The sequence below is a fragment of the [Mycobacterium] fortunisiensis genome (genome assembly GCF_019050325.1).
Lineage (GTDB): Bacteria > Actinomycetota > Actinomycetes > Mycobacteriales > Mycobacteriaceae > Mycobacterium > Mycobacterium fortunisiensis.
In genome coordinates this window covers 1-56,771 of sequence record NZ_VOMB01000014.1, presented here as the reverse complement: position 1 = coordinate 56,771, position 56,771 = coordinate 1, and the positions used below count along the sequence as shown (strand labels likewise).

Below are 56,771 nucleotides of genomic sequence, written 5' to 3'. Positions count from 1 at the left end.
GGGTGGTACCCGACCCGACCGCGTCGCGACAGCCCCTTGCGCGTGGTGGGACGGGCCGTAACGGCTTTTCAGGCTCGTAAGAAGGCACCATATGCGCCCATATCACGTAGCGATCGTCGGTTCTGGCCCCTCTGGATTCTTTGCTGCCGCGTCGCTACTGAAGTCCGCTGATTCCCCCGATGCCGAGCGCGACGTCCGCGTCGACATGCTCGAGATGCTGCCGACCCCGTGGGGGCTCGTGCGTTCGGGGGTGGCTCCGGATCATCCGAAGATCAAGTCGATCAGCGCGCAATTCGACAAGACCGCCGCCGATCCGCGATTCCGGTTCTTCGGCAACATCAAGATCGGCGAGCACGTCACCCCGGCCGAGTTGGCCCAACGCTACGACGCGGTGGTCTACGCGATCGGCGCGCAATCCGACCGGGCCCTGCACATCCCGGGAGAAGAGTTGCCGGGCAGCGTGGCGGCAGTGGATTTCGTCGGGTGGTACAACGCCCACCCCCACTTCGACGGGATGGCTCCGAATCTCTCGGGCGGCCGCGCGGTCGTGGTCGGCAACGGCAACGTCGCCCTGGACGTGGCCCGCATCCTGGTCAGCGATCCCGAGGCGCTGGCCAACACCGACATCGCCGACCATGCGCTGGCGTCGTTGGACACCCGCGGGGTCGAGGAAGTGGTGGTGATCGGCCGCCGGGGCCCGCTGCAGGCCACGTTCACCACCCTGGAACTGCGTGAACTCGGCGACCTCGAAGGGCTCGGCGACGTCGACGTCATCCTCGACCCGGCCGATTTCGCCGGTATCACCGACGACGACCTGGAGGCGGCCGGCAAGACCGTCAAACAGAACATCCGGGTGCTGCGCAAGTATGCCGATCAACAACCGCGAGAAGCCAAGCGCCGCATCGTGTTCCGGTTCTGCACCTCCCCCATCGAGTTGCACGGCGAGGATCGGGTGGAGTCGATTGTGCTGGGCCGCAACGAACTTGTCCGCGACGCCGACGGACGTGTGGTGGCCAAGGACACCGGCCAACGCGAAGAGTTACCGGTCCAGTTGGTGGTGCGAGCGGTCGGCTACCGCGGCGTGCCCACCCCGGGCCTGCCCTTCGACGAACGCTCGGGCACCATTCCGCACACCGATGGCCGGATCGACGGCAGCCGCAACGAATACGTGGTGGGCTGGATCAAGCGGGGCCCGTCCGGCGTGATCGGCAGCAACAAGAAGGACTCCCAGGAGACCGTCGACACCCTGCTGGGCGATCTGGGCGCCGCGCAGGTCGGCGAGCGCGGCCCCGATTACGACGACGAACTCGCCCGATGGCTGCTGGAACACCAGCCCGATCTGGTGACCGGCGCGCACTGGCAACTGATCGATACCCATGAGCGGACGGCTGGCGAATCAGTGGGCCGGCCGCGGGTGAAGTTGTCGAGTGTGGCGGAGTTGCTCCGCGTGGCTCACGGCTGACGAAGTCAGCCCAAGCCACCCGGGCTGACGACGACGCTCAGGCTGGCGGCTCCGCTGCCGGCGCGAACGCCCACTTGTCCGGGTTGGTCGGCGAATACACCACCGGCATCAGCGCGCCCATCGTCGGCCAGTTGTCGACGTCGACTGCCATGCGTTGGTACACGACGTGCTCGCTGACGGTGGGCCCGGTGATGACACCGGTGATCGTGACGTACTGCTCCCCCGTCGCATCCGGCCGCGGGCTCACCCCCGTCACGAGCAACGTGCCGTGCGTCAGTTCGCCGCGAATTCCCCGCCGCCGCATGATCCATGGCGCCGCCAGCACCACGATGGCTCCTACCAGCAGCAGGAGTATGCCGATTTCCCACACCAGGCCATGGTAGGACTGCAGGCATGAGTTCCCGAAGGTCAACACGAGCGAGGATCGCAGCGAGGCACGAGCGAGGACCGGAACGAGTGGGAGCCGAGGCATGAGCACGGTCGCAGACGACTTGGCATTGGCCCTCGAGTTAGCCGACCAGGCCGACGTGCTGACCATGGATCGCTTCGGTGCGCTGGATCTGCACATCGAGACCAAACCCGATCTGACCCCGGTCACCGACGCCGACCGGGGAGCCGAAGAAGCGTTACGCGCGGCGCTGGCCGCCGCCCGCCCGGACGACACGGTATTCGGTGAAGAATTCGGTGGTACAACGACTTTGAGCGGCCGCCAGTGGGTGATCGATCCGATCGACGGCACCAAGAACTTCGTCCGCGGCGTGCCGGTGTGGTGCACGTTGATCGCGTTGCTCGACGACGGTGTCCCGGTGGTCGGGGTAGTCAGCGCTCCGGCGCTGGCCCGGCGCTGGTGGGCCGGGCTGGGTCAGGGCGCATTCGGTTCGTTCGCCGGGGCCACGCGCAAACTCTCAGTGTCCGGGGTCGCGGACCTGGCGTCGGCCAGCTTGTCGTATTCGGATCTGACCACTGGATGGGACGACCGCCGTGAGCGCTTCGTCGCGCTGACCGACGCGGTGTGGCGGGTGCGCGCCTACGGCGATTTCTGGTCGTACTGCATGGTGGCCGAGGGTGCCGTGGACATCGCCTGCGAGCCCGAGGTGAAGCTGTGGGACATCGCGCCATTGGACATCCTGATCCGGGAGGCCGGCGGCACGTTCAGCAACATCGACGGTGCCGCCGGGCCGCACGGCGGGAGCGCGCTGGCCACCAACGGACGGCTGCATGCCGAGGTGCTGACCAGGCTTTCTGCCCGCTGAACAGCGGCGTGGACGGGTGTGAGGTTGGTAACAGATGCCGTACCTTACTCCGGAGTAAGATACGGTCAGATGCGTCGCCACGACCAACAGAGGCAGCTGAAAATGACCAACACCCTGCCGTCCAAGAACGGCACCCCCACCCGTCCCGCACACTCCGGCCAACAGAGCGCGGTCGGCCTGCACAAGCACAAGCGGACAGCGACCGACATCGGGTTGGCGCTGATCACGCCCCTCGTCGGCCAGGAGTTCCTGGACCGCTACGGATTGCGTGACCCGCTCAACCGCGGCCTGAAATACGGTGTGAAACAGGTATTTTCGACCGCAGGCGCCGCCACCCGGCAGTTCCAGCGGATCCAGGGTCTCGGCAAGGCGCCGACCCGGCTCAAGGCCAGCGGGGCCGACTACTTCGACCTGACCCCCGACGAAGATCAGCAGATGATCGTCGACACGGTCAACGAGTTCGCCGAGGAGATCCTGCGCCCGGCCGCCCACGACGCCGACGAGGCCGCGGCCTATCCCGCCGACCTCATCGCCAAGGCCGCCGAGCTGGGCATCACCGCGGTCAACGTGCCCGAGGACTTCGACGGCATCGCCGAGCACCGCAGCACCGTCACCAACGTGCTGGTCGCCGAGGCACTTGCCTACGGCGACATGGGGCTGGCCCTGCCGATCCTGGCCCCCGGCGGCGTCGCCTCGGCACTGACCCACTGGGGCAGCGCCGACCAGCAGGCCACCTATCTCAAGGAATTCGCCGGCGAGAACGTGCCGCAGGCCTGCGTTGCAATCGCCGAACCGCACGCCCTGTTCGACCCCACCGCACTCAAGACCACCGCGGTACGCACCCCCAGCGGTTACCGCCTGTCCGGGGTCAAGTCGCTGGTCCCGGCCGCCGCCGAGGCCGAATTGTTCATCGTTGCAGCGCAATTGGACGGTAAGCCGGCGCTGTTCATCGTCGAGGCGTCCTCGGCGGGGCTCACGGTCAAGGCCGATCCGAGCATGGGTATCCGGGCCGCCGCCCTGGGCCAGGTCGAGCTCGACAACGTGGCGGTGCCGCTGGCCAACCGGCTCGGCGGCGAGGAAATCACTGCCGGCGCGTCCGCTGAGGACTACAGCGAGGCGATCGCGTTGTCCCGGCTGGGCTGGGCCGCACTGGCCGTCGGCACGTCACACGCGGTGCTCGACTACGTCATCCCCTACATCAAGGAACGCCAGGCATTCGGTGAGCCGATCGCCCACCGCCAGTCGGTGGCGTTCATGACCGCCAACATCGCCATCGAGCTCGACGGCCTGCGGCTGATCACCTGGCGCGGCGCCGCTCGCGCCGAACAGGGCCTGCCGTTCGCCCGCGAGGCGGCGCTGGCGCGCAAGCTCGGCACCGACAAGGGCATGCAGATCGGCCTGGACGGCGTGCAGCTGCTGGGCGGTCACGGTTACACCAAGGAACATCCGGTCGAGCGCTGGTACCGCGACCTGCGGGCCATCGGCGTCGCCGAGGGTGTCGTAGTCATCTAGTCCAGCCGTCATACCCAATCGGAACCGAAAGACCAATCATGGCAATCAATCTGGAAATGCCCCGCAAGCTCCAGGCGGTCATCGAGAAGGGCCACCAGGGCGCCGCCGAGATGCTTCGCCCCATCTCACGCAAGTACGATCTCGCCGAACACGCCTACCCCGTCGAACTGGACACGCTGGCCACGCTCTTCGAAGGCATCTCTGAGGCCAAGACCATCTCGTTCGCGGGCGCCGAGGCGTTCCGCGACGACGCCAACACCAAGGGCGAGAAGGTCACCGTCAACGGTGCCAACATGTCCGCGCTCCTGAACGCGCTGGAGATCAGTTGGGGCGATGTCGCCTTGCTGCTCTCGGTGCCGCGCCAGGGCCTGGGCAACGCCGCCATCTCCTCGGTGGCCACCCCCGAGCAGCTCGAGCGGCTCGGCAAGGACGTCTGGGCCGCGATGGCCATCACCGAGCCCGGCTTCGGCTCCGACTCGGCGGCGGTCACCACCACCGCGGTGCTCGACGGCGACGAGTACGTGATCAACGGCGAGAAGATCTTCGTCACCGCCGGTTCCCGCGCCACCCACATCGTGGTGTGGGCAACGCTGGACAAGTCATTGGGCCGCGCGGCGATCAAGTCGTTCATCGTGCCGCGCGAGCACCCCGGGGTCACCGTCGAACGCCTCGAACACAAGCTGGGCATCAAGGCGTCCGACACCGCGGTGATCCGCTTCGAGAACGCCCGCATCCCCAAGGACAACCTGCTGGGCGACCCGGAGGTCCACGTCGAGAAGGGTTTTGCCGGGGTCATGGAGACCTTCGACAACACCCGGCCGATCGTGGCCGCCATGGCCGTCGGCATCGCCCGCGCCGCACTGGAGGACCTGCGGGCGATCCTCACCGACGCCGGCATCGAGATCTCCTACGACAAGCCCGCCCACGCGCAGAGTGCCGCCGCCGCGGAGTTCCTGCGCATGGAGGCCGACTGGGAAGCCGGTTACCTGTTGACGGTGCGCTCCGCGTGGCAGGCCGACAACAGCATCCCCAACTCCAAAGAAGCCTCGATGGGTAAGGCCAAGGCCGCCCGGGTGGCCAGCGACATCACCCTCAAGGCCGTCGAGATGGCCGGCACCACCGGTTATTCCGAGCAGACGCTGCTGGAGAAGTGGGCCCGGGATTCCAAGATCCTCGACATCTTCGAAGGCACGCAGCAGATCCAGCAGCTGGTGGTTGCCCGCCGCCTGCTGGGCCTGTCCTCGGCCGAGTTGAAGTAGTCGCTTGTTCTGCCGGTTCTCCCGGCGAGCAGACCGATAACGAAATCGCCCAGAACACATGGTGTTCTGGGCGATTTCGTTATCGCGTGTTGTTCGACTTAGCCGAGCACCCGCTGCAGGTCGGGAACCATGGCCTGCAACTCCGCACCCCAGTAGGCCCAGTTGTGGGTACCGGATTCCGGGAAGTTGAACACACCGTTGGTGCCGCCTGCGGCGATGTAGTTGTCCTGGAACGTCCGGTTGGTACGGATGGTCAGGCCCTCCAGGAAGGTGGCAGGCAGGTCGCCGCCACCCAGCTCATTGGGCTGGCCGTTACCGCAGTAGATCCAGAGGCGGGTGTTGTTGGCCACCAGCGTGGGGATCTGCACCATCGGGTCGTTGCGCTTCCAGGCGCTGTTCGGGTCCTCTGTCGGGCCCCACATGTCGTTGGCCTTGTAGCCGCCGGCATCACCCATCGAGATGTTGATCAGGAACGGCCACCAGCCCTCGGAGGGGTTCAGGAAGCCGGACATCGAGCCGGCGTAGATGAACTTGTCGGGGTGGTAGGTCGCCAGGATCAGCGCGGCGGAACCGGCCATCGACAGACCGATCGCGGCGTTGCCGTTGGCGGCGACATCGCGGTTGGCGGCCAGCCACTGCGGCAGCTCGCTGGTGAGGAAGGTCTCCCACTTGTAGGTGGTGCAACCGGCCTTACCGCAGGCCTGGTTGTACCAGTCGCTGTAGAAGCTGGACTGGCCACCGACGGGCATGACCACCGACAGACCGCTGTCGAGGAACATCTCGAAGGCGTTGGTGTTGATGTCCCAGCCGTTGAAGTCGTCCTGAGCGCGCAGGCCGTCGAGCAGGTACACCGCGTGCGAACCCGGGCCACCGCTCTGGAACTGAATCTTGATGTCGCGGCCCATCGACGGCGACGGGACCATCAGGTACTCAACCGGCAAACCCGGACGGGAGAAGGCTCCCGCCGTCGCCGATCCGCCCACAACGCCGATCAAGCCAGGCAGCAACAGCGCTGCCATAGCCGCCACCGTCATCCGGCGGGCCCAACGGCCACGAATCTTGTCAATGAAGGTCATACTGCGAATCCATCCGTCTTCCGGTCAATTACGCGTTGTCGCGCGATCAGCGATCACTATCGCCAAGCGACACTGCAGCCACTCGCTGGCTGCACTGCCGCGCCCGCCCTTCGTCGCCTGACGCCTCAGAAGACGCAGTAGAGCGGACCGAAGAATTCAGTTGTTGCGCCTTGAGTAAAGCACGGGCCCGCGACAGGGGAAAACCTGCGGCGCGCCGCCGAACTGCGTATCTGCCGTTTTCAAAAAGCGAATTCGGCTTTATCCACAACCCGCCGAAACGCCCGTCACCTGCGCAAACATGCCGAGTCGCCAAGACCGGGCCGGTTCAGGCCGAACGCTCCGATACCGATCTGTTCACAGCCGGTGTCCGGAGGGTTATCCGATCGTCGCCAACCGGTTCTCGAAAAGGCGGACATGCAGCCGGAAACACCCGCCAATCGTGACCATACTAAAAAGTATGTTAAGTTTCCGGCCATGACATCGACCCCCACCGCCGAGAGCGTCATCACCCCCGAATTCGTCGCCCGACTGGCCGAACGGGCGAGCGAAGCCGAGCAGTTACGCCGGCTTCCCGACGCGACGATCACCGAGCTCACGGAATCGGGGTTCACCGAGCTGCTGACGCCGGCCCGCTACGGTGGCCGGCAGGCCCCATTTCCCGCGATCCTCGATCCGGTGCGCCGGATGGCCCACGGCTGTACGTCGAGCGCGTGGACCATCGGCTTCCTGACCCTGCACAACTGGATGCTGGCGCTGTTCGGCGAGCAGGCCCAGCAGGAGGCCTTCGCCGACCGTCCGTTCCTGGCCCCGGCCCCACTGGCCCCGACCGGGCGCGGGTTGCCGGTCGACGGCGGCATCCGGCTGAGCGGACGTTGGTCCTGGGCCACCGGCGTGATGCACGGCAACTGGATCATCGTCGCCGCGCTGTGCGGTCCCGACACCGCGCTCTACCCCGCCTTGGCGCTGTTGCCGATGAGTGATGTCACCGTGGCCGACGTGTGGCACACCGACGGCATGCGGGCCACCGGCTCCAACGACGCCATCGCCACCGACGTCTTCGTACCCGAGCACCGGCTGGTCAACGTGCTCGACATCTACTCCGGCACGGCCCCCGGTGCCGGATTACACGACAGCGCCACCTACCGCTGGCCGATGGTGCCCGCGCTGGCCCTGCTGGCCGCGATGCCCGCGCTGGGCAGCGCCGAGCGGGTCACCGAGATCTACGCGCAGCGCCTCGGCGAACGCGTGCTGCCCTATGAGGGGGTGATGCAGAAGGACAAGCCGATCGCACAGGCCCACCTGGCCGAAGCACAGGTGCGGTTGCGCGCGCTACGCAGCCTGCTGGCCGAAACCGTCGGACAGATCGAGACGATCGTGGCCGGCGGTGACACCGTCGACAGGCCGGTACGCGCACAGGCCCGGCTCGCGGCCGCTCACATCGTCGCGGAATCCCGCGCCGTGATCGCCCAACTGCTGGGCGCGGGCGGGGCGAGCATCCACTTCCTGTCCAGCCCCCTCCAGCGGTTCAAGCGCGATGTCGACGTGCTGGCCGGGCACGTGGTGTTCGACTACGACACCAGCCGGGAGCTGGCCGGTGCGTTGGCACTGGGGATGAAAATCCCTCGTACGTCGATGATTTGAGATACCGATCGGACTCAGGTCTGCGCCGGCGTGCTCGCCAAGACCTCGGTGATCGCCTCGCAGAACGCCGGCAGATCTTTCGGGGACCGGCTGGTGATCAGGTTGCCGTCGATGCAGACCTCCCGGTCCACCACCGTGGCGCCGGCATTGCGGAGGTCGGTGCGGATGCTGGGGTAGCTGGTCAGGGTGCGGTCGCGGACGACGTCGGCCTCGACCAAGGTCCACGGACCGTGGCAGATGGCCGCGACGGGCTTGCCCGACCGGACGAAGTCGCCGACGAATGCCACCGCCGTCTGGTCAAGCCGCAACTTGTCGGGGTTGACCGTGCCCCCGGGCAGGATCAAGGCGTCGAACTGATCCACCCTCGCCGCACCGACCGTGCGGTCCACCGGGAAGGTCCCTGCCGGTTCCAGATCGTGGTCACGCGCCTGGATCTCGCCCTCCTGGAGCGACAGCACCTCGACGTGGCCGCCCTCGTTCTCGACAGCGGTGCGCGGCTGCTCGAGTTCGATGCGCTCGACACCGTCGGCGGCAAGAATGCCGACCCGGCGGCCCTGTAATTCCTTGGACATGGGAGCCCCTTCCCTCCATCACGGTGTGGCCGATGGCTACCCGGGCAGGCCCCACCCGAAACGGCGGAATCGGCTGCCCCGCACCCTTGCCAAGCCCCACGAATAAAAAGTAAAGTCACTTTCAGTTTTCGCCCGCATCTGTCAGGAGTCGAGCATGGAATCCTTCGTTCACCTGCGTAAAGGCAAGACCCCCAAGCGGGTGCATGCCGATCTCGACGGGCTCAAAGACGACGAACTCGGACGGGGCGGCTTTGTGGGGCGCACCGCCAACATGTACCGGCGCAACGACCCCACCGCCTACCGCACCGTGGGCCCCCTGCGTCCCACCGACGTGCTGTCCAGTGAGCTCAAACCCAGCGACGCCACCGACCCGCACGGCGGCCCGTTGCTGATGTTCTCCAACGCCGACTGCCAGGTGCTGTTGAGCCGACGCACCGAGGAGATGCCGTTCTTCGTCCGCTACGTCGACGGCGACCTGCTGATCTTCGTACACAAGGGCGCGGGCCTGCTGGAGACCGAGTTCGGCCCGATGCGCTACCGCGAGGGCGACTGGGTCTACATCCCGAAAGCCTGCACGTTCCGCCAGGTTCCGGACCTGGAAGGCGGAGCGAGCACTTTTCTCATGATCCAGGCCACCGACGATTTCCGGGTCCCGCCGGCCGGCACCCTGGGCCGGCACTTCCCGTTCGACCCGGCACAGGTCACCATCCCCGAGCCGGCACCCATCGACGATGACGGACGCGAAGAGTATGAAGTCCGCCTGATCCATGAGGGTGGTCCGACTTCGCTGTTCTACCAACACAATCCCCTTGACGTGGCAGGCTGGCGGGGCGACAACTTCCCGTTCACGTTCAACATCGAGGACTACACCGTCATCACCTCCGAGAGCGTGCACCTGCCGCCGACGGTGCACCTCTTCATGCAGGCCACCGGGGTGTACGTGATGAACTTCCTGCCCAAGCCCGCCGAGAGCGTGCCGGGGACCGAACGCACCCCGTGGTATCACCGCAACGTCGACTACGACGAGATCGCGTTCTTCCACGGTGGCTCGCTGTACGGCATCCCGATGCCGCCCGGCCTGGTGTCCCATGCACCGCAGGGTGTTCACCACGGGGCACCCGAAAAGGCCCGGGAGCGGGCCCGCCGCAAGTTCGACGACTACGACCGGGTGGACTGGTCGGTGATCGCCATCGACACCCGTCGTCGTCTCATCCCGTCCGCCGAAATCCTCGCCAACGATCTGGGGCAGAACTAGATGACCACTGTTGAAGCACCTGTGAAGCACGAGTACGACCGCATCCCGTATCTGGTTGCCTACCAGAACAACTCGGCAGTGCGCGACGTGTACGGCGGGGTGGCCGAGCTGGTCGTGCTGGAGAGCTACCTGCTGCGGCCCAAGACCAAAGCGAGCGACACCGTGCTGGTCTTCATGCATCCGATCGGCGGCGGCGCCTACCTGCCGATGATCAACGCGCTGGCCCGGGCGGGCCACCACGTCATCTACTGCAACAGCCGGTTCCGTGGCACCGACTCGGCACTGCTCATGGAGAAGGTGGTCGAGGATCTCGGCGAGTGCATCAAGGACGCCAAGAACCGGCTCGGCTACGACAAGGTGGTGCTGGCCGGGTGGAGCGGCGGCGGCTCGCTGTCGGTGTTCTACCAGCAGCAGGCGCAGAACCCGACGGTGACCGCCAGCCCGTCCGGCGACGGACCCGACCTGACCAAGCTCGGGTTGATCCCCGCCGACGGAATCATGTTGCTGGCCGCGCACATCAGCCGTCACGGCACCATGACCGAGTGGATGGACGCGTCCATCCTCGACGAGAACGATCCGTCCAAGCGCGACCCCGAACTTGATCTCTACAACCCGGACAACCCCAACCAGCCGCCCTACACGGCAGAGTTCCTGGAGCGTTACCATCAGGCCCAGATCGCCCGGAACCGGCGAATCACCAAGTGGGTCAAAGAAAAGCTCGCCGAGCTGAAGGCCGCCGGGCGTCCGGATGACGAGTTCGCGTTCGTCGTGCACGGCACCATGGCCGACCCGCGGTGGCTGGATCCGACCGTCGATCCCAACGATCGCCAGCCCGGCACGTGTTATCTGGGAGATCCCCAGGTGGTGAACATGAGCCCGGTCGGCCTGGCGCGGTTCTGCACCCTGCGCAGCTGGCTGTCGCAGTGGAGCTACGACGACGCCAACGGTGACGCCGTCAAGGCCGGACCGGACATCGCGGTCCCCGCGCTGGTGATCGGCAACCTCGCCGACGACGCCTGCACACCCAGTCACACCCGCCGGCTGTTCGAGGCGATCGGGCATTCCGACAAGGAGATGCACGAGATTCCCGGCGCCAACCACTACTACTCGGGCCCGGATCAGCGCGGCACTCTGCGTCAGGCCGTGGGCATCTGCACCGATTGGCTGCACCGGCACGGATTCGGAGGGCAGGAGCGAAGCGACCGGGGATCAACACAGTCGCTGGAGCCGGCATGACCACCGGAGCTTTGGACGGCATCAGGGTGATCGAGCTCGGCACCCTGATCTCGGGGCCGTTCGCCGGCAGGCTGCTGGGCGACATGGGCGCCGAGGTCATCAAGATCGAGCTGCCTGCCACTCCGGATCCGCTGCGCACCTGGGGGCAGGCCGAGCTCGACGGTCACCATTTCTTCTGGACCGTGCACGCCCGCAACAAGAAGGCGGTCACGCTGGACCTCCGTACCGCCAAGGGCCGCGAGTTGTTCTTGGACCTGGTCGAGCGATCCGACATCATCGTGGAGAACTTCCGCCCGGGCACCCTGGAGAAGTGGAACCTGGGTTATGACGTTCTGCGCGAACGCAACAAGGGCATCATCCTGGTGCGGGTGTCGGGCTACGGGCAGACCGGGCCCGAGGCGGGCAAGGCCGGCTATGCCTCGGTGGCCGAGGCCTCCAGCGGGTTACGGCACATGAACGGCTTCCCGGGCGGTCCCCCACCGCGGCTGGCCCTGTCGCTGGGCGACAGCCTGGCCGGCATGTTCGCCGCCCAAGGTGCCCTGGCTGCGCTGTACCGACGGACGGTCACCGGCGAGGGGCAGATCGTCGACACCGCCTTGACCGAAAGTTGCCTGGCCATCCAGGAATCCACCATCCCCGACTACGATGTCGGCGGCGTGGTTCGCGGCCCGTCGGGCACCCGGTTGGAGGGCATCGCCCCCTCGAACATCTACCAGAGCGCCAATGGCAGCTGGGTGGTGATCGCGGCCAACCAGGACACCGTGTTCCGCCGGTTGTGCACCGCGATGGGCAGCCCGGAGCTGGCCACCGACGACCGGTTTGTCAATCACGTTGCCCGGGGCCGTAATCAGGACGAGCTGGACAAGATCATCGGCGAGTGGGCCGGCAAACGGCAGCCTGAGGAGATCATCGAGACGCTGTCGCAGGCCGGCGTGATCAGCGGGCCGATCAACACTGTGGCCGAGGTCGTGCAGGATCCACAACTGCAGGCCCGCGGGATGATCGCCGACCACTGGGATGAACGGGTGCAGCGCAACGTCAAAGGCCCCGGCGTCGTCCCCGTGCTCTCCGAGACACCCGGCACGATCCGCAATGCCGGGTCGGCCCGGCCCGGCCAGCACAACGACGAGGTGTACGGCGACCTGCTCGGTCGCAGTGCACAGGAACTGGAAGCCCTGCGCGCCCAGGGGGTGCTGTGAGATGACACTGCCCGACAAGGTCGACATCCGCGAGGTGTGCCTGCGGGATGGTCTGCAGATCGAGACGCCGATTCCGTTGGCGGCCAAGGTCGCGATCTTGGAGGCCATCGTGGCCACCGGGGTGCGGGAGGTCGAGGCGACGGCGTTCGTCTCGCCCTCGAAGGTGCCCGCGTTGGCCGACGCCGCCGAACTCGCCGAAGAACTGCACAGGTTTCCCGAGGTCGAGTTCTCGGCGCTGGTGGCCAGCCCCAACGGCGCCAAACGTGCCATCGCCTCCGGCCTGCGCTCGATCGAGTACGTGGTGTCCGCCTCCGACGCCCACTCCCAGGCCAACGTCGGACGCACCTCGGCCGAGGCCACCGCACAGATCGCTGAGATCACGGCCATCGCCGCCGACAGCAACACCTCGGTCGAGGTGATCGTCGCGACCGCCTGGGACTGCCCGTTCGACGGCCCTACCGCTCCGCAGCGGGTGCTCGACATCGTTTCGGCCGCCGCGGGTTTCGGCGTCAACCGGATCGCCATTGCCGACACCATCGGCACCACCACCCCGCGCCGGGTAAGCTCGCTGATCGCGCAGGTCCGGCCGCTGATCGGGGACCTGCCACTGGGTGCGCACTTCCACAACACCCGCGGCGCCGGACTGGCCAGTGCGTACGCGGCCGTGCAGGCCGGGGTCACCCGTCTGGACGCATCGGTCGGCGGCCTGGGTGGTTGCCCGTTCGCGCCGGGCGCCAGCGGCAACATCGCCACCGAAGATCTGGTCTACCTGTTGCGCGACAGTGACATCGCCGTCGACGTCGACCTGTCAGCCGCGATCGACGCCGCGCGCGTCGCACAGGAAGCGGTGGGTCACGACCTTCCCAGCGCACTGCTGCGCGCGGGCGACCGGATCTTGAACTGAGGCGTCGATGACCGCCGCCGAGCTGGGCACCAAAGGCCGCCAGACGCGGTCTGCGATCGAGCTCGCCGCGCGGAAGCTTTTTGCCGAGCGTGGCTTTCACGGGACCACCCTGTCCGACATCACCTCGGCAGCAGGCAAGAGTCCGGCCGTGTTCTATCGGTACTTCTCCGACAAGGAGGATCTGCTGGCCGCGCTGGCCGAATCGTTCCTGCACGATGTCGTCGAACCGTCCGGGCTGAACCTGCACCTTCCGGACTCCCCGGAGGACACCGAGTTCTTCACCACCGTGGTCACCGGCTACTGGAACATCTTCAAACAGAACATCGGCATCATGATCGCCGTCGCCCAGTTGGCGGCAACCCAGCAGCGTTTTGCCGACGTACAGAACAAGTTCCGCCGGTTCGGCATCGACATCGTCATCGCGTCTGTGCACCACGCGCAGGCGCAGGGCCACGCTCAGGGACTTGAGCCCGAACACGTGGGCGCGGCCATCGCCTTGCTGTTCGAGAACTTCACCACGGTATTCGTCGGGCAGTCCAGGCTCGGCATCGAGATCGGTGATACCGACGCCATCGCCACCCTGTCCACGATCTGGAAGAGAACGTTGTATGGCTCTGACCTGAGCCGCTGACCTGAGAAAGAGGGATCATCGTGGATTTCGCTTTGCCCGAACATCTTCCAGCTTTGCTCGCGGAGATGGACGAGTTCATCGAGGCCGAGATCAAGCCGCTCGAACGCGAGCACATGCAGTACTTCGACCAACGTCGCGAGTATGCCCGCACCGACTGGGAGAACGGCGGGGTCCCGGCCAGATCCTGGGAGGATCTGCTCGACGAGATGCGGCGACGGGCCGATGCCGCCGGCTGGCTGCGCTACGGGCTGCCCGCCAAGTTCGGCGGGCGCGACGGCAGCAACCTGGACATGGCCGTGATCCGGGAACATCTGGCGCACAAGGGCCTCGGGCTGCACAACGACCTGCAAGACGAGTCCTCGATCGTCGGGAACTTCCCTCAGGTGATCATGATGGATCGCTTCGGCACCGAGGCCCAGAAGGCCGAATGGGTCGAGGCGATGCTCACCGGCAAGCGTTCCATGGCGTTCGGATTGACCGAGCCCGACCACGGTTCGGACGCCACCTGGTTGGAGACGACCGCAGTTCGAGACGGCGACAGCGCTGACTCGGGATGGATCATCAACGGGCGCAAGCGGTGGAACACCGGAGTGCACCGGGCCACCCACGATCTGATCTTCGCCCGAACCTCCGGTGAATCCGGGCAAGCCCGTGGGATCACCGCATTCCTGGTGCCCACCGACGCGCCGGGATTCACCGTCCCGTTCTACTGGTGGACGTTCAATATGCCCACCGACCACGGCGAGGTCGAGTTGAACAACGTGCGGGTGCCCGCCGATGCGGTGCTCGGCGAGATCGACCGTGGCTTGGAGGTCGGCCAGACGTTCCTGCACGAGAACCGGATTCGTCAGGCCGCCAGCAGCCTCGGGGCCGCCCAGTTCTGTATCGACCGCGCGGTGGACTACGCCAACCGGCGCATGGTGTTCGGCAAGCCGCTGGCGGTGAACCAGGCCGTGCAGTGGCCGCTGGTGGAATTGCAGACCGAGGCGCAGATGGTCCGGCTTCTCGTCCGTTATGCCGCCACCCAGTTGGACCAGAACCACCACATGGAGGTGTCGGACAAGGTGTCGATGGCCAACTACCGCGCCAACCGTCTGGTATGTGAGGCCGCCGACCGGGCCATGCAGGTGCACGGCGGCATCGGCTACAGCCGCCATGAGCCGTTCGAGCACATCTACCGTCACCACCGCCGCTACCGGATCACCGAGGGCGCCGAGGAGATCCAGATGCGACGAGTCGCACAGCGGCTGTTCGGGTTCGGTAAGGCCAAGCGGTGACCGACCCCGCCGTGCTCGCTCCGCGGCTGGTCGATGTCCTGGCCCCGGTGCTGGGCGCCGGGGTGAGCGTGGAGAACCTGCGGGAGTTGACCGGCGGGGCCAGCCGCACCACCTGGTCTTTCGATGCCGTCACCGACTCGGCTCGGCGCCCGCTGATCCTGCGGACCGGAGCGCCCGATGAGGTCCATGCCGGAATGGAGCTGGAGGCGGGGGCGCAACGGGCCGCGGCACGGGCCGGCGCCCCGGTCCCGCACGTGCTGATCGCCGACGATTCCGTTGCCGCGCTGGGTGATCCCTTCCTGATCTGTGACTTCATCGGTGGCGAGACCATCGTGCGCCGGATTCAGCGGATGCTCGACGATGACGGCCGGGCGCGGCTTCTCACCCAGTGCGCACAGGCGCTGGCCGCCATCCATCGGGGTGATCCGCCGGCGCTGCCGGGCCTCGTGGAACTGGACCAGGTTTCCCAGTGGCGCGCCCAACTCGACGAGATGGGCGATACCACCGCCACTTTCGAGTGGGTATTTCGTTGGCTGGCGGCCAACCGGCCTCCGCCATCGGAATTGCGCCTGGTACACGGCGATTTCCGGATGGGCAATCTCATCGTGGACGACACCGGGCTGGCCGCGGTACTGGACTGGGAATTGGTGCACCTCGGCGAGGTCTACGAAGACCTGGCCTGGTTCTGCATCCGGGCCTGGCGGTTCGGCGCCCCGGCCGACCTCGGCGCCGGTGGGCTGGGCAGCATCGAGAGCTTCCTGACCGCCTACGAGCAAGCCGGCGGGCAGACTCTGGACCGGTCGGCCATCCGCTGGTGGCTGGTCCTGGCCACGCTGCGCTGGGGCGTCATCTGCCGCTATCAGGCCGAGCGGCATCTCAGTGGGCAGACCCGGTCGGTGGAGCTGGCCACGATCGGTCGCCGGGTGTGCGAAACCGAGTGGGACCTGTTGTGTCTGCTGGACGGGAGCAGCTGGTGAACAACCTGTACGGGCGGCCGAGCGCAGCCGAGTTGGTGGCCGCCGTGGCGGAATTCCTCGACACCGAGGTGCGCGACAGTGAGACCGTCGCCGCTGCGGTCAGGTTCCAGGCCCGGGTTGCCGCCAACGCCTTGCGAATGGTCGAACGCGAACTGCTCAGCAGTGGCACCTCGGCCGCCGAAGAGGCGTTGGCCGACATCGGATTCAGCGACGAGGGCGCACTGGTCGCGGCAATCCGCGCCGGTGAACTCGATGATCGGGCCGAGGACGTGACCGCCTGTCTGCAGGTCCTGGTGCGCCAACGGCTCGCCGCCGCACACCCCGGCTACGACGAGCCATGAGCCTGTCCGAGCCTGCGGACCCGGGTGCAGACTGGCCACATACCGAGGAGGCGATGATGTCCCCTACCGAAGTCGTCGACGGCGTCGCACACCGATTGTTCGACGCGATCGAGCGCGGAGACAAGGCCGCGGTGGCCCAGCTGTGGGCTGACGATGTATCGGTGTGGCACGCCGGTGATGCCAGAGACAGCGACCGCACTCGCGCGTTGAAGGTCATCGACTGGTTCATCAACGCGACCACCGAGCGTCGCTACGATGTGCTCGATCGGCAGTTCTTCCACGGCGGATTCGTCCAGCAGCACGTCCTGCACGCCGGCGCACCCGACGGCACGTTGATCGCATTGCGGGTGTGCATCGTGATCAAAGTGGGTACCGACGGTCTTATCCACCGCATCGATGAGTACTTCGATCCGAAGGACATGGCGCCGTTGTTCGCCTGAACCGAGCTGTTCACCCGATCGGAGCGAAAATGGAGGTGCCATGGCCACGACCAGCGACATCCTGACCGTCAGCGCCGGAAACTGGATTCTGGTTCCGGACCGGTCCACGGTGACGTTCCGGAACAAGACGCTGTGGGGCCTGGCCACCGTCACCGGGCAGTTCACCGAATTCCGTGGTGAGGGCTCTGCCGGTGCCGGGGTGATCGGCCGGGTGGTGATCGACGCGGCCTCTGTGCGCACCGGGATCGGCAAACGGGACAACCATCTGCGGTCCGCCGATTTCTTCGATGTCGAGGGTCATCCGGACATCACGGTGCAGGTGACGGGCTTGGAGCCATCCGACGACCGGGTGCGACTGACGGCGGACCTGACCGTCCGCGGCGTGTCGAAGCCCATCGAAATACCTGTCGATGTGGACGCTCTCGACGACGGCGCGCTGCGGCTGTCGGGTCGGTGCGAGGTGCATCGGGACGACTTCGGCGTGTCGGGTGACCTGCTCGGGATGGTCGGCCCGACGACGATTCTGTCCGGTGAACTCGTGTTCACCCGAGTCTGATGCAACGCAACAGAATTCGCTGAGTTGCGCGGCCGGCGTCGTCGTTCGCATTAGCATCGGCACCATGGCCGGTACCGCGCCGCTGCGCATCCTGGTGTACAGCGACAATCCGCGCACCCGCGAACAGGTACGACTCGCCCTCGGCAAACGGGTGCACCCCGAGCTTCCCGAACTCGACTACACCGAGATCGCCACGGCACCGATGGTCATCTCCCAGATGGACGGCGGCGGGTTCGACCTGGCCATCCTCGACGGCGAAGCCACCCCGGCCGGCGGCATGGGGGTGGCCAAGCAGCTCAAGGACGAGATCGCCGACTGCCCGCCGATCCTGGTGCTGACCGGACGACCCGACGACGCCTGGCTGGCCAGCTGGTCACAGGCAGAAGCGGCGGTGCCGCACCCGATCGATCCGATCCGTCTCAGCGATGCCGTGGTGTCGTTACTCCGTAGCCCGGTTCGGTAACTTCGGGCGAATTGCCCTGTTGCCGTTGATTGTTCACGGCATGACTGCGGCCGCAGCGACGCGCTGCCCCGTTACGAAACGATACTAACCAAAATGTGTGGCGCGAGCCGCAAACCTCGCTAGGCTGTGGGTTAGCTCACATCGACAGCCCAGCGAGGGAGCGATAAGTGGCATGAATCTCTACACGCCCATCCTGGTTCTCGGGGCGATCGCGGCGGTGTTCGCGGTGGTATCCGTCGGGATCGCGCTCGTCATCGGTCCGCGCCGCTACAACCGGTCCAAACTCGAGGCCTACGAGTGCGGTATCGAGCCGATGCAGCCCGCAGCCGCGGGCGTGTCCGGGCAACGCATACCGATCCGCTACTACCTGACCGCGATGTTGTTCATCGTGTTCGACATCGAGATCGTCTTTCTGTACCCGTGGGCCGTGGCGTTCGACAGCCTCGGGCTGTTCGCCCTGGTGGAGATGCTGTTGTTCATGCTCACGGTGTTCGTGGCGTACGCCTACGTATGGCGGCGAGGGGGCCTGAATTGGGACTAGAGGAACGCCTGCCCGGTGGCATCCTGCTGTCGACGGTGGAGGCCGTCGCCGGTTACGTACGTAAGGGGTCGTTGTGGCCGGCCACCTTCGGTTTGGCCTGCTGCGCAATCGAGATGATGTCGACCGCCGGGCCGCGTTTCGACATCGCCCGGTTCGGGATGGAGCGGTTCTCGGCCACCCCGCGACAGGCCGATCTGATGATCGTGGCCGGCCGGGTAAGCCAGAAGATGGCGCCGGTGCTGCGGCAGATCTATGACCAGATGGCCGAGCCGAAATGGGTGCTGGCCATGGGGGTTTGCGCGTCCTCGGGCGGCATGTTCAACAACTACGCGGTCGTCCAGGGCGTCGATCACGTGGTGCCGGTGGACATCTACCTGCCCGGCTGCCCACCGCGTCCCGAGATGCTGCTGCACGCAATCCTCAAGTTGCACGACAAGATTCAGCAGATGCCGCTCGGGGTCAACCGTGCCGAGGCCATCCGGGAGGCCGAACAGGCCGCTCTGGCCGTGACCCCGACCATCGAACTCAAGGGGCTGCTGCGGTGAGCACCACGAATGGCGGCGGCGGGGGCAGCGGGCCCGGCCCCGAGGTGATCGCGACGCGCCACGGCATGTTCGGCGCGTCGGGCACCGGCGACACGTCGGGGTACGGCGGCCTGGTCCGGTCGGTGGCGCTGCCGGGCAGCTCCCCCCGCCCGTACGGCCAGTACTTCGACGAGGTGGTGGACCGGCTCGCCGAGGTCCTCGGCGAGGAACGCTTTGCGGTGTCGATCGAACGGGTGGTGGTCTACGGCGACCAGCTGACCTTGGAGGTGAGCCGGGTCCAATTGCCTGCGGTCGCCAGCGTGTTGCGCGACGACCCGCAGTTGCGGTTCGAACTGTGCCTCGGGGTGAGCGGTGTGCACTACCCCGACGACGCCGGCCGTGAACTCCACGCGGTGTACCCGTTGATGTCGATCACCCACAACCGCCGGATCCAGTTGGAGGTCGCCGCGCCCGACGCCGATCCGCATGTGCCCTCGCTGTACGCGGTCTACCCGACCACCGACTGGCACGAACGCGAGACCTATGACTTCTTCGGACTGATCTTCGACGGGCACCCGGCATTGACCCGGATCGAGATGCCCGACGATTGGGTGGGTCATCCGCAGCGCAAGGACTATCCGCTGGGCGGCATCCCGGTCGAGTACCACGGCGCGCAGATCCCGCCGCCCGACCAGCGGAGGTCCTACAACTGATGAGCACCGAATCCCCCGTCGTGGTGGTCGGCGGACAGGACTGGGACGACGTGGTGGCCGCGGCCCGCGAACACGCCGGGGAACGCATCGTGGTCAACATGGGTCCGCAGCATCCGTCCACCCACGGGGTGCTGCGCCTGATCCTGGAGATCGAGGGCGAGATCATCACCGAAGCCCGTTGCGGCATCGGCTATCTGCACACCGGGATCGAGAAGAACCTGGAGTACCGGAACTGGACGCAGGGCGTCACGTTCGTCACCCGGATGGACTACCTCGCGCCGTTCTTCAACGAAACCGCGTACTGCCTGGGCGTCGAGAAGCTGCTCGGCATCACCGACGATATTCCGCAGCGGGCCAGCGTGATCCGGGTGATGCTCATGGAGCTCAACCGCATCTCGTCGCACCTGGTGGCACTGGCCACCGGCGGCATGGAACTGGGTGCGATGTCGGCCATGTTCTACGGCTTCCGGGAGCGTGAAGAGATCCTGCGGGTGTTCGAGTCGATCACCGGGCTGCGGATGAACCACGCCTACATCCGCCCGGGTGGGTTGGCTGCCGACCTGCCCGACGATGCGCTCGGCCAGGTGCGGGCACTGCTCGATCTGCTGCCGGACCGCCTGCAGGACCTGGAGGATCTGCTCAACGAGAACTACATCTGGAAGGCCCGCACGGTCGGCGTCGGCTACCTCGATCTCACCGGCTGCATGGCACTTGGGATCACCGGCCCGATACTGCGCTCCACCGGACTGCCGCACGATCTGCGTCGCGCGCAACCGTATTGCGGCTATGAGGATTACGAGTTCGACGTGATCACCGATGATCGCTGTGACTCCTACGGCCGGTACATCATCCGGGTCAAGGAGATGCGGGAGTCGCTCAAGATCGTCGAGCAGTGTGTGGACCGGCTGGAGAAGATGGGCGACGGTCCCGTGATGATCGGCGACAAGAAGCTGGCGTGGCCGGCCGATCTCAAGGTCGGCCCGGACGGATTGGGCAACTCCCCCGAACACATCGCCAAGATCATGGGCCACTCGATGGAAGGGCTGATCCACCACTTCAAGCTCGTCACCGAAGGCATCCGGGTACCGGCCGGGCAGTGCTACGTCGCGGTGGAATCCCCGCGCGGCGAGCTGGGTGTGCACATGGTCTCCGACGGCGGCACCCGGCCATATCGAGTGCACTACCGCGACCCGTCGTTCACGAATCTGCAAGCGGTGGCGGCGATGTGCGAAGGCGGCATGGTCGCCGATGCCATCGCGGCGGTGGCGTCGATTGATCCGGTGATGGGCGGAGTTGACCGCTGATGAGCGCTTGCGCGAAGAGGAGACAGCACCGATGAGCGCTTGCGCGAAGAGGAGACAGCACCGATGAGCGCTTGCGCGAAGAGGAGACGGCACGGATGAGCGAAGTGTTCCTGGAGCTGGGGCAGCGCCCCGATGAAGCGGGCCCGCCGATCAACGGGCCCGCGGCATATCCGGAGGCGGTGACGGCGCGGCTCACCGCCGAGGCCGAGCAGATCATCGCCCGCTACCCCGAAGCCCGCTCCGCGCTGTTGCCGCTGCTGCATCTGGTGCAGGCCGAGGACAGCTGCCTGACCCCGGCCGGGATCGGTTTCTGCGCCGAGTTGTTGGGTTTGACGGACGCCGAGGTCACCGCCGTGGCCACGTTCTATTCGATGTACCGCCGCACCCCGACGGGCGACTACCTCGTCGGGGTGTGCACCAACACGTTGTGCGCGATCATGGGCGGCGACGCGATCCTCGATGCGCTGCAGGAACATCTGGGTATCCACGCCGGCGAAACCACCCCTGACGGCCGGGTCACCCTCGAACACGTCGAGTGCAACGCCGCGTGCGATTACGCGCCGGTGGTGATGGTCAACTGGGAGTTCTACGACAACCAGACTCCGTCGTCGACACGGGATCTGGTGGACGGCCTGCGCAACGGGACACCGCCGGCCCCGACCCGCGGCGCGCCGCTGTGCACGTTCCGGGAAACCGCCCGCACCCTGGCCGGGCTGACGAATCCGCACACTTCGGGCGGCGCACCCGGTGCGGCAACGCTGGCCGGGCTACGGGAAGCCCGAAAACGCGGAATGTCCACTCCCGGGATGGCAGGTCCGACCGCATGACCCCGCTGACCCCGGTATTGAGCCGGTTCTGGGACGAACCGGAGCCGTGGACGCTGGCCGCCTACCTTCGTCACGACGGCTACCGGGGTCTGCGACGAGCCCTGACCATGGCACCGGACGACGTCATCGCGCTGGTGAAGGATTCCGGTCTGCGCGGACGCGGCGGTGCGGGCTTCCCGACCGGCACCAAATGGTCGTTCATCCCCCAGGGCGACGAGGGGGCCGGCGCCAAGCCGCACTATCTCGTGGTCAACGCCGATGAGTCCGAACCCGGGACGTGCAAAGATATTCCACTCCTGCTGACCACGCCGCATTTCCTGATCGAGGGTGTGATCATCGCGGCGTACGCGATCCGGGCCCGCCACGCTTTCATCTACGTCCGCGGTGAAGTGGTACCAGTGCTGCGGCGCCTGCAGGCCGCGGTGGCCGAGGCGTACGCGGAAGGCTATCTGGGCACCGACATACTCGGTTCGGGCTTCGATCTCGAGCTGACCGTGCATGCCGGGGCCGGCGCCTACATTTGTGGCGAGGAGACCGCCCTGCTGGATTCCCTGGAAGGGCGTCGCGGTCAACCACGGTTGCGGCCACCGTTTCCCGCGGTCGCCGGCCTGTACGCCTGCCCGACTGTGGTCAACAATGTCGAGTCGATCGCCAGCGTGCCGCCGATCCTGGTCAACGGGATGGATTGGTTCCGCTCGATGGGCTCGGAGAAATCTCCCGGCTTCACGTTGTATTCGCTGTCCGGTCACGTCAACCGGCCCGGGCAGTATGAAGCACCGCTGGGTATCACTCTGCGGGAACTGCTCGACTACGCCGGCGGTGTCCGCGACGGGCACACTCTCAAGTTCTGGACGCCCGGAGGTTCGTCCACCCCGCTGCTGACCGCCGAACACATCGACGTGCCACTGGATTACGAGGGCATGGCCTCAGTCGGATCCATGCTCGGCACCAAAGCGCTGCAGATTTTCGACGAAACCACCTGCGTGGTGCGCGCGGTGCGGCGCTGGACACAGTTCTACGCCCACGAATCCTGCGGCAAATGCACGCCGTGCCGAGAGGGCACTTACTGGCTGGACCAGATCTATGCGCGGCTGGAGACCGGCGCGGGCAGCCAGGAGGACATCGACAAACTGCTCGACATCGCCGACACCGTCTTCGGAAAGTCCTTCTGCGCCTTGGGTGACGGTGCGGCCACCCCGGTGATGTCCTCGATCAAGTACTTCCGGGACGAGTATCTGGCGCACCTGAGCGGTGGATGCCCGTTCGATCCGCACGCGTCGACGTTGATGGCGACCGAAGGGGCAGGTGCGTAGACCGATGTTTCTCACCGCGAGCAGACACATAACTGCCTATTTTTGCGCCAATTTGGGCAGTTTTATGTCTGCTCGCGGAAGGAAAGGGGGACGCGCATGACACTGGCTGAGCCCGCCAAGGACACCCCGCCGGTGGAGATGGTGTCACTGACCATCGACGGTGAACAGATCAGTGTCCCCAAGGGCACCTTGGTGATCCGCGCCGCCGAACTGATGGGCATCCAGATCCCCCGGTTCTGCGATCACCCGTTGCTCGATCCGGTCGGGGCCTGCCGGCAATGCCTGGTCGAGATCGAAGGGCAGCGCAAACCGATGGCCTCGTGCACCACCACCGTCAGCCCCGACATGGTGGTGCACACCCAGCACAGCTCCGAGTCCGCCGACAAGGCCCAGCGCGGTGTGATGGAACTGCTGTTGATCAACCATCCGCTGGACTGCCCGATCTGTGACAAGGGTGGCGAGTGCCCCCTGCAGAACCAGGCAATGTCCAACGGCCGCCCGGAAACTCGCTTCGAGGACGTCAAGCGGACCTACCCGAAGCCGATCAGCATCTCCACGCAGGTGTTGTTGGATCGCGAACGGTGCGTGCTGTGCGCACGCTGCACCCGGTTCTCCGCACAGATCGCCGGGGATCCCTTCATCGAACTGCTGGAACGCGGTGCGCTGCAACAGGTCGGTATCGCACCGAACGAACCGTTCCAGTCGTATTTCTCGGGCAACACCGTGCAGATCTGCCCGGTCGGGGCACTCACCGGGACGGCCTACCGGTTCCGGGCCCGGCCGTTCGATCTGGTCTCCAGCCCGAGCGTGTGTGAGCACTGCGCCTCGGGTTGCGCCCAGCGCACCGACCACCGGCGCGGCAAAGTGCTGCGCCGCTTGGCCGGTGACGATCCGGAGGTCAACGAGGAGTGGAACTGTGACAAGGGCCGGTGGGCCTTCACCTATGCGACGACCGGCGACCGGATCACCACACCGCTGATCCGTGAAGACGGTGCGCTGCGCCCGGCCTCCTGGTCGGAGGCACTGACGGTCGCCGGTGCCGGCCTGCTGGCGGCGGGCTCGCACACCGGCGTCCTGGTGGGTGGCCGGTGCACCGTGCAAGATGCCTACGGGTATGCCAAGTTCGCCCGAATGGTGCTGAACACCAACGATATTGACTTCCGCGCCCGGCCGCACTCCGTTGAGGAGGCGGAATTCCTGGCCGGGCAGATCGCCGGGAAGCCGATGACCTTGCGCTACGCCGAGCTGGAAAAGGCCCCGACGGTGCTACTCGCCGGGTTCGAACCCGAGGAAGAATCCCCGATCGTGTTCCTGCGGCTGCGCAAAGCCGCCCGCAAGCACAGCCTGGAGGTGCTCGCGGTGGCACCGTTCGCCAGCCGCGGGCTGACGAAGATGGCGGGCACGCTGATCCCGACGGTTCCCGGGGCCGAGGCCGCCGCCCTGGACGCGCTCAGCGACGACGAGCGTCTCCGTCGTCCCGGTGCGGTGATCCTGGCCGGTGAGCGGTTGGCCACCTCGCCCGGTGCATTGTCGGCCGTAGCCCGACTGGCCGCGGCCACCGGGGCACGGCTGGCCTGGATTCCGCGCCGGGCCGGTGAGCGCGGTGCGCTCGAGGCCGGGGCGCTGCCGAATCTGCTGCCGGGCGGCCGGCCGGTCGACAACGCCGACGCCCGCGCCCAGACCGCGGCGGTGTGGAATACCTCCGAACTACCCGGCACCGCGGGCCGGGATGCCAACGCCATCGTGACCGCGGCCGCCGACGGGCTGCTCTCGGCCCTCCTCGTCGGCGGCGTCGAGGTCAGCGATCTACCCGACCCGGCGGCCGCGTTGGCCGCACTGCGGGCCACCCCGCTGGTGGTCAGCCTCGAGCTGCGTGAGAGCGAGGTCACCGAGCTGGCCGATGTGGTCTTCCCGGTGGCCCCGGTGGTGGAGAAGGCCGGGGCATTCCTCAACTGGGAAGGCCGGATTCGTCCGTTTCAGCCGGCACTGCAGACCAACGCCATCCCTGACCTGCGGGTGCTGCACTATCTGGCCGACGAGATCGGCGTCGATCTCGGTCTGCCCACCGCCGAGGCCGCCGACCGCGAGTTGGCCCGGCTCGGCACCTGGTCCGGCCGCCGCCCGGCGGAACCGTCTGCGACGGCGGCACCTGCGCCCGCCGCGGGCCCCGGCCAGGCGGTGCTGGCCAGTTGGCGTCTGCTGCTCGACGCCGGACGGCTACAGGACGGCGAACCTTATCTGGCCGGCACCGCGGTCAGCCCCGTGGCGCGGCTCTCCGCCGCGACGGCGGCCGAAATCGGCGTGGCTCCGGGTGATCCGGTGACCGCGAGCACCGACCGGGGATCGATCACCCTGCCGCTCGTGGTGGCCGAGATGCCCGACCGGGTGGTGTGGCTGCCCACCAATTCCCCGGGATCGGCAATCCACCGACAACTCGGGGTGAATGCCGGTGCCCTGGTCGCACTCTCACCGGCCTCGACCGGACCGGTCTCAACCGGGCGGAGCGCCTCATGACCTACCCCGATCCCACCCTGTTCGGCCACGACCCGTGGTGGCTGATCCTGGCCAAGGCACTCGGGGTGTTCGTCTTCCTGCTGCTGACGGTCCTCGCGGCGATTCTGATCGAACGGAAAGTGCTGGGCCGCATGCAGATGCGTCCCGGCCCCAACCGGGTGGGGCCCTGGGGGTTGCTGCAGTCACTGGCCGACGGCGTCAAACTCGCCCTCAAAGAGGGCCTCACCCCGGCCGGCATCGACCGGCCCATCTACCTGCTGGCGCCGGTGATCGCGGTGATCCCCGCCTTCATGGCGTTCGCAGTGATCCCGATGGGTGGTGAAGTGTCGGTGTTCGGCCACCGCACCGCCCTGCAGTTGACCGATCTGCCCGTCGCGGTGCTCTACATCCTGGCGGTCACCTCGATCGGCGTGTACGGCATCGTGCTGGCCGGTTGGGCGTCCGGGTCCACCTATCCGCTGCTCGGCGGATTGCGGTCCAGCGCCCAGGTGATCTCCTACGAGATCGCGATGGCGTTGTCGTTCGCCGCGGTGTTCCTCTACGCGGGCACCATGTCCACCTCGGGCATCGTGGCGGCCCAGGACCGCACCTGGTACGTGTTTCTGCTACTGCCGTCATTCGTGGTGTACGTGACCTCGATGGTGGGCGAAACCAACCGGGCACCTTTCGATCTGCCCGAGGCCGAAGGTGAGCTCGTCGGCGGCTTCCACACCGAATACTCGTCCTTGAAGTTCGCCATGTTCATGCTGGCCGAGTACGTCAACATGACCACCGTCTCGGCCCTGGCCACCACGATGTTCCTCGGTGGCTGGCACGCCCCGTTCCCGTTCAACCTGATCGACGGCGCCAACAGCGGGTGGTGGCCGCTGCTGTGGTTCGTCGCCAAGGTGTGGACGTTCATGTTCCTGTACTTCTGGCTCCGGGCCACCCTCCCCCGGTTGCGTTACGACCAGTTCATGGCCCTGGGCTGGAAGGTCCTCATTCCGGTGTCGCTGGTCTGGATCATGGTCGTCGCCGTCACCCACAGCCTGCGTCAGCATGGTTACCACAACTGGGCCACCGGCCTGGTCACCACCGCGGTGCTGGTGGTGGCGGTCCTGGCCGTCGCACTGTGGAAGGCCCTGCGGGGCAGCACCATTCAGCCGATACCCGATCAGAGCGTCGGAGCCTACCCGGTACCACCACTGCCGAATGCGCGCAAGGAGACCGTCGATGTCTAAGAAACCCAAGTTCTTCGACGCCCTGGCCGGGTTCGCGGTCACGTTCGGGGCGATGTTCAAGAAGCCACTCACCGAACAGTATCCGGAGAAACCCGGCCCGGTCGCGCCGCGCTATCACGGCCGGCATCAACTCAACCGCTACCCCGACGGCCTGGAAAAGTGCATCGGCTGCGAATTGTGCGCCTGGGCCTGCCCGGCCGACGCCATCTACGTCGAGGGCGCCGACAACACCGCCGCCGAACGCTTCTCGCCGGGCGAGCGCTACGGTCAGGTCTATCAGATCAACTATCTGCGCTGTATCGGTTGCGGATTGTGCATCGAGGCCTGTCCGACCCGAGCGCTGACCATGACCAACGAGTACGAGATGGCCGACGACAACCGCGCGGACCTGATCTGGGGCAAGGACAAACTGTTGGCCCCACTGCAACCCGGGATGCAGGCACCGCCACATGACATGGCGCCGGGCAGCACCGACGACGACTACTACCTCGGCCGGGTCAAGCCGCTGCGCCAGGAGGCCCGGTGACCCCGGACCACCTGGTGCTGCTGGCCGCGGGGCACATGACGCGGCTCGCCGCGGGGCACATGACGCGGCTCGCCGCGGAAACGGCGCCGCACACCTCGACAGCCGAGGCGGTGTTGTTCTGGATTCTCGGCACCGTCGCGGTGCTCGGCGCCATCGGCGTGGTTGCGGCACCCAAAGCGGTGTACTCGGCAGTGTTTCTGGCCTGCACGATGATCTCGCTGGCCGTGCTCTACATCGCCCAGGACGCCCTGTTCCTCGGCGTGGTCCAGGTGGTGGTGTACACCGGCGCGGTGATGATGCTGTTCCTGTTCGTGCTCATGCTCATCGGCGTCGACCTCACCGAATCGTTCACCGAAACCCTACGCGGGCAACGGCTTGCAGCGCTGGCCGTGGGCGTCGGGTTCGGGATCCTGCTGATCGCCGGGATCGGCACGGTATCGGTGAACGGCTTCACTGGCCTGGCTGCGGCCAACAGTGGCGGCAATGTCGAGGGCCTGGCCGCATTGATCTTCACCCGCTACCTGTGGGCGTTCGAGCTGACCAGCACCTTGCTGATCACGGCGGCGCTGGGCGCGATGGTGCTGGCCCACCGGGAACGCTTCGAGCACCGCAAGACCCAGCGGGAACTGGCCGAGGAACGGTTCCAGGCCGGCGGGCATCCGACACCGCTGCCGAATCCGGGGGTCTACGCCCGGCACAACGCCGTCGACGTCCCGGCCCGGCTTCCCGACGGCTCGGATGCGACGCTGTCGGTCAGCGCGATCCTGCCGCAGCGCCCGATCAGTAACTCGGCGAACGGAGAGGGGTGACGTGAATCCCGACAACTATCTGTACCTGTCGGCCCTGTTGTTCACGATCGGTGCGGCCGGGGTTCTGCTGCGGCGCAACGCCATCGTGATGTTCATGTGCGTCGAGCTCATGCTCAACGCGGCCAACCTCGCCTTTGTGGCGTTCTCCCGGATGCACGGCCAGCTCGACGGCCAGGTGGTGGCGTTTTTCACCATGGTTGTTGCGGCCTGCGAGGTGGTCGTCGGCCTGGCCATCATCATGACGATCTTCCGCACCCGCCATTCGGCCTCGGTCGATGACGCCAGTCTGCTGAAGCACTAAGGGCAACATGACGATTCCTGTGTGGTTGCTGATCGACCTGCCGGCCACCGGTGCGGCGATACTGCTGCTCGCCGGGCGGCGTGCGGACCGTTGGGGACACCTGCTGGGTTGCGCGACCGCGCTGGGTTCCTTCGCCGTCGGACTGGTGTTGTTCGTCGAGATGCTCGGCCGCAGCGCCGAACACCGCACGATTTCCGAGTTGCTGTTCTCCTGGGTGCCGGTCGGCGGCCTGCAGGTCGATTTCGGTTTGCAGTTGGACCAGCTGTCGGTGTGTTTCGTACTGTTGATCACCGGCGTGGGCTCGTTGATTCACATCTACTCGATCGGGTACATGGCTCCGGGAGCGCAGCTTGCGGAGCGACCCGAAGACACAGGTCCGAGTCGTCGGCTTTTCTTCGCGTATTTGAACCTGTTCCTTGCGGCGATGCTGCTGCTGGTACTCGCCGACAACTACCTCGGCCTGTACGCCGGCTGGGAAGGGGTGGGCCTGGCCTCGTATCTGCTGATCGGGTTCTGGTCGCACAAACCGTCGGCCGCCGCCGCGGCCAAGAAGGCGTTCGTCGTCAACCGGGTCGGCGACATGGGCCTGGCCATCGCACTGATGATCATGTTCGCCACCATCGGATCGATCTCGTTCGCCGGGGTGTTCAGTGCCGCACCGGCTTTGAGCGAAGCCAGCCTCACCGCGATCGGTCTGCTGCTGCTGTTGGGTGCCTGCGGTAAATCGGCTCAGGTGCCGCTGCAGTCCTGGCTCGGTGACGCGATGGAGGGCCCGACGCCGGTGTCGGCCCTGATCCACGCCGCCACCATGGTCACCGCCGGCGTCTATCTGATCGTCCGGTCGGGACCGATCTTCGACCTGGCGCCCGGCGCCCAGACCGGTGTGGTCATCGTCGGCGCAGTGACCCTGCTGTTCGGCGCGATCATCGGGTGCGCCAAAGACGACATCAAGAAGGCGTTGGCCGCCTCCACGATGAGCCAGATCGGCTACATGGTGCTGGCCGCCGGGCTCGGGCCGGCCGGCTATGCCTTCGCCATCATGCACCTGCTCACCCACGGCTTCTTCAAGGCCGGGTTGTTCCTCGGTGCCGGGTCGGTGATGCACGCCATGAACGACGAGGTGAACATGCGGCGCTACGGCGGACTGCGCAAGGCCCTGCCGATCACGTTCGCCACGTTCGGGCTCGGCTACCTGGCCATCATCGGGGTCCCGCCGCTGGCGGGCTTCTTCTCCAAAGACAGCATCATCGAGGCGGCCCTGGGCGCCGGCGGGCTGCGCGGGGTGATCCTCGGCGGGGCCGCGATCCTGGGTGCCGGGATCACCGCGTTCTACATGACCCGGGTGATGCTGATGACGTTCTTCGGCGAAAAGCGTTGGGCACCCGACGCTGGGGCGAGCGAAGCGACGGGGAAGGCGATAGCTCATCCGCACGAGGCCCCGGCCGTGATGACCTGGCCGATGATCCTGCTGGCGATCGGCTCGGTGGTCTCCGGCGGTGCGCTGGCAATCGGCGGCACGTTGTCGCACTGGCTCGAACCCGTCGTCGGCACCCATGAAGCACACCACTCGATTCCGGCGTGGGTGGTGACCGTGGTGGTGCTGGCGGTCGTGGCGGTCGGTATCGCGGTGGCGTACCGGATGTATGGGCAACGGCCGGTCCCGGACGATGTGCCCGACGGATCGGCACTCACGACGGCGGCCCGCCGCGATCTGTACGGCGACGCATTCAACGAGGCGGTATTCATGCGGGGTGGCCAGACCTTGACCGCAGCCCTGGTTGCCGTCGACGACAAAGTGGTCGACGGCACCGCCGGTGGACTGGCGGCCCTGGTGCGTCGAACATCGGATGGGCTGCGCCAGTTGCAGACCGGTTACGCCCGTTCGTATGCGCTGTCGATGCTGGGCGGAGCGGCTCTCGTGGTCGCAGCGATCCTGGCGGTGCGACTGTGGTGAGCTCATTTCCGTGGCTGACCGCGCTGTGGGCCACCCCGATGGTGGGGGCCGCCGTGGTGATGTTGCTTCCGGCCGGCCAACGGGCGCTGGCCAAGTGGCTGGCCCTGGTTATCTCACTGGCAGCCCTGGGTCTGACCGCGGTGATCGCCGTCAGCTTCGATCCCGCCGGTGAGCAGTATCAGTTCGTCGAATCGCACCGCTGGATCCCGTCATTCGGTACCGGGTACATCCTCGGGGTCGACGGCATCGCGCTGGCGCTCGTGGTGCTCACCGCGGTCCTGCTGCCGCTGTTGATCGTCGCGGGCTGGAACGACGCCGCCCATCAGACCGGGCTCGGTGGCCGCGGAGTGCAGGCCTACCTGGCCTTGACGCTGGCCGTCGAAGGCATGGTGTTCATGTCCCTGGTGGCCCTGGACATCCTGCTGTTCTACGTGTTCTTCGAGGCGATGTTGATCCCGATGTACTTCCTGATCGGCGGGTTCGGACGGCATCGAGCGCAAGCGTCCAGAGCAGCGGTGAAGTTCCTGCTGTACAACCTGTTCGGCGGGCTGGTCATGCTGGCCGCGGTGATCGGCCTGTACGTGGTCACCGCAGGCAGGGACGCGTTCGAGGCCGTCGGCGGGGCCGACAATTCAGCCCCGGGCACCTTTGACTTCCGGGCGATCGTCACCGCGCTGTCGAACGGTGAGTTCGTCATCAACCCGACGGTGGCGAACTTACTGTTCCTCGGGTTCATGTTCGCATTCGCGGTCAAGGCCCCGCTGTGGCCGTTCCACCGATGGCTGCCCGGCGCCGCGGTGCAGGCCACCCCGGCCAGCGCGGTACTGATGATGGCGGTCATGGACAAGGTCGGCACGTTCGGGATGCTGCGCTATTGCCTGCCGTTGTTCCCCGATGCCTCAACGTATTTCCGTCCGCTGATCATCACCCTTGCCGCGGTCGGCATCGTCTACGGAGCCGTCCTGGCGATCGGCCAGACCGATGTGATGCGCCTGATCGCCTACACGTCGATCTCGCATTTCGGTTTCATCATCCTGGGCATCTTCGTGATGACCAGCCAGGGTCAGTCCGGTTCGACTCTCTACATGATCAACCATGGGATCTCCACGGCCGCACTGTTCCTCATCGCCGGGTTCCTGGTGTCGCGACGCGGCACGCGGCTGATCGATGCGTACGGCGGGGTGCAGAAGGTGGCCCCGGTACTGGCCGGCACATTCCTGGTGGCCGGCTTGGCGACGCTGTCACTACCGGGCCTGGCCCCGTTCATCAGTGAATTCCTGGTGCTCATCGGTACATTCACCCGCTACCCGGTGGCCGCGGTGTTCGCCGCCACCGCCCTGGTGCTGTCCGCGGTCTACATCCTGTGGATGTATCAACGGATGATGACCGGTCCGGTGCCCGAGGGCCTCGCCGACGGCGAGCACCAGGTACGTGATCTGGTACCGCGCGAATTGGCCGTCGTCGTACCGCTGATCGCGCTGCTGCTGGTGCTGGGCATTTATCCCAAGCCGGCGCTGGATGTGATCAACCCGGCGGTGCAGCACACCCTGGTCACCATCGGCCAGACCGATCCCCCGCCGACGGTGCTGCCGAAGCTGGCAGAAGGGGTCCGCTGACATGGTCACACCCAGCATCGAGTACGGCCTCCTCTCGCCCATGCTGATCGTGTTCGGGGCCGCGGTGGCCGGCGTTCTGGTCGAGGCGTTCCTGCCCCGGGCCGCCCGCTATCGGATACAGGTCACGCTGGCACTGGGCGCGTTGGGCGCCGCGGTGGTCGCGGTGGTTCTGCTGGCCCGAGAGCTGCACGGCACGCCCGGCAGGCCCGCGGTGCTGGGCGCGGTGGTTCTCGACGCGCCCGCACTGTTCCTGCAGGGCACCATTGCGTTGGTGGGCCTGTTGGGCATCCTGCTGATCGCCGAGCGCCGGCCCGCGACCGAAACGGTCGGCGCCACCCGCGGTCTGGACGGCTTCACCCCGCAGGCGTCCGCAGCCGCGGGCAGCGTCGCCGAGCAGTTGGCCACCAAGACCGGCGTGATGCAGACCGAAGTCTTTCCACTGACCATGTTCGCCATCGGCGGCATGCTGTTGTTCGGCGCCGCCGACGATCTGCTGACCATGTTCATCGCACTGGAGGTACTGTCCCTGCCGCTGTATCTGCTGTGCGGGTTGGCCCGTCACCGTCGGCTGCTGTCACACGAAGCATCGTTGAAATACTTTCTGTTGGGCGCTTTCTCGTCGGCGTTCTTCCTGTACGGGGCGGCCATGCTCTACGGCTACGCCGGCACCCTGGACCTCACCGGCATCGCCGACGCGGTGGCCACCCGCAGCCCCAACACCCCGTTGGCATTGATCGGCATCGCCCTGCTCCTGGTCGGCGTGTTGTTCAAAGTCGGTGCCGTGCCGTTCCATTCGTGGATCCCCGATGTTTACCAGGGCGCACCGACCGCGATCACCGCTTTCATGGCAGCAGGCACGAAGATCGCCGCGTTTGGGGCGATGCTGCGCATCTTCTACGTGGCGGTCCCGCAGCTACGCGACGATTGGCGGCCCGTCCTGTGGGCCATCGCGATCCTGACCATGGTGCTCGGCACCCTCCTGGCGGTCACCCAGACCGACGTCAAACGCATGCTTGCCTATTCGGCGGTGGCGCACTCCGGGTTCATCCTGACCGGCGTGATCGCCGCCAACCCGGCCGGGGTGTCCTCGACGCTGTTTTACCTTTTCGCTTACGGATTCAGCACCGTCGGGGCGTTCGCGGTGGTCGGCCTGGTGCGCAATATCGCCGGCGAGGAGGCCACCGCGATGACACAGTGGGCGGGCCTGGGCCGTCGCTATCCGGTTGTCGGGCTGGTGTTTTCACTGTTCCTGCTGGCGTTCGCCGGGATCCCGCTGACCAGCGGGTTCGTCGGTAAGTTCGCGGTCTTCAAGGCCGCTGGCGAAGGCGGTGCGATGCCGCTGGTCGTCGTCGGTGTCATCGCCAGTGCCGTGGCGGCGTACTTCTATGTTCGGGTGATCGTGCTGATGTTCTTCACCGAACCACCCGAGGACGCACCCGAGGTCGTCATCCCCAGCGGGCTGACCGCCACCGTCGTGACGATCACCGCGGCAGTGACGTTCGCACTCGGCGCATTGCCGCAGCCGCTGCTGGATCTGGCCAACAACGCCGCAGTGTTCCTGCGCTGACTAAGCTGCGGCAATGACCACCGTCCGCACCGCCGAGCACGGCGCCGTCCGCGTGCTCACCCTCAACCGGCCCGAGTCGCGGAACGCCCTGGGCCGTGAACTGATCGAGGAACTGTATGCGGCACTGGACGCCGCCGATGTCGACGAGGCGGTCCGGGTCATCGTGCTGACCGGGGCCGACCCCGCGTTTTGCGCCGGTATCGACCTCAAAGAAGCCCAGTCGCTCGGCATGGATTATTTCGAGAAGTTCCAGTCGCACAACTGCATCACCAAGACCGGAGAGCTGCGCACCCCGATCATCGGGGCGATCAACGGTGCGACGTTCACCGGTGGCTTGGAGATGGCCCTGGGTTGCGACTTCCTGATCGCCTCGGACCGCGCGGTGTTCGCCGACACGCATGCCCGGGTGGGGATCCTGCCCGGCGGCGGCATGACGGCGCGGCTACCCCACGTGGTCGGTGCCGCCATGGCGCGGCGGCTGTCGATGACCGGCGAAGTCGTCGACGCCGCGCGAGCCGAACGCCTGGGTCTCGTGACCGAAGTGGTGCCGCACGACCGACTGCTGCCCCGGGCGCTGGAGCTGGCCGGCCAGATCGCCGAGGTGCCGGCACCGACCATGGCCGGCCTCAAGGAGATCTACCTCCGTGGCAGCGCGCCCCTGATCGGCCCGGCACTGGATGCCGAGCAGGCCATCGCAGGTGCGCAGGAGCGGGATTTCGACGGCCTAGGTGATCGTTATCGCGCTGTGTCCCAACGTAATCACTCCCAGATCGAGCACTGAGGCGACGGCATCACCGTCTTTCACGCCGGGCCGACCTCGATGATCGTCATGCCGGCGGTGGGGGTATCCATCCCCGCGAGTGCCGCAGGGGCGTCGTCCAGCGATATCCGGCGTGTCACTAGGCGTTCCGGGTCCAACGCCCCGGCGGCAATGCGGTCGAGCATCGCGGGATAGTCGACCGCGGGCATCCCGTGGGAGCCCAGGATCGAAAGTTCGTGGGCGATCACCCGATCCATCGGGAACGACGTGCGCGCCGCATCGCCGAGCAACAGACCGACCTGAATGTGCCGTCCGCGCCGGCGCAGCGCCGACACCGAAGACGCGGCGAGCGCGGGATCACCGATGGCGTCGATCCCGATATGCCCTCCGCCGCCGGTGCGCTCCCTGACTTCTGTTGCCACATCGGCGATCTCGACACTGTTGATCAGCACGTCGGCACCGGCTCCACGCGCTGCCGCGAGCGCGTCGTCGTTCACGTCGACCGCAACGACCTTGGCGCCAAACGCTTTCGCGATCATCACCGCCGACAGGCCCACTCCACCGCAGCCATACACGGTCACCCACTGACCGGGCTGCACGTCGCCGTGGGCCACCACGGCACGGAACGACGTGGCGAACCGGCACCCGAGGGCGGCCGCCGCCGCGAAGGAGACCGTATCGGGCAGCCGGACGAGGTTGGTCCGGGCCCGCGGCACCGCCACCTGCTGCGCGAACGATCCCGGGATCGTGAACCCTGGCTGCAGCTGGTCAGGGCACACCTGGGCGTCGCCGGTGCGGCAGAACTCGCACCTGCCACAGCCGAGCACGAAGGGCGCGGTGACGCGGTCCCCCACCTGCCAGCCCGACACCTCGGCACCGACCGCCGCGATGGTGCCGGCGAACTCGTGCCCAGGGATGATCGGGAGCGCCACCGGATCGTGCCCCCGCCAGGCATGCCAGTCCGATCGACAGATCCCGGTGGCCGCAACGTCGACGACCACCCCGTCGGCCGGACAGTCGGGTGCGGCGACGTCGACCACGGCAGGAAGGACGCCAACCTCGGAATACCTCACAGCACGCACAGCTGCGATGGTAGGCGCAGGCCAGATGCGTTCAGCGCGGCCGCTTCAGAATGAACCCGACTGTTCGCTCACCGAGATCCCGGACGGCGGGGGTGACCATTTCCACCTGCCGGCGCGCCTGCTCGACGACGGGAGTGCCCGGGTCCAGCACGGACAGGTACGCCTCATGGGCGGCAAGAGAATTCACCGCTGCCTCGGTATAGCCGTCGACGGCCTCACAGTGCGTGGGCTCCGGCCCGTTCTCGAAGAGCCAGCGAGGAACATCGGTGAGGCTGCCTGAGATGTCGTCAAAGGCCGCCGCGACGGCGTGGGCGAACTCGATGTGGTCCGGCTGGTTGGGTGCACCGGGCGCCCAACTGGGCCCGCTGTAGATGGTGATGACGACGTCGGGGTGCAGCGTGGCGATGGTCTCGGCGATCTTCGCCCGCAGCTCAGCCGTGTCGTGGATGTTGCTGTCGGGAAAGTCCCAGAACGCCACGTCGTCGACGCCGACGATCGCGGCGGAGCGGCGCTGCTCCTTTTCCCGCAACGGGCCGGCTTGTTCGGGCGGCATGCCGGCAATCCCGGCCTCGCCCCGGCAGGCGAGCGCGTAATGCACGGTCTTGCCTTCCGCAGTCCACTTGGCGACCGCCGCGCCGATCCCGTATTCGGGGTCGTCGGGATGCGGCACCAGGACCAGCGCGGTCTGCCAGTTCGCGGGAAACGGTTGCACGTCTTTCGCGTTCATCCCACCAGTGTCGAACCTGAACAGCGGTCCATGTCAACCCACGGTGACGCCGTGCACCACGATTGCCGCCGTCTGCGCCACCCACTCGTCGTCGAGTTCGCTCTCCGGCCACAACAGCATCCGCAGCATGGTCGATCCGCCGATGATTTCCACCAGCCGGTCCGGGTGCACGTCGGCGTGCACCTCGCCGCGGGCCACGCCGTCGATCACCCGGTTGCGCACCACCGCGAACGTGTCGGCGAACCGCTGCATCACGCGTGCGTTCAGTTCGGTGTCGGCGACGACGTCGGCGACCAGTCCGGGCAGCGCCGCGCGCATCACCGGACTCGTGAACACGTCGCGGGCCGCGCCGATCATCGCCTTGATGTCGGCCGCGATGTCACCGGCCGGCGCCGCCAACGCGGTCGCGGCGGCCGGGAACACGGCCTCGTGCACCAACTCTGCCTTGCTCGACCACCGGCGGTACAACGCGGTTTTCGTGGTTTGCGCCCGCTCGGCGACCGCTGCCATGGTCAGGTTCGCGTAGCCGATTTCGACAAGCAGGTCCGCAGTCGATTGCAATATGGCAGCGTCGATACGTGGGTCCCGGGGGCGCCCGGCTCCGGCGGTCTTGCCAACCGGTGATGGCTCTGCTTTCATAACGCTACCAACAGTATCGTAATAGTGGCGGTAAGGAAGAGTTGAATGGCGAACGAACCGGCCGGCGACGCTGCCGTGGAGAACATCGACCACCTGCAACGCTCCAGCCGGGACGTCACCACCCTGCCGTCGGTGCTGGCGCAATGGCTGTCCACGGTGATGCCGGGCGGCCCCACCCCCGAGATCACCGTGGAGAGCGGCGTCGACTCCAACGGTATGTCCTCGGAGACGATCATGCTGACCGGGCGCTGGGAAGAAAACGGTGCGCCGCGCGAGCAGAAGTGGGTCGCCCGCGTCGCCCCCACCACCGACGACGTCCCGGTGTTCTCCTCCTACCGGCTTGATCACCAGTTCGAGGTGATGCGCCAGGTCGGAGAACTCACCGACGTGCCCGTGCCCAACGTGCGCTGGATCGACACCACCGGCGAGGTGCTGGGCACCCCGTTCTTCCTGATGGACCGGGTCGAGGGGCAGGTACCGCCCGACGTCATGCCCTATACCTTCGGCGACAACTGGTTTGCCGATGCCCCGGCCGAACGTCAGCGCGAGCTCCAGGACAGCACCGTCGAGGTGCTGGCGAAACTGCACGCCATCCCCGATGCCGCACAGCGATTCGCATTCCTGTCCGAGGTGGACCCGCCGGGCGACACCCCGCTGCGCCGCCACTTCGGCTGGCTGAAGGACTGGTATGAGTTCTCGGTGCCCGACATCGGCCGTTCACCGCTCGTCGAACGCGCACTGCAGTGGCTCGAAGAAAACTTCCCCGAGGATGTGGCGGCGTCGGAAACCGTGCTCTCATGGGGTGATTCCCGCATCGGCAACGTGCTCTACGACAACTTCCGGCCGGCCGCCGTACTCGATTGGGAGATGGCCACCCTCGGTCCCCGCGAACTCGATGTCGCGTGGATCATCTTCGCCCACATGGTGTTTCAGGAGTTGTCGGGCATGGCCGGCCTGCCGGGCCTACCCGATGTGATGCGCGAAGAGGACGTCCGGACCACCTACCGCGAGTTGACCGGAAAACGGCTCGGTGACTTGCGCTGGTTCTACATCTACTCCGGGGTGATCTGGTGTTGCGTGTTCATGCGGACCGGCGCCCGGCGCGTGCACTTCGGTGAGATGGAGAAACCCGACGACATCGAAACCCTGTTCTACCACGCGTCATTGCTGCGTCGACTGATTGAGATCCCGGAGGGCAGGAGCGAAGCGACCCGGGAAATGGAGGGAGCCTGATGCTCGGCCCGATGGACGAATACCCGGTACATCAAGTTCCCCAGCCGATCGCCTGGCCGGGATCGTCGGACCGCAACTTCTACGACCGCTCCTATTTCAATGCCCACGACCGCACCGGCGACATCTTCGTCATCAGCGGCATCGGCTACTACCCCAACCTCGGGGTGAAGGACGCCTTCTTTCTGGTACGGCGCGGGGACGAGCAGACCGCGGTGCACCTGTCCGACGCGATCGATCAGGATCGACTGAATCAACACGTGCTGGGCTACCGCGTCGAGGTCATCGAGCCGCTGCGCAAGGTCCGCATCGTGCTCGACGAAACGGACGGTATCGCCGCCGATCTCACCTGGGACGGGTTGTTCGACGTGGTGCAGGAGCAGCCGCACCTGATGCGTCAGGGCAACCGCATCACCCTCGACGCCCAGCGCTTCGCCCAAGTGGGTTCCTGGAGCGGGTATCTGGAGATCGACGGCCGGCACATCGACGTCGACCCGCAGACCTGGATCGGCTCGCGCGACCGGTCCTGGGGTATCCGCCCGGTCGGTGAGGCCGAACCGGCCGGACGTCCCGCCGATCCGCCGTTCGAGGGCATGTGGTGGCTGTACGTGCCGATGGCGTTCGACGATTTCGCGGTCGTGCTGATCATCCAGGAGGACCCCAGCGGCTTCCGCTCACTCAACGACTGCAGCCGGATCTTCAAGGACGGCCGCGTCGAACAACTCGGTTGGCCACGGGTCAAGATCCACTACCGTTCGGGTACCCGCATCCCGACCGGAGCCACGATCGAAGCGACTGCGCTCGACGGGACACCGGTGCGCTTTGACGTGGAATCCAAACTGCCCGTGCCGATTCACGTCGGTGGCGGCTACGGCGGCGACAGTGACTGGATCCATGGCACGTGGAAGGGTGAGCGATTCACCGAGCGGCTGACCTATGACATGACCGATCCGGCAATCATCGGCCGGTCCGGTTTCGGCGTGATCGACCATGTCGGCCGGGCGGTGTGCACCGAAGGCGGGGCGACATCCGAGGGTTGGGGATTATTCGAACACGGTGCGCTCGGCCGCCACGACCCGTCGGGGTTCGCCGACTGGCTCACCGTCGCGCCGTAGGTCAGTTGGCCGGCGCCGCGCTGGGCTGCGCCGGCTGGAATGTCCCCGGCTCGACAGGCCGGGGACCCAGGGCAGGGCTGATCTGGGTAGCCCTCGCCTGCAGCTGCGCCCCTGCCGGACCTTCGACCGTGACATTGGTGTAGACGCGCGCCTGCCCGTCACTGATGGTGAAGTTGCCCTGCTGCGGTTGGGTGCCGCCGGTGACTTCGTAGGAAACCCCGAAGCCCTGGTCCGGCAACCGATGGAGGCCGATGTAGGTCGGCTTGACCGTGTAGGTGTAGGTGCAGACCTGGTCCTGGGTGCACTGGTGTGCGCTGACCTGTACGTCGATCTGGAATTCTTCGGGCGTCGGCAACTTCGGCCCCACCGGCGGGAGCGGGCTCCTGACCGACGACGGCGCGGCGGTTGTGGTGTCGGGGCGGCTGAACAGAAAAATTGCGACACCGAGGCCCGTGACAACCATCGCGACGATACATATTCCCGCAAAAATTCGCCGCACCGCCACCGCTACCCTCTCGATCCAGAATCAGGACAAGGTTACCGGCGATTCCCCTCGTCGTCCCGATTCTGGGCAACCTTCTTGCCGGGGTGGTTCACCCTGCGCTGTCGGCAGATTCGCCGACGAGGCCACCGCTGCGACGAGCGTGCGGAAACTGCTGACGAAATGCGGCGTGGCGGGCGGCAGACACGCACGCTCGCGGTGCTAGGCGGTCGCTGTCTCAGAGGCAACAGAGGCAACAGGGGCCCGGCCGAAGACCATCGACTCCTCGATCCGGTCGAAGCGGTGGTCGATGGCATCCAGCACGTAGTTGTGCCGGACATGCCAGGGCCGTTTGGTGCCCGACCGCGGCAGCGCATGCGCGGAGCGCTGGATGTAGCCGGCCTCCAGATCCCACGTCCGTTTCTCCGGCATGGGCGCCGCCCCCTTGTGCGGGTAGGCATGCGTGTAACCACGAGCACCCATGTAGGCCACCAGGTTTGCGAACGCCCGCGCGGTCATGTCGGCCCGCAGTGTCCACGACGCATTGGTGTAGCCGATGCACCAGGCCAGGTTCGGCACGTCCTCCAGCAGGAACTCCTTGTAGACGAACCGCTCGGTCGGTTTGACCTCGTGCCCGTCGATCGTCAGCCGGATCCCGCCGAGGGCCTGCAGTTGCAGCCCGGTCGCGGTGACGATCACGTCGGCATCCACCCGCGCACCGGATTTCAGGACGATGCCGGTGGCGTCGACGTGATCGATGTGGTCGGTGACGATGTCGACGCGGCCCTTGCCGATGTGCCCGAACAAGTCCCGGTCCAGTACCAGGCACATGCGCTGATCCCACGGGTTGTAGCGCGGCTTGAAGTGCACGTCGACGGGATAGCCCTCGGGTAGCGCCGCGATGGTCCGGTTGCGGATGAGCCACCGGCCGAATCGCGGTGCCTTACGGAACATGAAGTACGTCAGGACGTGGACCATCGCATTCCGGAAGCGCACCAGCTGATGAGCGATCCTGCGCGGCAATACTTTACGGATGGCCTGCACCATCGGATCGATCCGCGGCATCGACATCATGTACGTCGGTGAGCGCTGCAGCATCGTCACGTGGGAGGCCTGCCGGGCCAGCGCCGGCACCAGGCTGATCGCGGTGGCACCGCTGCCGATCACCACCACCCGCTTACCGGAGTAATCGAGCGACTCGGGCCAGAACTGCGGATGGACGACCTCGCCGCCGAAGTTCTCGATGCCGGGGAACTCCGGTGTGTAGGGCTCGTCGTAGTTGTAGTACCCGGTGCCGCAGAACAGGAACCGGGACCGGAAGGTCCGGTCCTGACCGTCCTGGTCGGTGTGCACGGTCCAGGTGTCGGTGTCCGAATCCCAATCCGCCGACAGCACATGGGTGTTGAACCGGATATGGGAATCGATGCCGTACGCCCGCGCGGCCTCGGTGAGGTACTCCCGGATATCGCCGCCGTCGGCCACGTTCTCCGGCCGGGTCCAGGGATGGAACGGGAAACTCAGGGTGAAGATGTCGCTGTCCGACCGGATCCCCGGGTACCGGAACAGGTCCCAGGTGCCGCCGATCCGCTCCCGGCGTTCCAGCACGGTGTAGGTCAGCCCCGGGCTCTTCTCCTGGAGGCGGTAGGCCGCGCCCAGCCCGGAGATCCCCGCCCCGATGATGAGCACATCCGTGTAGTCCGGATCGGCATCACGACGCGCGCCAGTCATGGTGAACCTCCTTTGGTCCCGCCCAGTACCACCACCCTAGGCGTTCAGCTGCGCAGCGCGTCGACGATCTGGGTAAGCGCATCCAGCCCGATCGGTCCCGGTTGGTACAGGCAGATCCGGTCGGAGACTCCCTCCACCCGGTCCCGGATGTGCGCGGCGATCTCGGCCGGGCTGCCGCAGGCCGCAATGGTGTGCAACACCTCGTCGTCGATCAGCGAACCCATCTCCTGCCAGCGACCCTGCTTGGACAGTGCATTGAGCTCGGGCTGCAAATCGCCCCAGCCGTGCACCTCCAGCACCGGCCGATAGGCCGGGGTGGAGCCGTAGAACGCCAGGAGCCGTCGCGTCGCGTCATGGTTGCCACCGGCCGACACGATGATCTCCGGGACGATGGCCAGCTCCCCCGCCGCACGTCCGGCCGCGGCCAGCCCATCCCGCACCGCGGGCAGCGTGGCCTCGTGCAGAAACCGTTTGGAGCCGAACGGCATGACCAGCAGCCCGTCGGCGAACTGCGCGGTGGCCCGGGTCAGCCGCGGTCCCAACGCCCCGACGTAGACCGGCGGTGGACCGTAGGGATTGTCCCGCGGGGTGAACGTCGGCGTCATCAGCGTGTGCCGGTAGTACTCGCCTGTGAAATCCAGCCGCTCGCCGGTCTGCCAGGCGGCGAAAATCGCCCGCAGCGCCGCGACGAACTCGGCCATCCGGGCCACCGGCCGATCGAACTCCGCGCCGAACCGCTTCTCGATCTGGGTGCGGATCTGGGTGCCCAACCCCAGCGTGAACCGTCCGCCGGACAGGATCTGATGGTCGATCGCCTGGTGTGCCAGATGAATCGGGTTGCGGGGAAAGGCAATTGCCACATTCGTCATGAGGTCGAGGCCGCCGACGGTGGCGGCCAGGGTCAGCGGGGCGAACACGTCGTGCGGCCCCTCGAAGGTGAACACCCCGCTGGCGCCGGCCTCGCGCAGGGCCGCGGCCCGGTCGATCGCGTCGGTCGGCCCGAACAACGCTGTCATGACCTTCATGCGTGAGAGCCTAGAGGGGTGAGCGTCCCAACCAGCACCGACGTCGTCGTGGTGGGCGCCGGCTTCGCCGGGCTGTCCGCCGCGCGCGCCCTGGTCCGCAGCGGGCACCAGGTGGCGGTGCTGGAGGGCCGCGACCGGGTGGGTGGACGTTCGTCGACCGCCACGATCGCCGGGGTGCCCGTCGACCTGGGCGCCACCTTCGTCGGCCCCACCCAGGACGCGGTGCTGGCGCTGGCCGCCGAACTCGGCTGCCGGACCGTTCCGACCTACGACCGCGGCAAGAACCTGATCCGCTGGCACGGCCGCGTGCGGTCGTACCGCAGCACGATCCCGCGACTGTCGATGATGGAACTGTTCGACGTGTCCCGCATCCAGTGGCGATTCGAGCGGCTGTGCCGTCTGATCCGGGTCGACGAGCCGTGGAACAGCCCCAATGCGCACAAACTCGATGGACGCAGCCTGGAGGGTTGGTTGCGCTCGGTGGATGCCAGCGCCTCGACCCGCAACCTGATGGCGATCATGTCCAGGGTCACCTGGGGCGCCGAACCCGATCAGGTGTCGATGCTGCACGCGGCGCGGTACGTCAAGGCCGCCGGCGGGCTCGACCGCATGCTCGATGTCCGCGGCGGCGCGCAGCAGGACCGATTCGCCGAGGGCACCCAGCAGATCGCCCTGCGGATGACCGAGGAGCTGGGCGACCGGGTGGTGCTCGGGGCCCCGGTGGACCGGATCGAACGCCGACCCGACGGCACCGTGGCGGTCGGCAGCGCCGGGACCGTCGTGCACGCGCAGGCGGTGATCGTGGCAGTGCCGCCCGCACACCGCAGCGCAATCCAGTTCACCCCAGCACTTCCCGAGCCCTACACCGAACTGGCCGCGAGCTGGCCGCAAGGAAACCTGAGCAAGGCCTACGCGGCCTATGAGCGACCGTTCTGGCGGGCCAACGGCTGTTCGGGCGAGGCGCTGTCGGACGAGGGCCCGGTGTTCATCACCTTCGATGTCAGCCCGGGCGACAACGGCACGGCCGGCCCCGGCATCCTGCTGGGGTTCACCGATTCCCGCAGCTTCGACCGGCTACCTGCCGAGCAGCGGTGTGCGCAGGCGCTGTCCGGGTTCGCCGCGCTGTTCGGCGATGCGGCGTTGCAACCGATCGATTACCTCGATCATTGTTGGGGCACAGAACAATTCGCTCCCGGAGGGCCGACGGCAGCGGTGCCGCCGGGGTCCTGGACACAGTACGGCCGGTGGCTTCGTGAACCGGTGGATGCCATCTACTGGGCCGGCACCGAGACCGCCGACAAATGGACCGGGTTCCTCGACGGTGCGGTGCGCTCCGGTCAGCGGGCGGCCGAACAGGTGGCCGCCCGCCTCACCGGCTGACCGGTCGGGGCGCGGCCACCGACTCGGCCAGTGCCCGCAACTGGGCGTTGACCTGTGACGGGCATTCCAGGATGGCGCAGTGTCCACCGGTCATCTCGACGAACCCGCGCAGGTTGGGCGCGTCCGCCGCGATGCGGCGTGCGGCGGTGATGGGCAGCAGGCGGTCTTTGGCGCTGCCGATCACCAGGGTGGGCACCGACAGGTTTCGCAACGAGATGTGTTGCGGCCCCATGCTGTTGACCAGGGCGCGGGCCCAGCCGCCGCGCCCGGCCGCCGGGGTCTCGGCGAACAACTGGTAGATGAACTCCGAGACCCAGGGCTCGGCGTCGCGGCCCACCGCCAGCCGTGAGACGAAGCGCTTGTTGGGACGCTCGGCGAACCGGGGCATCCGGGCCCCGCCGAATGTTCTGATCGCGGTGCCGGCCGCCCGGATCCGGGTCGATGCCAGCGGCGCGGGCACCGCCAGCAGCTGCACGTCACGCACCAGGTCGCCGGTGGTGGTGTTGATCAGCGCGACGGCATCCGCGCGGGCGGGCACCCGGGCCGGATACCGCTGCGACCACGAGGTGATCGCGATGCCGCCCATCGAATGCCCGGCGATGACGGCGTGCTCACCGGGGTTCAGTGTGGCGTCGAGCACCGCGTCCAGGTCTGCGGCGAGGTGGTTGAGGCTGTAACGCTGCCGCCCGCGGGGCGCCTCACTGCGACCGTGCCCACGGTGGTCGTAGGCGATGACGCGGTAGTCGGCGGCCAGGTCAGCGATCTGGTGGGCCCAGACACCGATGGCGCAGGTGATGCCGTGGGCGAGCACGATCGGATAGCCGTCGGCCGGCCCGAACACCTCGGCATGCAACCGCACACCGTCGACCGCACGAACCTCGACGGCGCGTCCCGGTGGTAGCTGAGGAAGGGACATGAGGCTCCTTTCAGGGGTGCCGCTGCCCGTCGAAACGGGTGGTTTACGAGCCTACCGCGCCGGTGCACAGCACGGGTTTGACCACGTCAGCCGCTTTCGCAGCGGCCCAGGCCCGATCGAAGTCCGCGAAGCGGTAGCGGCTCACCAACGCCTCGATCGGAAGTTCGCCACGGCGATGCAGATCGACCAGGTGCGGGATGAAGCGCTGCGGCTCGCTGTCGCCCTCCACCACCCCGCGCACGGTCAGGCCCTTGCCCATGATCAGGGCGACGGGCAGCTCGGCGCTCAACGCGCCGAGACCCAGCAGCGCCAGCGTGCCGCGCTCACGCAACACCCCGACGGCGGCGGCCAGGACGTCGGGCCTCGCGGTGGTGTCGACCGCGGCGGCCACCGGTCCGGTCCGCTCCAGCACCGCCGCGGCGGCGTCGACGGCCATCGGGTCGATGGTCGCGGTGGCACCCAATTCAGTTGCCAGCGTTCGACGTTGGGCGATCGGATCGACGGCGACGATGGTTTGGCACCCCGCGATGCGGGCCCCCATGACCGCTGACAGGCCGACGGCGCCGGCACCGAACACCACAACGGCGTCCTCGGGTCGCGGGGTGAGCACGTTGAGCACGGCACCGACCCCGGTCTGCACGCTGCAGCCCAGCGGGGCGGCCAGCGCCGGATCGATCGGTTCGGGCAGCACCACGGCATTGCGGCTACCGGCGATCGCATACGTGCAGAAGCTGGACTGGCCGAAGAAGCCGCCGCCGACCGGTGCACCGTCGCGGTAGAGCGCGCTGGACTCGTCGCGACGGCTGCCGCGCATGTTGAGGTCGGTGGAATGCGCGCAGTACGCCGGAGCATCCGCCCGGCAGGTCGCGCAGGCGCCGCAGCTGGCGAAGGTGAGAACCACCTGGTCCCCGACCTGGGGCGTGGCCTCCGGCCCGGCCTGGACCACGGTGCCCGCGCCTTCGTGGCCGAACACCATCGGCAGCTTGCGAAACCGCGCGGCGACGCTCACGTCGGTGTGGCAGATCCCGACAGCGTCGATGCGGACCAGCACTTCGTCGCCGACCGGTTCCCGAACCTGGACCTCGGTGAGCTGTGGGTCTGCCCCGGCGTCGAGCAGCACTGCAGCGCGGGCGTTGAGCATCCGGTGATGCTAACGACAGACTTGACACCTGTCACAATTGGCGGGCGGCCCCAGCCCCCCGAAGGAGAAATCGATGCGTGCAGCACAGATCACCCGACTCGACGGTCCCGACGCCGTCCAGGTGGCCGAGGTGCCCGAACCGAACGGCGACGCCGCCGACGGCACCGTGGTGATCGACGTCCACGCCGCCGGTGTCGCGTTCCCCGACGCCCTGCTCACCCGTGGTCTCTACCAGTACAAGCCGGATCTGCCGTTCAGCCCGGGTGCCGAGGTGGCCGGCGTGGTGCGCAGCGCCCCGGCCGGGGCACACGTCTGCGCCGGGGACCGGGTACTGGGGCTGACCATGCTGTCGGGCGGGATGGCCGAAGTGGTGGCCCTGCCCGCCGAGCGGGTGTTCGCGCTGCCGGACGCGGTGTCCTTCGAGGCCGGGGCCGGCATCCTGTTCAACGACCTGACCGTGCAATTCGCCCTGCGCACCCGCGGCCGGCTGGCCGAGGGCGAGACCGTGCTCGTGCACGGCGCCGCGGGCGGCATCGGCACGTCGGCGCTGCGGCTGGCGCCGGCACTGGGTGCGACGCGCACCATCGCCGTGGTGTCCACCGAGGAGAAGGCCGAGATCGCGCGTGCGGCAGGGGCATCGGATGTGGTGTTGGCCGACGGATTCCGCGAGGCGGTGAAGGAACTCACCGACGGCCGCGGCGTGGACATCGTGCTCGACCCGGTCGGCGGTGACCGTTTCACCGACTCCCTGCGGTCGTTGGCGGTGGGCGGACGCCTGCTGGTGGTCGGCTTCACCGGCGGCGAGATCCCCACGGTCAAGGTCAATCGACTGCTGCTCAACAACGTCGACGTCGTCGGTGCGGGCTGGGGCGCCTGGACGTTCTCCCATCCGGGCTATCTGCAGGAGCAGTGGGCCGAACTGCGGCCGCTGCTGGCGTCTGGCGCGGTGGCCCCGCCCCGGCCCGAGGTGTATCCGTTGGATCAGGCCGCACAGGCCATCGCCTCGTTGGAGAACCGCACCGCCAAAGGCAAAGTGGTGCTCAAGCTCCGGTAGCCGCCGGAATAGTCGCGCGCCGACTGATGTTGGCCGGTGGGTGACTGAACAAGCCGAGCTGAGCCCCACCGACTGGGTTCGCGAGCAGACCCAACGCATCCTCGAACAAGGCAGCACCGACGGCGTCGAGGTGCTCGACCGTCCGATCGTGCTGTTCACGACGACCGGCGCCAAGTCCGGCAAGAAACGCTACGTGCCGTTGATGCGGGTGGAGGAGAACGGCCGCTACGCGATGGTGGCGTCCAAGGGCGGAGACCCGGCGCACCCGTCCTGGTATTTCAACGTCAAGGCCAACCCGGCCGTGACGGTGCAGGACGGCGACAAGACCGTCTCGCTCACCGCCCGCGAACTCGCCGGTGACGAGCGTGAGCACTGGTGGAAGCTGGCCGTCGAGGCCTACCCGCCGTATGCCGAGTACCAGACCAAGACCACCCGACAGATCCCGGTGTTCGTCGTCGAGTAGCGGCTACCACCATCCGACAGCGTCGGACAGCTGTCGCGCCAACTCGTCGGTGAGGGTGCGGACATAGGCCCCTGACAGGTGGTGGGGATCGTGATAGATCAGGACGTTGCCCTCCACCGCCCGGCAGATGGCCGGCCGGCACACCGCGTCACTGAGGTCGAGCACCTTCATCAGCGGATAGTCGGCCAGATGCGCGAGCGTCGGATTGCGCTGTGCCAACGCCTCTTCCCTGGATAACCCACAGCTGTCGGCGTCACCGCCGTCCGACAGACAGTCGACCGGCGAGAAGAACCACCCATCCCGGACCATCCACGGGGTGTCGCGCATGCCCAGCATCGGAATGCCGTTGGCGGACAATTCATCCCAGATGCCCAGGTAGTAATCCGGCACGTAGTCGCCAGGACCGTTGAGGATCGGACGGGTCGAGGTGAAGAAAACGTAGTCCGGCCGGTCGGCGATGATCTGCGCCAACGCATGATCCGACCACGCCCGGCAGGACGGGTAGGGCTCGAACGATCCGGCGATGATCGGCACCTGCTTGGTGGTGAGCGGGCAACCCAGCTTCAGGTACGTGGTGATCTTGACACCGTGCCGGCGCCCGATCTGATGCAGCGCGGTGAGCCAATGCTCCGAGTGGGAGCCACCGGCGAGCGCAATCGTGTGGGCGCCCTTGGGATCTCCGTAGCTGCAGGTGATCACCTCGTCCCCGGTGAATCCGGTGACGCAATGATCCATCGATGACGGCGGGATGTCGTCGGCGGCTTCCAGGGCGCTGGGCCGCATCGGCAGTTTGGCCACCCGACGGTTCTCGATCAGGGCCCGCGCGCCGGGGTAATCGCGCATCGACAGCATGCTCAGCTCCGCGCCGCTGGCCCGGGCCAGCGTGACGTGCCCACGCCACATCACCGACGCCGCCACCAAACCCAGCGCCACGACGAGCGCGACCGCACCCGGGGCCGGCCACTGGCGGGCACGGTGCCGCCACGGCGCCGTGGCCAGCCGCGCGGTGAGCATCGCGAGCAGCACCGCGGTCACCCCGACCGCGACGCCGCCGATCAGGCCGGCGGAGTCGTCATCGATGGTGGCCAGCCAGAAAATCAGCAGCGGCCAATGCCAGAGGTACAGCGGGTAGGCGATGGTCCCGACAATGAGCAGCGGGGCAGCACGCAGCCAACTGAGCCGACGGGCGGGCCAGTGCACACCGGCGACGAGCAGGGCGGCCAGCACCCCGGCCAGCAGCTCCCAGGCCCGGGCACCGGTGCTGTAGTAGGCGAACATGGGGTTTTCGGTTCGGTTGGTGAGCGCGTAATACAGCGACGCCGCCAGCGCGACGGCCGAGACCGCCGCCAGGATCGTGCGTCGCGCGTGCCGCCCCCGCCTCCGAGTGAGGGCCACGATGACGCCGGTCAGCACGAAGAATGCGAGCGTGAACTGACCCAGCACCGAGATCGCCCACAGGTGATGCAGCGGCGTCACTGTCTCACTGGCCCGAACATAGTCGTCGGCCGAGGCAAGCAGCTGCCAATTCTGGTAGAAGCCCAGGCCGGCCAGGGTTTGGTCGGCGAAGGCCTCCCAGCGGGTCTGCGGCTGGATGAGCACCGTGAGTACCGCGCACACGGCCAGCACCAGAACCAACGGCGGCGCCAACCAACGCACCGTGCGGCCCAGCTCGCCGAGCAGCACGCCGGGGCTTGGCGTCCCGAGATGGGGCAGCACGCGGCCACCGATGAAGAACCCGGCCAGGATGAACAGGACGTCCAGCCCCGCGCCGGCCCGGCCGAGCCAGATGTGACTGACGACCACCGCCAGGACGGCCACACCGCTCAACCCGATCAGGTCGTCGCGTGTCTGTACGCGTGCGGGGGCAACGCGGGCCGGGTCGCCGACAACTACCTGCACGTTCGAACTTTCCCTGGGTCAGATTCCACCGGTCACCGGCGAAACCGCCCGTGGGCACGTCGTTCGCCGCACCGAGCATAGGCCACCACCGGGCGCTGTGACGCGGCGCACTTTCGGACCTCGAAACCGGTTGGGCTGTAGCCAAACTCACATTCTGAAAATTGCTTTTACCGAATAGCGAGGACGACCATGGAAGTGTCCTCGATATTCGGGCGATCCCCGTGGTATGGACAAACACGCAGATGAGTACCCGTGATCCGGGGACTTTCCGCTGTACAGAGCCGGTGGCCAGCAGGCCACCGGCTCTGTTGGCAGCTGGCGCGGGTTGGTTTTCAGCGGCGTGTTCGCCATCCGGCCGGCAGCCACGCGAACGGATCTGGGCTGTGGTCCTGATATTCGAGGCTGATGCGGCCGTGATAGCCGGCCTGTTCGAGGCGGGCCAGGTGGCCGGCGATGTCCATGCGGCCGGTGCCGGGCGCGCCACGCCCCGGCGCATCGGCGATCTGCACGTGCCCGATGTGTGCGATGTACCGGTCGATCACCGCCGCCACGTCGTCACCGTTGACGTGCAGGTGGTACAGGTCGGCCAGCAGTTTGACCGAGGTCAAACCAGACCCACCGGAGACCCGTTCGATCACCGACATCGCGTCGGCGGCGGTCTTCAAGGGATAGCCGGGCACGCCGCTGAGCGGTTCGATCAGAATCGTCGCGTCGGTGTCGGCGGCGCGACGGGCGGCGTAGGTCAGGTTCTCGACCGCGGTCGTGTCTTGCACCCGCGGGTCCAGGCCGGAGCGGCGGTTGCCGTACAAGGCGTTGAATGCCTTGGTGCCCAGTCGATCTGCGATACCGAGCGCGATGTCGACGTTGTCGCGGAAGGCCTCGCGGTGCGCCGGGTCCGAGACCAGCCCACGCTCGCCGGCCGCCATGTCGCCGCCGGCGAAGTTCAGCGCGACCAGGCGCACCCCGGCCTCTTCGACGGCCTGCACGAAGGCCTCCACCTCAGCGTCGGGGGGAACCGGATCGTCGAACGGCCACCAGAATTCGACCGCGTCGAACCCGGCGGCCCGCGCGGCCCGCGGACGCTGCAGCAGCGGCAGCTCGGTGAGCAGGACGGAGCAGTTGACCACGAAGCGTGGATGTGCGGCGGCCATCGGAACCCGTCAGCCGCGGCCGAAGTACGGCATGGCCCGCGCCATCACCGTCAACGACGGAACCGAGACGTCCAGTGGCAGATCGACCAGATAGGCAACGACGCGGGCCACGTGCTCGACGTCGAAAGTTGGTTCAGCCGCCAGGCTTCCGTCGGCTTGCGCGGTCTGGTGACTGAATCCGGCGGTCATGTCGGTGGCGGCATTACCGATGTCGATCTGGGTGACGCAGATGTCAATGTCACGCAGATCCAACAGCATTGACGCCGTCAGTCCGCTGATCGCATGCTTGGTGGTGGTGTAGGCCAGGCTGTTGGGCCTGGGCCGGTGTGCCGACAGGGACCCGTTGTTGATGATCCGTCCGCCCCGAGGTAGTTGAGCGGCCATGACGCGAGTGGCTGCCCGGGCGCAGAACACCGCGCCGTCGACGTTGGTGCGCCACGTGGCCTGCCACTGGTCATCGGTGATGTCGGCGATGGAGGCGGACGGACCGAACACGCCGGCGTTGTTGAACAGCACGTCGACCCGCCCCAGCGCCTCGACCGTGCCGTCGAACAGGGCCCGCACCGAGGCCGAGTCGGTGACGTCGGTGGCGATCACCCGGGCATTCGGATCACCGGCCGCCGTTTCGGCCAATGACTCGGGCCGACGACCGGCCAGGACGACCTGATGGCCCGCCGCCAGCAGCACCCGAGCCGTCGCCCGCCCGATGCCGCTGCCCGCGCCGGTGATGACCACGACTTTCTGCATGGCACCGATTGTGCCCGGCCGCGACCGGAGGCTTCCCAAACCACCCAGCTTTCGATACATTTTGTCGCATATCTCCGATACAACTTGTTTTAAAGGAGGATTCGGTGCGTCCGCTGGATCCACGCACGGTGCGCAGTCGGGAGGCCGCCCTGACCGCGGCCCGGGAACTGCTGGTCGAACAAGGCCTGGCCGGCCTGACCCACGGTGCCGTCGCGGCGCGCGGCGGGATGAGCCGGGCCACGCTGTACCGGCTCTGGCCCGAACCACCGGAACTGATCCGCGACACGGTCGTCTCACACATCGCCCAGCGGCAATCGCGGCCGACCGGAGATCTCCGCGAAGACTTGGCGACCGAGCTGTCCAGGATCCGCTCGATGTTGCACGAGCCGGCCACCCAGCAGGGCATGCGCGTGATGATCGAACGGGCCGGTGTCGACCCGGTTTTCGCGGACATCAAGCGCACGCTGTACGAATCGGGCACCCGGGTGATACGCGCAATCCTGACCGACGGCGCCGCCCGTGCCGAACTCCCCGCAGACCTCGACATCGACCTCGCCGTCGACGAGTTGGTGGGCCCGCTGTTCTACCGGCGGCTTGTCGCCGACCGGGTCTTCGACGACGAGTACGTACACCGGGTTGTCGACGACTACCTGCGCGGCCAATCCGCGACACCCTCACCCCCGGCAGAAAGGCCCTAGCGTGACGACTCCCAAAAGCCTCCTCACCGCACGCGTTCTCACCATGCTCGTCGCGACCGTGACGATGGTCGGTGCGCTGCTGGCGGATTTCGTGATCCCGGCCAGTGCCGTGCAGCACATGCGCAACGACGCGTGGCCGCCGCACGCGAAATTCCATGACGCCCAGTACATCGTGATGTCAACGCTGCTCGGCGCGTTCGCGCTGACCCTGCTGGGCCAGCGCAACGGTGGCATCCGATCACGGATCTGGACGGCCTGCGCGGTCCTGGCAACGCCGTGGGTCGGCCTTCTGGGTGCAATGCTGTTTCCCCGGACCGCAATTCACGATCCGGAGTTCGACAACAAGACGGTTCTGGGCCTGCATCCGCAGGTGCTGCTGGCCATCGTCACATTGACCTTGTTGGTGCTGGCGGCCGGGCTCGCCGACCGAGGCCCAGCGCGGTCACGCTGAGGCGCGGGATGCTCAGGCCGGATCGCCGGCGGGATGCCAGCCCCGCATCGCGGCGTCCATCTGATCTTCCCCCAGCGCGTCGACGCGCAACCGCTGCTGCACGGGCCGACATCGCAGGCCGTCGACCAGCAGTTCGACGTAGCGGCGCCACAGTTCGGGCTCGACGTGGCCGGCCCATTCACTCACCACGCCGGCCAGAAAGCTCAGGATCGGCATGTCCGTGGATTGCACCTCGGGCCGCAAATAGCCGTCTTCCCGCGCCCGTTTGACAAGTTCGGAGATCGGCGGGGCGAGGCGCAGCCGCGAATGCTCGACCCGCCGGCCGCCGTACGCTTTGCTGTAGACCATCTCTCGCAGACCCCGGTCGGTCGCGGTCAACTCACAGAGATGCTCGACGAACCACACGAACCCATCCCACGAATTCTCATTTCGCAGAGCAGTTTCCGCGAGTGCGACGACTTGGTCGATGCCGTCCTCGAACACCGCATCGAGCAGCTCTTCCTTCGTGGCGAAGCGTCGATACACCGTGCCCACACCGACGTTGGCGTGATGCGCCACGTCGTTCAGCGTCGCCTCGACGCCCTTTTCGGCGAAGAGTTCCCGCGCAGCCGCGAGCACACGCTGCCGATTGCGCTCGGCATCCTTGCGCAGAGCGCGTGGGCATTCGTCAACCATGGCTGCAGTTTAAGTGATCAGCGCCATAAGTGGATTGTGACGATCCACTTATTCGGCTAACTTTAGTCCTCGGACTGCGTAGACTGCCGAACGCCCAGGTCGTCGCGAACGCATCGAACATTGGGAGGCCCTCTTGACTGCCGGCACCGCGTCATATCGCCGATGGACCGCAGCAAGACCAGGCCGAACATGGCTGCCCCTCATCATGTTTCGGCCTGGGCAGCCGCAATGCTGAAGGTCATTCGCCGAATCTGGCTCCCTGCCCTGATCGTCGTCGCCATGGTGGCAGGCGCGCTCATCGTGATGAACGTGCGCAAGGTCTTCGGCGCGCACCCGGTCATCATCACCGACATCACCTCGGATAACGCCGAGGACTTCAACCCCAAGGTCGTCAAGTACGAGATCTTCGGCACCGGCAGCACCGCCGTCATCAACTACATGGACCTCGAAGGCAAACCGCAGCGCACCGGGCGTGTGCCGCTGCCATGGACTTTGACCCTGCAGACCACGTTGCCGTCGGTGCAGCCCAACATCATGGCCCAAGGCGATGGAAGCAGCATCAGTTGCCGAGTCAGCGTCGATGACGAGGTCAAAGAAGAGAGAACGGCTACTGGATTGAACGCACAAACCTTCTGCTTTGTGAAGGCAGCATGAGCGCGCCAACCGAAGACACCCCGACCGACGCCATCAAGACGGGCCGCCACAAGGCCCACCCGCCGATCCCCCGCTTCATCCGTACATTCGCCCTGCCGATCGTCCTGGTGTGGATCGTCATCGTCGCACTGCTGAACACCCTCGTCCCGCAACTCGAGGTCGTCGGCAAGATGCGCGCGGTGTCGATGAGCCCCAACGACGCGCCATCGATGATCGCCATCAAAGAGGTCGGCAAGAAGTTCCAGGAGTACGACACCAGCAGCTCGGTGATGGTCGTCCTCGAAGGCGAAGAGCCGCTGGGCATCGAGGCGCACGCCTTCTACGACAAGATGGTCCGCGACCTGCGCGCCGACACCACCCACGTGCAGCACGTACAGGATTTCTGGGGCGACACCCTGACCGCGAAGGGCGCCCAGAGCCGCGACGGCAAGGCCGCCTACGTGCAGGTCTACATTGCCGGTGACCAGGGCGAGACGCTGGCCAACGAGTCGGTGGAGGCGGTCCGGCGGATCGCCACCGAAAGCCCGGCACCCGACGGTGTCAAGGCGTATGTGACGGGGTCGGCGGCGTCGAGCACCGATCAGAACATCGTCGGCGACAAAAGCATGGAGACCATCGAGATGGTCACCTTCGGCGTCATCGCCGTCATGCTGTTGAGCGTCTACCGGTCGATCATCACCACCCTGATCGTGCTCGTCATGGTCGTGCTCGAATTGTCCGGCGCCCGTGGGCTGGTCGCGCTGCTCGGCTACAACAACTTCTTCGGCCTGACGACGTTCGCGACCAACATGCTTGTGACGTTGGCCATCGCCGCGGCCACCGACTACGCGATCTTCCTGATCGGCCGATATCAGGAAGCGCGAAGAGCCGGCGAGGACAAAGAGGCCGCCTACTACGACATGTTCCACGGCACGGCCCACGTGGTGCTGGCGTCGGGCCTGACCATCGCCGGTGCGACGTTCTGCCTGCACTTCACCCGCCTGCCGTACTTCCAGACGATGGGTATCCCCCTGGCGGTCGGCATGGTCGTCGTGGTCGCCATGGCACTGACCCTGGGGCCGGCGGTCATCTCGTTGCTCGGCCGCTTCGGCAAGATCCTTGAACCCAAGCGGCACTCACGGTCCCGCGGCTGGCATCGGGTGGGCACCGCGACCGTCCGCTGGCCGGGCGCCATCCTGGTGTGCGCCATCGTGGCGGCGTTGGTGGGTCTGCTGGCCCTGCCCGGCTATCACACCACCTACAACGATCGCATCTTCCTGCCCGCTGACGTCGGGACGAACGTCGGCTACGACGCCGCGTTCCGGCACTTCTCGCAGGCCAAGATGAACCCGGACCTGATGATGGTCGAGACCGACCACGATCTGCGGAACCCGGCCGATTTCCTGGTCATCGACAAAATCGCCAAGGCGCTGAAGAACGTGCACGGCATCGCCCAGGTGCAGACGATCACCCGTCCCGACGGTGAACCGATCAAACACTCGACGATCCCGTACACGCTCGGCCAGAGCGGCACGGCGCAGTTGATGAACAACGACTACGCGCAGACCAACCTGCAGAATCTGCTCGATCAGGCCGACGATCTGCAGACCAGCATCGACGCGATGACCGAGATGATGAGCATCCAGACCGATCTGGCCGCGGTCTCGCAGAGCATGGCCGACAAGATGAAGACGACGTCGCTGGACATGGCCGACGTGCGCGATCACCTGGCGGACTTCGACGACCAGTTCCGGCCGCTGCGCAACTACCTGTACTGGGAGCCGCACTGCTTCGACATCCCGATGTGCTGGTCGCTACGGTCGATCTTCGAAAGCCTCGACGGCATCGGCACGATGTCCGACGACTTCCAGGTGCTGGTCCCAGAGATGCAGCGGATGGCCGACCTGATGCCGAGGATGGTCGCCACCATGCCGCGGCAGATCCAGTCGATGCGGCATCAGAAGCAGCTGCTGCTGAACCAGTACCAGGTGCAGAAGGCCCAGCAGGACCAGAACATGGCGATGCAGAACACCGCCACCGCCATGAGCGAGGCGTTCGACGCGGCCCGCAACGACGATTCGTTCTACCTGCCGCCGGAAGCGTTCGAGACCGACGACTTCAAGCGGGGCATGGAGCTGTTCATGTCGCCTGACGGACATGCGGTGCGGTTCACCATCATTCACCAGGGTGATCCGCTTACGCCGGAAGGCACCGCACGCATCGCACCGCTGAAGGTCGCCGCGGCCGACGCCATCAAGGGCACACCGTTCGAGGGCGCCAAGATCTACCTGGGCGGCAGCTCGGCTACGTTCAACGACATGCAGATCGGCGCCGATTACGACCTGCTCATCGTGGCCGCGGCCGCGCTGATCCTGATCTTCATCATCATGATGGTGCTCACCCGAGCCGTGGTCGCCTCTGCGGTGATCGTCGGCACCGTGGTGCTCAGCCTGGCCTCGGCCTTCGGTCTGTCGGTCCTGCTGTGGCAGCACATCGTGGGTATCCCGCTGCACTGGATGGTGATGCCGATGTCGGTCATCGTCCTGCTGGCCGTCGGCGCGGATTACAACCTGCTGCTGGTCTCCCGCATCAAGGAGGAGATCCATGCCGGGCTCAAGACCGGCATCATCCGGGCCATGGTGGGTACCGGCGCCGTGGTCACCTCGGCGGGCCTGGTGTTCGCCTTCACGATGATGTCCATGTCGGTCAGCAAGCTGATCGTCATCGGTCAGGTCGGTACGACCATCGGCCTGGGCCTGTTGTTCGACACCCTGGTGGTGCGGTCCCTGATGACACCGTCGATCGCCACGCTGCTCGGACGCTGGTTCTGGTGGCCGCAGCATGTCCGGCAGCGGCCACCGCCACAACCCTGGCCGAAGCCGATCCAGCGGGATCCCGCCGACGCCCTGGCCTGACCGCAGGCTAGTGTCCTGAGTCATTAATTCGTCGGCAGTAGTTGGCGATGCTGGCCAGGATTTGGTCGGCGGTCTTGG

The 56,771-nt window shown here is 66.8% G+C and carries 55 protein-coding genes; 40 read left to right on the top strand and 15 right to left on the bottom strand.

The window, feature by feature from the left end; genetic code table 11:
* The first annotated feature begins 91 nt into the window (after positions 1–91).
* A complete protein-coding gene (locus FR943_RS09940; RefSeq protein WP_217156456.1) occupies positions 92–1,462 on the top strand; it encodes an FAD-dependent oxidoreductase in 1,371 nt (456 codons plus the stop codon).
* A 37-nt stretch (positions 1,463–1,499) separates the two neighbouring features.
* Here FR943_RS09940 and FR943_RS09935 read toward each other — a convergent pair whose 3' ends face one another.
* Positions 1,500–1,832, bottom strand: a complete 333-nt coding sequence (locus FR943_RS09935; protein ID WP_217156454.1) for a hypothetical protein — start codon at positions 1,830–1,832, stop codon at positions 1,500–1,502.
* Between the two features lie 100 nt (positions 1,833–1,932).
* Between FR943_RS09935 and hisN the strand changes: the two genes are divergently transcribed.
* The 3 genes from hisN (at position 1,933) to FR943_RS09920 (ending at position 5,486) form a co-directional block, all read left to right on the top strand.
* Positions 1,933–2,715 (top strand): histidinol-phosphatase, encoded by a 783-nt coding sequence (gene hisN / locus FR943_RS09930; protein WP_217156452.1) that lies wholly within the window; start codon positions 1,933–1,935, stop codon positions 2,713–2,715.
* A gap of 102 nt (positions 2,716–2,817) precedes the next feature.
* On the top strand, positions 2,818–4,227 hold the full coding sequence (locus FR943_RS09925; protein ID WP_217156450.1) for an acyl-CoA dehydrogenase family protein: 1,410 nt from the start codon (positions 2,818–2,820) through the stop codon (positions 4,225–4,227).
* A 38-nt stretch (positions 4,228–4,265) separates the two neighbouring features.
* Positions 4,266–5,486, top strand: a complete 1,221-nt coding sequence (locus FR943_RS09920; RefSeq protein WP_217156448.1) for an acyl-CoA dehydrogenase family protein — start codon at positions 4,266–4,268, stop codon at positions 5,484–5,486.
* 98 nt (positions 5,487–5,584) lie between these two features.
* Here the strand turns inward: FR943_RS09920 and FR943_RS09915 are convergent, their stop codons facing one another.
* Positions 5,585–6,562 carry an esterase family protein gene (locus FR943_RS09915; RefSeq protein WP_217156446.1) on the bottom strand — a complete coding sequence of 326 codons (978 nt, stop codon included), beginning with the start codon at positions 6,560–6,562 and terminating at the stop codon, positions 5,585–5,587.
* A 474-nt stretch (positions 6,563–7,036) separates the two neighbouring features.
* On the opposite strand from FR943_RS09915, the gene FR943_RS09910 reads away from it, so the two are divergent.
* Complete coding sequence (locus FR943_RS09910; protein WP_217156444.1) at positions 7,037–8,203, top strand: acyl-CoA dehydrogenase family protein; 1,167 nt, start codon at positions 7,037–7,039, stop codon at positions 8,201–8,203.
* 14 nt (positions 8,204–8,217) lie between these two features.
* Here the strand turns inward: FR943_RS09910 and FR943_RS09905 are convergent, their stop codons facing one another.
* A complete protein-coding gene (locus FR943_RS09905; protein WP_217156442.1) occupies positions 8,218–8,775 on the bottom strand; it encodes a type 1 glutamine amidotransferase domain-containing protein in 558 nt (185 codons plus the stop codon).
* 154 nt (positions 8,776–8,929) lie between these two features.
* Here FR943_RS09905 and FR943_RS09900 point away from each other — a divergent pair, with 154 nt between their 5' ends.
* The 26 genes from FR943_RS09900 to FR943_RS09775 all read left to right on the top strand — a co-directional run bounded on the left by FR943_RS09900 (position 8,930) and on the right by FR943_RS09775 (position 34,564).
* A complete protein-coding gene (locus tag FR943_RS09900; RefSeq protein ID WP_217156440.1) occupies positions 8,930–10,030 on the top strand; it encodes a homogentisate 1,2-dioxygenase in 1,101 nt (366 codons plus the stop codon).
* Complete coding sequence (locus FR943_RS09895) at positions 10,031–11,266, top strand: alpha/beta hydrolase family protein (RefSeq protein WP_217156438.1); 1,236 nt, start codon at positions 10,031–10,033, stop codon at positions 11,264–11,266.
* A complete protein-coding gene (locus FR943_RS09890; protein WP_217156436.1) occupies positions 11,263–12,465 on the top strand; it encodes a CaiB/BaiF CoA transferase family protein in 1,203 nt (400 codons plus the stop codon). Before FR943_RS09895 ends, FR943_RS09890 begins: the two co-directional genes overlap by 4 nt.
* A 1-nt stretch (position 12,466) precedes the next feature.
* Positions 12,467–13,369 carry a hydroxymethylglutaryl-CoA lyase gene (locus FR943_RS09885; protein ID WP_217156434.1) on the top strand — a complete coding sequence of 301 codons (903 nt, stop codon included), beginning with the start codon at positions 12,467–12,469 and terminating at the stop codon, positions 13,367–13,369.
* 7 nt (positions 13,370–13,376) lie between these two features.
* Positions 13,377–14,000 carry a TetR/AcrR family transcriptional regulator gene (locus FR943_RS09880; protein ID WP_217156432.1) on the top strand — a complete coding sequence of 208 codons (624 nt, stop codon included), beginning with the start codon at positions 13,377–13,379 and terminating at the stop codon, positions 13,998–14,000.
* 20 nt (positions 14,001–14,020) lie between these two features.
* Entirely contained in the window at positions 14,021–15,277 is a 1,257-nt protein-coding gene (locus FR943_RS09875) for an acyl-CoA dehydrogenase family protein (protein WP_217156430.1), read from the top strand.
* Positions 15,274–16,254, top strand: coding sequence for a phosphotransferase family protein (locus tag FR943_RS09870; protein ID WP_217156428.1), 981 nt, complete (start codon positions 15,274–15,276; stop codon positions 16,252–16,254). The genes FR943_RS09875 and FR943_RS09870 overlap by 4 nt, the downstream gene beginning before the upstream one ends.
* Complete coding sequence (locus FR943_RS09865; protein WP_217156426.1) at positions 16,251–16,595, top strand: DUF6285 domain-containing protein; 345 nt, start codon at positions 16,251–16,253, stop codon at positions 16,593–16,595. The genes FR943_RS09870 and FR943_RS09865 overlap by 4 nt, the downstream gene beginning before the upstream one ends.
* 53 nt (positions 16,596–16,648) lie before the next feature.
* Positions 16,649–17,035: a nuclear transport factor 2 family protein gene (locus tag FR943_RS09860; protein WP_372448104.1), complete on the top strand. Its 387-nt coding sequence runs from the start codon at positions 16,649–16,651 to the stop codon at positions 17,033–17,035.
* A 40-nt stretch (positions 17,036–17,075) separates the two neighbouring features.
* Positions 17,076–17,591: a YceI family protein gene (locus FR943_RS09855; RefSeq protein ID WP_217156422.1), complete on the top strand. Its 516-nt coding sequence runs from the start codon at positions 17,076–17,078 to the stop codon at positions 17,589–17,591.
* Between the two features lie 64 nt (positions 17,592–17,655).
* Complete coding sequence (locus tag FR943_RS09850; RefSeq protein ID WP_217156421.1) at positions 17,656–18,054, top strand: Rv3143 family two-component system response regulator; 399 nt, start codon at positions 17,656–17,658, stop codon at positions 18,052–18,054.
* Between the two features lie 172 nt (positions 18,055–18,226).
* The gene (locus tag FR943_RS09845) at positions 18,227–18,595 is read left to right on the top strand and encodes an NADH-quinone oxidoreductase subunit A (protein WP_217156419.1); all 369 of its coding nucleotides are present in this window, start codon (positions 18,227–18,229) and stop codon (positions 18,593–18,595) included.
* Positions 18,586–19,140 carry a NuoB/complex I 20 kDa subunit family protein gene (locus FR943_RS09840; RefSeq protein ID WP_217156416.1) on the top strand — a complete coding sequence of 185 codons (555 nt, stop codon included), beginning with the start codon at positions 18,586–18,588 and terminating at the stop codon, positions 19,138–19,140. The genes FR943_RS09845 and FR943_RS09840 overlap by 10 nt, the downstream gene beginning before the upstream one ends.
* Positions 19,137–19,832 carry an NADH-quinone oxidoreductase subunit C gene (locus FR943_RS09835; protein WP_217156414.1) on the top strand — a complete coding sequence of 232 codons (696 nt, stop codon included), beginning with the start codon at positions 19,137–19,139 and terminating at the stop codon, positions 19,830–19,832. Before FR943_RS09840 ends, FR943_RS09835 begins: the two co-directional genes overlap by 4 nt.
* On the top strand, positions 19,832–21,136 hold the full coding sequence (gene nuoD / locus FR943_RS09830; protein WP_217156412.1) for an NADH dehydrogenase (quinone) subunit D: 1,305 nt from the start codon (positions 19,832–19,834) through the stop codon (positions 21,134–21,136). The genes FR943_RS09835 and nuoD overlap by 1 nt, the downstream gene beginning before the upstream one ends.
* A 95-nt stretch (positions 21,137–21,231) precedes the next feature.
* On the top strand, positions 21,232–21,963 hold the full coding sequence (gene nuoE, locus FR943_RS09825) for an NADH-quinone oxidoreductase subunit NuoE (RefSeq protein ID WP_217156410.1): 732 nt from the start codon (positions 21,232–21,234) through the stop codon (positions 21,961–21,963).
* Complete coding sequence (nuoF, locus tag FR943_RS09820) at positions 21,960–23,276, top strand: NADH-quinone oxidoreductase subunit NuoF (protein WP_217156408.1); 1,317 nt, start codon at positions 21,960–21,962, stop codon at positions 23,274–23,276. Before nuoE ends, nuoF begins: the two co-directional genes overlap by 4 nt.
* A gap of 96 nt (positions 23,277–23,372) precedes the next feature.
* Entirely contained in the window at positions 23,373–25,790 is a 2,418-nt protein-coding gene (locus tag FR943_RS09815) for an NADH-quinone oxidoreductase subunit G (RefSeq protein WP_217156407.1), read from the top strand.
* On the top strand, positions 25,787–27,010 hold the full coding sequence (gene nuoH / locus FR943_RS09810; protein WP_217156405.1) for an NADH-quinone oxidoreductase subunit NuoH: 1,224 nt from the start codon (positions 25,787–25,789) through the stop codon (positions 27,008–27,010). Before FR943_RS09815 ends, nuoH begins: the two co-directional genes overlap by 4 nt.
* Positions 27,003–27,536, top strand: coding sequence for an NADH-quinone oxidoreductase subunit NuoI (nuoI, locus tag FR943_RS09805; protein ID WP_217156402.1), 534 nt, complete (start codon positions 27,003–27,005; stop codon positions 27,534–27,536). Before nuoH ends, nuoI begins: the two co-directional genes overlap by 8 nt.
* A 59-nt stretch (positions 27,537–27,595) precedes the next feature.
* The gene (locus FR943_RS09800; protein WP_217156556.1) at positions 27,596–28,345 is read left to right on the top strand and encodes an NADH-quinone oxidoreductase subunit J; all 750 of its coding nucleotides are present in this window, start codon (positions 27,596–27,598) and stop codon (positions 28,343–28,345) included.
* Between the two features lies 1 nt (position 28,346).
* Positions 28,347–28,646 carry an NADH-quinone oxidoreductase subunit NuoK gene (gene nuoK, locus FR943_RS09795; protein WP_217156401.1) on the top strand — a complete coding sequence of 100 codons (300 nt, stop codon included), beginning with the start codon at positions 28,347–28,349 and terminating at the stop codon, positions 28,644–28,646.
* 7 nt (positions 28,647–28,653) lie between these two features.
* Entirely contained in the window at positions 28,654–30,600 is a 1,947-nt protein-coding gene (gene nuoL / locus FR943_RS09790) for an NADH-quinone oxidoreductase subunit L (RefSeq protein WP_217156399.1), read from the top strand.
* Complete coding sequence (locus FR943_RS09785; RefSeq protein WP_217156397.1) at positions 30,594–32,216, top strand: NADH-quinone oxidoreductase subunit M; 1,623 nt, start codon at positions 30,594–30,596, stop codon at positions 32,214–32,216. Before nuoL ends, FR943_RS09785 begins: the two co-directional genes overlap by 7 nt.
* A 1-nt stretch (position 32,217) precedes the next feature.
* Complete coding sequence (gene nuoN / locus FR943_RS09780) at positions 32,218–33,783, top strand: NADH-quinone oxidoreductase subunit NuoN (RefSeq protein ID WP_217156395.1); 1,566 nt, start codon at positions 32,218–32,220, stop codon at positions 33,781–33,783.
* Positions 33,784–33,796: 13 nt separating this feature from the next.
* On the top strand, positions 33,797–34,564 hold the full coding sequence (locus tag FR943_RS09775; RefSeq protein WP_217156393.1) for an enoyl-CoA hydratase: 768 nt from the start codon (positions 33,797–33,799) through the stop codon (positions 34,562–34,564).
* A gap of 20 nt (positions 34,565–34,584) precedes the next feature.
* On the opposite strand, the gene FR943_RS09770 is transcribed toward FR943_RS09775, so the two are convergent.
* From FR943_RS09770 to FR943_RS09760, 3 genes are read right to left on the bottom strand one after another with little or no spacing between them, the layout of a single operon-like run.
* On the bottom strand, positions 34,585–35,625 hold the full coding sequence (locus tag FR943_RS09770) for a zinc-dependent alcohol dehydrogenase family protein (protein WP_217156392.1): 1,041 nt from the start codon (positions 35,623–35,625) through the stop codon (positions 34,585–34,587).
* A 31-nt stretch (positions 35,626–35,656) separates the two neighbouring features.
* Entirely contained in the window at positions 35,657–36,352 is a 696-nt protein-coding gene (locus FR943_RS09765; RefSeq protein WP_217156390.1) for a PIG-L deacetylase family protein, read from the bottom strand.
* A gap of 33 nt (positions 36,353–36,385) precedes the next feature.
* A complete protein-coding gene (locus tag FR943_RS09760; RefSeq protein ID WP_217156388.1) occupies positions 36,386–36,991 on the bottom strand; it encodes a TetR/AcrR family transcriptional regulator in 606 nt (201 codons plus the stop codon).
* Positions 36,992–37,036: 45 nt separating this feature from the next.
* Here FR943_RS09760 and FR943_RS09755 point away from each other — a divergent pair, with 45 nt between their 5' ends.
* Positions 37,037–38,224: a phosphotransferase family protein gene (locus FR943_RS09755; RefSeq protein WP_217156386.1), complete on the top strand. Its 1,188-nt coding sequence runs from the start codon at positions 37,037–37,039 to the stop codon at positions 38,222–38,224.
* A complete protein-coding gene (locus FR943_RS09750; RefSeq protein WP_217156384.1) occupies positions 38,224–39,336 on the top strand; it encodes an Rv3169 family protein in 1,113 nt (370 codons plus the stop codon). The genes FR943_RS09755 and FR943_RS09750 overlap by 1 nt, the downstream gene beginning before the upstream one ends.
* 1 nt (position 39,337) lies before the next feature.
* On the opposite strand, the gene FR943_RS09745 is transcribed toward FR943_RS09750, so the two are convergent.
* From FR943_RS09745 to FR943_RS09735, 3 genes are all read right to left on the bottom strand, one after another.
* A complete protein-coding gene (locus FR943_RS09745) occupies positions 39,338–39,841 on the bottom strand; it encodes a hypothetical protein (RefSeq protein WP_217156382.1) in 504 nt (167 codons plus the stop codon).
* A gap of 198 nt (positions 39,842–40,039) precedes the next feature.
* Positions 40,040–41,545, bottom strand: a complete 1,506-nt coding sequence (locus FR943_RS09740; protein ID WP_217156380.1) for a flavin-containing monooxygenase — start codon at positions 41,543–41,545, stop codon at positions 40,040–40,042.
* Positions 41,546–41,589: 44 nt separating this feature from the next.
* Positions 41,590–42,561, bottom strand: coding sequence for a TIGR03617 family F420-dependent LLM class oxidoreductase (locus FR943_RS09735; RefSeq protein ID WP_217156554.1), 972 nt, complete (start codon positions 42,559–42,561; stop codon positions 41,590–41,592).
* Positions 42,562–42,588: 27 nt separating this feature from the next.
* Between FR943_RS09735 and FR943_RS09730 the strand changes: the two genes are divergently transcribed.
* A complete protein-coding gene (locus tag FR943_RS09730; RefSeq protein WP_217156378.1) occupies positions 42,589–43,950 on the top strand; it encodes a flavin monoamine oxidase family protein in 1,362 nt (453 codons plus the stop codon).
* On the opposite strand, the gene FR943_RS09725 is transcribed toward FR943_RS09730, so the two are convergent.
* Both FR943_RS09725 and FR943_RS09720 read right to left on the bottom strand, forming a co-directional pair.
* Entirely contained in the window at positions 43,940–44,866 is a 927-nt protein-coding gene (locus FR943_RS09725) for an alpha/beta fold hydrolase (RefSeq protein ID WP_217156377.1), read from the bottom strand. The two genes, FR943_RS09730 and FR943_RS09725, sit on opposite strands and share 11 nt — an antisense overlap.
* A 43-nt stretch (positions 44,867–44,909) precedes the next feature.
* Positions 44,910–46,007: an NAD(P)-dependent alcohol dehydrogenase gene (locus tag FR943_RS09720; protein ID WP_217156375.1), complete on the bottom strand. Its 1,098-nt coding sequence runs from the start codon at positions 46,005–46,007 to the stop codon at positions 44,910–44,912.
* Positions 46,008–46,080: 73 nt separating this feature from the next.
* Between FR943_RS09720 and FR943_RS09715 the strand changes: the two genes are divergently transcribed.
* On the top strand, positions 46,081–47,061 hold the full coding sequence (locus FR943_RS09715) for an NADPH:quinone oxidoreductase family protein (protein ID WP_217156373.1): 981 nt from the start codon (positions 46,081–46,083) through the stop codon (positions 47,059–47,061).
* A gap of 40 nt (positions 47,062–47,101) precedes the next feature.
* The gene (locus tag FR943_RS09710) at positions 47,102–47,524 is read left to right on the top strand and encodes a nitroreductase family deazaflavin-dependent oxidoreductase (protein WP_217156358.1); all 423 of its coding nucleotides are present in this window, start codon (positions 47,102–47,104) and stop codon (positions 47,522–47,524) included.
* Positions 47,525–47,527: 3 nt separating this feature from the next.
* On the opposite strand, the gene FR943_RS09705 is transcribed toward FR943_RS09710, so the two are convergent.
* The 3 genes from FR943_RS09705 to FR943_RS09695 form a co-directional block, all read right to left on the bottom strand.
* Positions 47,528–49,423, bottom strand: a complete 1,896-nt coding sequence (locus FR943_RS09705) for an acyltransferase family protein (RefSeq protein ID WP_217156356.1) — start codon at positions 49,421–49,423, stop codon at positions 47,528–47,530.
* Positions 49,424–49,755: 332 nt separating this feature from the next.
* A complete protein-coding gene (locus FR943_RS09700) occupies positions 49,756–50,574 on the bottom strand; it encodes a hydroxypyruvate isomerase family protein (RefSeq protein ID WP_217156354.1) in 819 nt (272 codons plus the stop codon).
* A 9-nt stretch (positions 50,575–50,583) separates the two neighbouring features.
* Entirely contained in the window at positions 50,584–51,321 is a 738-nt protein-coding gene (locus tag FR943_RS09695) for an SDR family oxidoreductase (RefSeq protein ID WP_217156352.1), read from the bottom strand.
* A gap of 104 nt (positions 51,322–51,425) precedes the next feature.
* Between FR943_RS09695 and FR943_RS09690 the strand changes: the two genes are divergently transcribed.
* Complete coding sequence (locus tag FR943_RS09690; protein WP_217156344.1) at positions 51,426–52,019, top strand: TetR/AcrR family transcriptional regulator; 594 nt, start codon at positions 51,426–51,428, stop codon at positions 52,017–52,019.
* A gap of 1 nt (position 52,020) precedes the next feature.
* Positions 52,021–52,470, top strand: a complete 450-nt coding sequence (locus tag FR943_RS09685) for a DUF6640 family protein (RefSeq protein WP_308170519.1) — start codon at positions 52,021–52,023, stop codon at positions 52,468–52,470.
* Positions 52,471–52,482: 12 nt separating this feature from the next.
* Here the strand turns inward: FR943_RS09685 and FR943_RS09680 are convergent, their stop codons facing one another.
* Entirely contained in the window at positions 52,483–53,145 is a 663-nt protein-coding gene (locus FR943_RS09680; RefSeq protein ID WP_217156342.1) for a TetR/AcrR family transcriptional regulator, read from the bottom strand.
* A gap of 228 nt (positions 53,146–53,373) precedes the next feature.
* On the opposite strand from FR943_RS09680, the gene FR943_RS09675 reads away from it, so the two are divergent.
* Together FR943_RS09675 and FR943_RS09670 are read left to right on the top strand one after the other, a co-directional pair.
* Complete coding sequence (locus FR943_RS09675) at positions 53,374–53,799, top strand: MmpS family transport accessory protein (protein ID WP_217156550.1); 426 nt, start codon at positions 53,374–53,376, stop codon at positions 53,797–53,799.
* Positions 53,796–56,693: an MMPL/RND family transporter gene (locus tag FR943_RS09670; protein WP_217156339.1), complete on the top strand. Its 2,898-nt coding sequence runs from the start codon at positions 53,796–53,798 to the stop codon at positions 56,691–56,693. The genes FR943_RS09675 and FR943_RS09670 overlap by 4 nt, the downstream gene beginning before the upstream one ends.
* Positions 56,694–56,771: the final 78 nt, after the last annotated feature.

What these genes read in the sequence shown, in the direction of transcription:
- FR943_RS09940 (WP_217156456.1), top strand. Translation starts at nt 92, where the DNA reads ATGCGCCCATATCACGTAGCGATCGTCGGTTCTGGCCCCTCTGGATTC.
- hisN (WP_217156452.1), top strand. Translation starts at nt 1,933, where the DNA reads ATGAGCACGGTCGCAGACGACTTGGCATTGGCCCTCGAGTTAGCCGAC.
- FR943_RS09925 (WP_217156450.1), top strand. Translation starts at nt 2,818, where the DNA reads ATGACCAACACCCTGCCGTCCAAGAACGGCACCCCCACCCGTCCCGCA.
- FR943_RS09920 (WP_217156448.1), top strand. Translation starts at nt 4,266, where the DNA reads ATGGCAATCAATCTGGAAATGCCCCGCAAGCTCCAGGCGGTCATCGAG.
- FR943_RS09915 (WP_217156446.1), bottom strand. Translation starts at nt 6,562, where the DNA reads ATGACCTTCATTGACAAGATTCGTGGCCGTTGGGCCCGCCGGATGACG.
- FR943_RS09910 (WP_217156444.1), top strand. Translation starts at nt 7,037, where the DNA reads ATGACATCGACCCCCACCGCCGAGAGCGTCATCACCCCCGAATTCGTC.
- FR943_RS09905 (WP_217156442.1), bottom strand. Translation starts at nt 8,775, where the DNA reads ATGTCCAAGGAATTACAGGGCCGCCGGGTCGGCATTCTTGCCGCCGAC.
- FR943_RS09900 (WP_217156440.1), top strand. Translation starts at nt 8,930, where the DNA reads ATGGAATCCTTCGTTCACCTGCGTAAAGGCAAGACCCCCAAGCGGGTG.
- FR943_RS09895 (WP_217156438.1), top strand. Translation starts at nt 10,031, where the DNA reads ATGACCACTGTTGAAGCACCTGTGAAGCACGAGTACGACCGCATCCCG.
- FR943_RS09890 (WP_217156436.1), top strand. Translation starts at nt 11,263, where the DNA reads ATGACCACCGGAGCTTTGGACGGCATCAGGGTGATCGAGCTCGGCACC.
- FR943_RS09885 (WP_217156434.1), top strand. Translation starts at nt 12,467, where the DNA reads ATGACACTGCCCGACAAGGTCGACATCCGCGAGGTGTGCCTGCGGGAT.
- FR943_RS09880 (WP_217156432.1), top strand. Translation starts at nt 13,377, where the DNA reads ATGACCGCCGCCGAGCTGGGCACCAAAGGCCGCCAGACGCGGTCTGCG.
- FR943_RS09860 (WP_372448104.1), top strand. Translation starts at nt 16,649, where the DNA reads ATGATGTCCCCTACCGAAGTCGTCGACGGCGTCGCACACCGATTGTTC.
- FR943_RS09855 (WP_217156422.1), top strand. Translation starts at nt 17,076, where the DNA reads ATGGCCACGACCAGCGACATCCTGACCGTCAGCGCCGGAAACTGGATT.
- FR943_RS09850 (WP_217156421.1), top strand. Translation starts at nt 17,656, where the DNA reads ATGGCCGGTACCGCGCCGCTGCGCATCCTGGTGTACAGCGACAATCCG.
- FR943_RS09845 (WP_217156419.1), top strand. Translation starts at nt 18,227, where the DNA reads ATGAATCTCTACACGCCCATCCTGGTTCTCGGGGCGATCGCGGCGGTG.
- nuoD (WP_217156412.1), top strand. Translation starts at nt 19,832, where the DNA reads ATGAGCACCGAATCCCCCGTCGTGGTGGTCGGCGGACAGGACTGGGAC.
- nuoE (WP_217156410.1), top strand. Translation starts at nt 21,232, where the DNA reads ATGAGCGAAGTGTTCCTGGAGCTGGGGCAGCGCCCCGATGAAGCGGGC.
- nuoF (WP_217156408.1), top strand. Translation starts at nt 21,960, where the DNA reads ATGACCCCGCTGACCCCGGTATTGAGCCGGTTCTGGGACGAACCGGAG.
- FR943_RS09815 (WP_217156407.1), top strand. Translation starts at nt 23,373, where the DNA reads ATGACACTGGCTGAGCCCGCCAAGGACACCCCGCCGGTGGAGATGGTG.
- nuoH (WP_217156405.1), top strand. Translation starts at nt 25,787, where the DNA reads ATGACCTACCCCGATCCCACCCTGTTCGGCCACGACCCGTGGTGGCTG.
- nuoI (WP_217156402.1), top strand. Translation starts at nt 27,003, where the DNA reads ATGTCTAAGAAACCCAAGTTCTTCGACGCCCTGGCCGGGTTCGCGGTC.
- FR943_RS09800 (WP_217156556.1), top strand. Translation starts at nt 27,596, where the DNA reads ATGACGCGGCTCGCCGCGGAAACGGCGCCGCACACCTCGACAGCCGAG.
- nuoL (WP_217156399.1), top strand. Translation starts at nt 28,654, where the DNA reads ATGACGATTCCTGTGTGGTTGCTGATCGACCTGCCGGCCACCGGTGCG.
- nuoN (WP_217156395.1), top strand. Translation starts at nt 32,218, where the DNA reads ATGGTCACACCCAGCATCGAGTACGGCCTCCTCTCGCCCATGCTGATC.
- FR943_RS09775 (WP_217156393.1), top strand. Translation starts at nt 33,797, where the DNA reads ATGACCACCGTCCGCACCGCCGAGCACGGCGCCGTCCGCGTGCTCACC.
- FR943_RS09765 (WP_217156390.1), bottom strand. Translation starts at nt 36,352, where the DNA reads ATGAACGCGAAAGACGTGCAACCGTTTCCCGCGAACTGGCAGACCGCG.
- FR943_RS09760 (WP_217156388.1), bottom strand. Translation starts at nt 36,991, where the DNA reads ATGAAAGCAGAGCCATCACCGGTTGGCAAGACCGCCGGAGCCGGGCGC.
- FR943_RS09755 (WP_217156386.1), top strand. Translation starts at nt 37,037, where the DNA reads ATGGCGAACGAACCGGCCGGCGACGCTGCCGTGGAGAACATCGACCAC.
- FR943_RS09750 (WP_217156384.1), top strand. Translation starts at nt 38,224, where the DNA reads ATGCTCGGCCCGATGGACGAATACCCGGTACATCAAGTTCCCCAGCCG.
- FR943_RS09740 (WP_217156380.1), bottom strand. Translation starts at nt 41,545, where the DNA reads ATGACTGGCGCGCGTCGTGATGCCGATCCGGACTACACGGATGTGCTC.
- FR943_RS09735 (WP_217156554.1), bottom strand. Translation starts at nt 42,561, where the DNA reads ATGACAGCGTTGTTCGGGCCGACCGACGCGATCGACCGGGCCGCGGCC.
- FR943_RS09725 (WP_217156377.1), bottom strand. Translation starts at nt 44,866, where the DNA reads ATGTCCCTTCCTCAGCTACCACCGGGACGCGCCGTCGAGGTTCGTGCG.
- FR943_RS09720 (WP_217156375.1), bottom strand. Translation starts at nt 46,007, where the DNA reads ATGCTCAACGCCCGCGCTGCAGTGCTGCTCGACGCCGGGGCAGACCCA.
- FR943_RS09715 (WP_217156373.1), top strand. Translation starts at nt 46,081, where the DNA reads ATGCGTGCAGCACAGATCACCCGACTCGACGGTCCCGACGCCGTCCAG.
- FR943_RS09700 (WP_217156354.1), bottom strand. Translation starts at nt 50,574, where the DNA reads ATGGCCGCCGCACATCCACGCTTCGTGGTCAACTGCTCCGTCCTGCTC.
- FR943_RS09695 (WP_217156352.1), bottom strand. Translation starts at nt 51,321, where the DNA reads ATGCAGAAAGTCGTGGTCATCACCGGCGCGGGCAGCGGCATCGGGCGG.
- FR943_RS09680 (WP_217156342.1), bottom strand. Translation starts at nt 53,145, where the DNA reads ATGGTTGACGAATGCCCACGCGCTCTGCGCAAGGATGCCGAGCGCAAT.
- FR943_RS09675 (WP_217156550.1), top strand. Translation starts at nt 53,374, where the DNA reads ATGCTGAAGGTCATTCGCCGAATCTGGCTCCCTGCCCTGATCGTCGTC.
- FR943_RS09670 (WP_217156339.1), top strand. Translation starts at nt 53,796, where the DNA reads ATGAGCGCGCCAACCGAAGACACCCCGACCGACGCCATCAAGACGGGC.